Source organism: Variovorax sp. J2L1-78, assembly GCF_030317205.1.
Taxonomy (GTDB): Bacteria; Pseudomonadota; Gammaproteobacteria; order Burkholderiales; family Burkholderiaceae_C; genus Variovorax; species Variovorax arabinosiphilus.
This window is the reverse complement of record NZ_JASZYB010000001.1, coordinates 1,118,301-1,173,537: the sequence shown is the minus strand read 5'-3', so window position 1 is coordinate 1,173,537 and position 55,237 is coordinate 1,118,301. Positions and strand designations below refer to the sequence as shown.

The 55,237-nt window shown below is 68.1% G+C and carries 56 protein-coding genes (2 of these 56 only partly in view); 34 read left to right on the top strand and 22 right to left on the bottom strand.

Annotation, left to right across the window (positions count from 1 at the left end):
• A protein-coding gene (locus QTH86_RS05680; RefSeq protein WP_286645636.1) for a fumarate hydratase crosses the window boundary here: on the bottom strand, positions 1–1,197 show its 5' portion. Its footprint begins 357 nt before the window's first position; 1,197 of the gene's 1,554 nt are visible here — the first part of the coding sequence; its start codon is at positions 1,195–1,197; its stop codon lies off the left edge, out of view.
• A gap of 125 nt (positions 1,198–1,322) precedes the next feature.
• On the opposite strand from QTH86_RS05680, the gene fumC reads away from it, so the two are divergent.
• A complete protein-coding gene (gene fumC / locus QTH86_RS05675; RefSeq protein ID WP_286645637.1) occupies positions 1,323–2,720 on the top strand; it encodes a class II fumarate hydratase in 1,398 nt (465 codons plus the stop codon).
• 22 nt (positions 2,721–2,742) lie between these two features.
• Here fumC and QTH86_RS05670 read toward each other — a convergent pair whose 3' ends face one another.
• Positions 2,743–4,035 (bottom strand): aminotransferase class V-fold PLP-dependent enzyme, encoded by a 1,293-nt coding sequence (locus tag QTH86_RS05670; protein WP_286645638.1) that lies wholly within the window; start codon positions 4,033–4,035, stop codon positions 2,743–2,745.
• Positions 4,036–4,054: 19 nt separating this feature from the next.
• Entirely contained in the window at positions 4,055–4,951 is an 897-nt protein-coding gene (locus tag QTH86_RS05665; RefSeq protein WP_286645639.1) for an amino acid ABC transporter substrate-binding protein, read from the bottom strand.
• Between the two features lie 142 nt (positions 4,952–5,093).
• Here QTH86_RS05665 and QTH86_RS05660 point away from each other — a divergent pair, with 142 nt between their 5' ends.
• Positions 5,094–6,011 carry a LysR family transcriptional regulator gene (locus QTH86_RS05660; RefSeq protein WP_286645640.1) on the top strand — a complete coding sequence of 306 codons (918 nt, stop codon included), beginning with the start codon at positions 5,094–5,096 and terminating at the stop codon, positions 6,009–6,011.
• Between the two features lie 8 nt (positions 6,012–6,019).
• Here the strand turns inward: QTH86_RS05660 and QTH86_RS05655 are convergent, their stop codons facing one another.
• Positions 6,020–6,637, bottom strand: coding sequence for a YqhA family protein (locus tag QTH86_RS05655; protein ID WP_286645641.1), 618 nt, complete (start codon positions 6,635–6,637; stop codon positions 6,020–6,022).
• A gap of 166 nt (positions 6,638–6,803) precedes the next feature.
• On the opposite strand from QTH86_RS05655, the gene acs reads away from it, so the two are divergent.
• Together acs and QTH86_RS05645 are read left to right on the top strand one after the other, a co-directional pair.
• Positions 6,804–8,807 carry an acetate--CoA ligase gene (acs, locus tag QTH86_RS05650; protein WP_286645642.1) on the top strand — a complete coding sequence of 668 codons (2,004 nt, stop codon included), beginning with the start codon at positions 6,804–6,806 and terminating at the stop codon, positions 8,805–8,807.
• 97 nt (positions 8,808–8,904) lie between these two features.
• Positions 8,905–9,411: a LapA family protein gene (locus tag QTH86_RS05645; RefSeq protein ID WP_286645643.1), complete on the top strand. Its 507-nt coding sequence runs from the start codon at positions 8,905–8,907 to the stop codon at positions 9,409–9,411.
• A 24-nt stretch (positions 9,412–9,435) separates the two neighbouring features.
• On the opposite strand, the gene QTH86_RS05640 is transcribed toward QTH86_RS05645, so the two are convergent.
• The gene (locus tag QTH86_RS05640; RefSeq protein WP_286645644.1) at positions 9,436–9,741 is read right to left on the bottom strand and encodes a c-type cytochrome; all 306 of its coding nucleotides are present in this window, start codon (positions 9,739–9,741) and stop codon (positions 9,436–9,438) included.
• A 105-nt stretch (positions 9,742–9,846) separates the two neighbouring features.
• Here QTH86_RS05640 and QTH86_RS05635 point away from each other — a divergent pair, with 105 nt between their 5' ends.
• Positions 9,847–10,104: a TIGR04438 family Trp-rich protein gene (locus QTH86_RS05635; RefSeq protein WP_286645645.1), complete on the top strand. Its 258-nt coding sequence runs from the start codon at positions 9,847–9,849 to the stop codon at positions 10,102–10,104.
• On the opposite strand, the gene ilvD is transcribed toward QTH86_RS05635, so the two are convergent.
• Positions 10,105–11,799, bottom strand: coding sequence for a dihydroxy-acid dehydratase (ilvD, locus tag QTH86_RS05630; RefSeq protein WP_286645646.1), 1,695 nt, complete (start codon positions 11,797–11,799; stop codon positions 10,105–10,107). It lies immediately after the preceding gene.
• 101 nt (positions 11,800–11,900) lie between these two features.
• On the opposite strand from ilvD, the gene QTH86_RS05625 reads away from it, so the two are divergent.
• Positions 11,901–12,866 (top strand): LysR family transcriptional regulator, encoded by a 966-nt coding sequence (locus tag QTH86_RS05625; protein ID WP_286645647.1) that lies wholly within the window; start codon positions 11,901–11,903, stop codon positions 12,864–12,866.
• 13 nt (positions 12,867–12,879) lie between these two features.
• The gene (gene lgt, locus QTH86_RS05620) at positions 12,880–13,692 is read left to right on the top strand and encodes a prolipoprotein diacylglyceryl transferase (protein WP_286645648.1); all 813 of its coding nucleotides are present in this window, start codon (positions 12,880–12,882) and stop codon (positions 13,690–13,692) included.
• 22 nt (positions 13,693–13,714) lie between these two features.
• Here the strand turns inward: lgt and QTH86_RS05615 are convergent, their stop codons facing one another.
• From QTH86_RS05615 to QTH86_RS05585, 7 genes are all read right to left on the bottom strand, one after another.
• The gene (locus tag QTH86_RS05615) at positions 13,715–13,945 is read right to left on the bottom strand and encodes a hypothetical protein (protein ID WP_286645649.1); all 231 of its coding nucleotides are present in this window, start codon (positions 13,943–13,945) and stop codon (positions 13,715–13,717) included.
• Between the two features lie 75 nt (positions 13,946–14,020).
• Positions 14,021–14,839, bottom strand: coding sequence for a pseudouridine synthase (locus QTH86_RS05610; protein ID WP_286645650.1), 819 nt, complete (start codon positions 14,837–14,839; stop codon positions 14,021–14,023).
• 141 nt (positions 14,840–14,980) lie between these two features.
• Positions 14,981–15,910 carry an ABC transporter permease gene (locus QTH86_RS05605; protein ID WP_286645651.1) on the bottom strand — a complete coding sequence of 310 codons (930 nt, stop codon included), beginning with the start codon at positions 15,908–15,910 and terminating at the stop codon, positions 14,981–14,983.
• 3 nt (positions 15,911–15,913) lie between these two features.
• Positions 15,914–16,990, bottom strand: coding sequence for an ABC transporter permease (locus tag QTH86_RS05600; protein ID WP_286645652.1), 1,077 nt, complete (start codon positions 16,988–16,990; stop codon positions 15,914–15,916).
• Positions 16,987–18,519 carry an ABC transporter ATP-binding protein gene (locus tag QTH86_RS05595; RefSeq protein ID WP_286645653.1) on the bottom strand — a complete coding sequence of 511 codons (1,533 nt, stop codon included), beginning with the start codon at positions 18,517–18,519 and terminating at the stop codon, positions 16,987–16,989. The genes QTH86_RS05600 and QTH86_RS05595 overlap by 4 nt, the downstream gene beginning before the upstream one ends.
• Positions 18,516–19,550 carry a BMP family protein gene (locus QTH86_RS05590; RefSeq protein WP_286645654.1) on the bottom strand — a complete coding sequence of 345 codons (1,035 nt, stop codon included), beginning with the start codon at positions 19,548–19,550 and terminating at the stop codon, positions 18,516–18,518. The genes QTH86_RS05595 and QTH86_RS05590 overlap by 4 nt, the downstream gene beginning before the upstream one ends.
• A gap of 225 nt (positions 19,551–19,775) precedes the next feature.
• On the bottom strand, positions 19,776–20,672 hold the full coding sequence (locus tag QTH86_RS05585) for a LysR family transcriptional regulator (RefSeq protein WP_286645655.1): 897 nt from the start codon (positions 20,670–20,672) through the stop codon (positions 19,776–19,778).
• Positions 20,673–20,865: 193 nt separating this feature from the next.
• Between QTH86_RS05585 and QTH86_RS05580 the strand changes: the two genes are divergently transcribed.
• Entirely contained in the window at positions 20,866–21,045 is a 180-nt protein-coding gene (locus tag QTH86_RS05580) for a hypothetical protein (protein WP_286645656.1), read from the top strand.
• A gap of 64 nt (positions 21,046–21,109) precedes the next feature.
• On the opposite strand, the gene QTH86_RS05575 is transcribed toward QTH86_RS05580, so the two are convergent.
• On the bottom strand, positions 21,110–21,304 hold the full coding sequence (locus QTH86_RS05575; RefSeq protein WP_286645657.1) for a hypothetical protein: 195 nt from the start codon (positions 21,302–21,304) through the stop codon (positions 21,110–21,112).
• Positions 21,305–21,778: 474 nt separating this feature from the next.
• Here QTH86_RS05575 and QTH86_RS05570 point away from each other — a divergent pair, with 474 nt between their 5' ends.
• The 5 genes from QTH86_RS05570 to QTH86_RS05550 all read left to right on the top strand — a co-directional run bounded on the left by QTH86_RS05570 (position 21,779) and on the right by QTH86_RS05550 (position 27,355).
• Positions 21,779–22,447 (top strand): GntR family transcriptional regulator, encoded by a 669-nt coding sequence (locus tag QTH86_RS05570; protein ID WP_286645658.1) that lies wholly within the window; start codon positions 21,779–21,781, stop codon positions 22,445–22,447.
• Positions 22,444–23,916: a malonyl-CoA decarboxylase gene (locus QTH86_RS05565; protein WP_286645659.1), complete on the top strand. Its 1,473-nt coding sequence runs from the start codon at positions 22,444–22,446 to the stop codon at positions 23,914–23,916. Before QTH86_RS05570 ends, QTH86_RS05565 begins: the two co-directional genes overlap by 4 nt.
• 82 nt (positions 23,917–23,998) lie before the next feature.
• Complete coding sequence (locus QTH86_RS05560) at positions 23,999–24,985, top strand: Bug family tripartite tricarboxylate transporter substrate binding protein (protein WP_286645660.1); 987 nt, start codon at positions 23,999–24,001, stop codon at positions 24,983–24,985.
• A 9-nt stretch (positions 24,986–24,994) separates the two neighbouring features.
• Positions 24,995–25,768, top strand: coding sequence for an enoyl-CoA hydratase/isomerase family protein (locus tag QTH86_RS05555; RefSeq protein WP_286645661.1), 774 nt, complete (start codon positions 24,995–24,997; stop codon positions 25,766–25,768).
• A gap of 18 nt (positions 25,769–25,786) precedes the next feature.
• Complete coding sequence (locus tag QTH86_RS05550) at positions 25,787–27,355, top strand: malonate--CoA ligase (RefSeq protein WP_286645662.1); 1,569 nt, start codon at positions 25,787–25,789, stop codon at positions 27,353–27,355.
• A gap of 17 nt (positions 27,356–27,372) precedes the next feature.
• Here QTH86_RS05550 and QTH86_RS05545 read toward each other — a convergent pair whose 3' ends face one another.
• Entirely contained in the window at positions 27,373–27,825 is a 453-nt protein-coding gene (locus tag QTH86_RS05545; RefSeq protein WP_286645663.1) for a MarR family winged helix-turn-helix transcriptional regulator, read from the bottom strand.
• Between the two features lie 61 nt (positions 27,826–27,886).
• On the opposite strand from QTH86_RS05545, the gene QTH86_RS05540 reads away from it, so the two are divergent.
• Both QTH86_RS05540 and QTH86_RS05535 read left to right on the top strand, forming a co-directional pair.
• Positions 27,887–28,771: an SDR family NAD(P)-dependent oxidoreductase gene (locus QTH86_RS05540; protein WP_286645664.1), complete on the top strand. Its 885-nt coding sequence runs from the start codon at positions 27,887–27,889 to the stop codon at positions 28,769–28,771.
• A gap of 94 nt (positions 28,772–28,865) precedes the next feature.
• Positions 28,866–30,761: an AI-2E family transporter gene (locus tag QTH86_RS05535; RefSeq protein ID WP_286645665.1), complete on the top strand. Its 1,896-nt coding sequence runs from the start codon at positions 28,866–28,868 to the stop codon at positions 30,759–30,761.
• 38 nt (positions 30,762–30,799) lie between these two features.
• Here QTH86_RS05535 and QTH86_RS05530 read toward each other — a convergent pair whose 3' ends face one another.
• Positions 30,800–31,225 (bottom strand): universal stress protein, encoded by a 426-nt coding sequence (locus tag QTH86_RS05530; RefSeq protein ID WP_286645666.1) that lies wholly within the window; start codon positions 31,223–31,225, stop codon positions 30,800–30,802.
• Between the two features lie 124 nt (positions 31,226–31,349).
• Positions 31,350–31,793, bottom strand: a complete 444-nt coding sequence (locus tag QTH86_RS05525) for a universal stress protein (protein WP_286645667.1) — start codon at positions 31,791–31,793, stop codon at positions 31,350–31,352.
• A gap of 106 nt (positions 31,794–31,899) precedes the next feature.
• On the opposite strand from QTH86_RS05525, the gene QTH86_RS05520 reads away from it, so the two are divergent.
• The 9 genes from QTH86_RS05520 to QTH86_RS05480 all read left to right on the top strand — a co-directional run bounded on the left by QTH86_RS05520 (position 31,900) and on the right by QTH86_RS05480 (position 39,677).
• On the top strand, positions 31,900–34,257 hold the full coding sequence (locus QTH86_RS05520; protein ID WP_286645668.1) for a heavy metal translocating P-type ATPase: 2,358 nt from the start codon (positions 31,900–31,902) through the stop codon (positions 34,255–34,257).
• Entirely contained in the window at positions 34,257–34,394 is a 138-nt protein-coding gene (ccoS, locus tag QTH86_RS05515; RefSeq protein ID WP_286645669.1) for a cbb3-type cytochrome oxidase assembly protein CcoS, read from the top strand. Before QTH86_RS05520 ends, ccoS begins: the two co-directional genes overlap by 1 nt.
• Positions 34,395–34,460: 66 nt before the next feature.
• A complete protein-coding gene (ccoN, locus tag QTH86_RS05510; protein ID WP_286645670.1) occupies positions 34,461–35,894 on the top strand; it encodes a cytochrome-c oxidase, cbb3-type subunit I in 1,434 nt (477 codons plus the stop codon).
• Between the two features lie 13 nt (positions 35,895–35,907).
• Positions 35,908–36,534: a cytochrome-c oxidase, cbb3-type subunit II gene (gene ccoO / locus QTH86_RS05505; RefSeq protein ID WP_286645671.1), complete on the top strand. Its 627-nt coding sequence runs from the start codon at positions 35,908–35,910 to the stop codon at positions 36,532–36,534.
• 21 nt (positions 36,535–36,555) lie between these two features.
• The gene (locus tag QTH86_RS05500) at positions 36,556–36,693 is read left to right on the top strand and encodes a cbb3-type cytochrome oxidase subunit 3 (protein ID WP_286646758.1); all 138 of its coding nucleotides are present in this window, start codon (positions 36,556–36,558) and stop codon (positions 36,691–36,693) included.
• Positions 36,694–36,703: 10 nt separating this feature from the next.
• Entirely contained in the window at positions 36,704–37,621 is a 918-nt protein-coding gene (ccoP, locus tag QTH86_RS05495) for a cytochrome-c oxidase, cbb3-type subunit III (RefSeq protein ID WP_286645672.1), read from the top strand.
• A 25-nt stretch (positions 37,622–37,646) separates the two neighbouring features.
• Positions 37,647–39,101 (top strand): cytochrome c oxidase accessory protein CcoG, encoded by a 1,455-nt coding sequence (gene ccoG / locus QTH86_RS05490; RefSeq protein WP_286645673.1) that lies wholly within the window; start codon positions 37,647–37,649, stop codon positions 39,099–39,101.
• 18 nt (positions 39,102–39,119) lie between these two features.
• Positions 39,120–39,410, top strand: a complete 291-nt coding sequence (locus QTH86_RS05485; protein WP_286645674.1) for a FixH family protein — start codon at positions 39,120–39,122, stop codon at positions 39,408–39,410.
• A 9-nt stretch (positions 39,411–39,419) separates the two neighbouring features.
• Positions 39,420–39,677, top strand: a complete 258-nt coding sequence (locus QTH86_RS05480; protein ID WP_286645675.1) for a hypothetical protein — start codon at positions 39,420–39,422, stop codon at positions 39,675–39,677.
• Between the two features lie 27 nt (positions 39,678–39,704).
• Here the strand turns inward: QTH86_RS05480 and QTH86_RS05475 are convergent, their stop codons facing one another.
• Positions 39,705–41,045, bottom strand: a complete 1,341-nt coding sequence (locus QTH86_RS05475; protein ID WP_286645676.1) for a Kelch repeat-containing protein — start codon at positions 41,043–41,045, stop codon at positions 39,705–39,707.
• Positions 41,046–41,159: 114 nt separating this feature from the next.
• Complete coding sequence (gene fnr, locus QTH86_RS05470) at positions 41,160–41,876, bottom strand: fumarate/nitrate reduction transcriptional regulator Fnr (RefSeq protein WP_286645677.1); 717 nt, start codon at positions 41,874–41,876, stop codon at positions 41,160–41,162.
• 236 nt (positions 41,877–42,112) lie between these two features.
• On the opposite strand from fnr, the gene hemN reads away from it, so the two are divergent.
• From hemN to QTH86_RS05445, 5 genes are all read left to right on the top strand, one after another.
• Entirely contained in the window at positions 42,113–43,486 is a 1,374-nt protein-coding gene (gene hemN, locus QTH86_RS05465) for an oxygen-independent coproporphyrinogen III oxidase (RefSeq protein ID WP_286646759.1), read from the top strand.
• A gap of 149 nt (positions 43,487–43,635) precedes the next feature.
• On the top strand, positions 43,636–44,349 hold the full coding sequence (locus QTH86_RS05460) for a sulfite exporter TauE/SafE family protein (RefSeq protein ID WP_286645678.1): 714 nt from the start codon (positions 43,636–43,638) through the stop codon (positions 44,347–44,349).
• A gap of 89 nt (positions 44,350–44,438) precedes the next feature.
• Positions 44,439–45,446, top strand: a complete 1,008-nt coding sequence (locus QTH86_RS05455) for a TRAP transporter substrate-binding protein (RefSeq protein WP_286645679.1) — start codon at positions 44,439–44,441, stop codon at positions 45,444–45,446.
• Between the two features lie 377 nt (positions 45,447–45,823).
• Positions 45,824–46,705, top strand: a complete 882-nt coding sequence (locus QTH86_RS05450) for a ThuA domain-containing protein (protein WP_286645680.1) — start codon at positions 45,824–45,826, stop codon at positions 46,703–46,705.
• Positions 46,706–46,811: 106 nt separating this feature from the next.
• Positions 46,812–48,998, top strand: a complete 2,187-nt coding sequence (locus QTH86_RS05445; RefSeq protein ID WP_286645681.1) for an outer membrane protein assembly factor BamB family protein — start codon at positions 46,812–46,814, stop codon at positions 48,996–48,998.
• 34 nt (positions 48,999–49,032) lie between these two features.
• Here QTH86_RS05445 and QTH86_RS05440 read toward each other — a convergent pair whose 3' ends face one another.
• Positions 49,033–49,818, bottom strand: a complete 786-nt coding sequence (locus tag QTH86_RS05440) for an IclR family transcriptional regulator (protein WP_286645682.1) — start codon at positions 49,816–49,818, stop codon at positions 49,033–49,035.
• 167 nt (positions 49,819–49,985) lie between these two features.
• Between QTH86_RS05440 and QTH86_RS05435 the strand changes: the two genes are divergently transcribed.
• The 4 genes from QTH86_RS05435 to QTH86_RS05420 are packed head-to-tail and all read left to right on the top strand — an operon-like array spanning position 49,986 to position 53,339.
• On the top strand, positions 49,986–50,987 hold the full coding sequence (locus tag QTH86_RS05435; protein WP_286645683.1) for a TRAP transporter substrate-binding protein: 1,002 nt from the start codon (positions 49,986–49,988) through the stop codon (positions 50,985–50,987).
• A gap of 31 nt (positions 50,988–51,018) precedes the next feature.
• Positions 51,019–51,459 (top strand): type II 3-dehydroquinate dehydratase, encoded by a 441-nt coding sequence (locus QTH86_RS05430; protein WP_286645684.1) that lies wholly within the window; start codon positions 51,019–51,021, stop codon positions 51,457–51,459.
• Between the two features lie 18 nt (positions 51,460–51,477).
• Positions 51,478–52,062, top strand: coding sequence for a TRAP transporter small permease (locus QTH86_RS05425; RefSeq protein ID WP_286645685.1), 585 nt, complete (start codon positions 51,478–51,480; stop codon positions 52,060–52,062).
• On the top strand, positions 52,059–53,339 hold the full coding sequence (locus QTH86_RS05420) for a TRAP transporter large permease (RefSeq protein ID WP_286645686.1): 1,281 nt from the start codon (positions 52,059–52,061) through the stop codon (positions 53,337–53,339). Before QTH86_RS05425 ends, QTH86_RS05420 begins: the two co-directional genes overlap by 4 nt.
• A gap of 10 nt (positions 53,340–53,349) precedes the next feature.
• On the opposite strand, the gene QTH86_RS05415 is transcribed toward QTH86_RS05420, so the two are convergent.
• Complete coding sequence (locus QTH86_RS05415) at positions 53,350–53,754, bottom strand: RidA family protein (RefSeq protein WP_286645687.1); 405 nt, start codon at positions 53,752–53,754, stop codon at positions 53,350–53,352.
• A 137-nt stretch (positions 53,755–53,891) separates the two neighbouring features.
• Between QTH86_RS05415 and QTH86_RS05410 the strand changes: the two genes are divergently transcribed.
• Positions 53,892–54,821, top strand: a complete 930-nt coding sequence (locus tag QTH86_RS05410; RefSeq protein WP_286645688.1) for a LysR family transcriptional regulator — start codon at positions 53,892–53,894, stop codon at positions 54,819–54,821.
• Between the two features lie 27 nt (positions 54,822–54,848).
• On the opposite strand, the gene QTH86_RS05405 is transcribed toward QTH86_RS05410, so the two are convergent.
• Positions 54,849–55,237 carry the end of a sulfite exporter TauE/SafE family protein gene (locus QTH86_RS05405; protein ID WP_286645689.1) on the bottom strand. It continues 427 nt past the right edge of the window, so only the last 389 of its 816 coding nucleotides appear in the window; its start codon lies off the right edge, out of view — the gene reads right to left on this strand; the stop codon is at positions 54,849–54,851.

The window sequence follows — 55,237 nt, the reverse complement described above, 5'->3', positions numbered from 1 at the left end:
GGTGGTCGGGCCGGCCGGGCCCACGGCCTCGTCGCCGACCGGGTCGACCGGGCCGACGTAGTAGATGACGCGGTTGGTGAAGTCCACCGGCAGCTTCTCGCCCTTGGCCAGCATGTCGGCGATGCGCTTGTGCGCGGCGTCGCGGCCAGTGAGCATCTTGCCGTTGAGCAGCAGCGTGTCGCCCGGCTTCCAGCTGGCGACTTCGGCGGGCGTGAGCGTGTCGAGGTCGACCTTCTTGCTCTTGTTGTAGTCGGGCTTCCAGTCGACGTCGGGCCACAGGTCGAGCGAGGGCGGCGTGAGGTAGACCGCGCCGCTGCCGTCCATCGTGAAGTGCGCATGGCGGGTGGCGGCGCAGTTGGGGATCATCGCGACCGGCTTGCTGGCCGCGTGCGTCGGGTACATCTGGATCTTCACGTCGAGCACGGTGGCCAGGCCGCCCAGGCCCTGCGCGCCGATGCCCAGCGCATTCACCTTTTCGTACAGCTCGATGCGCAGCGCCTCGACCTTCGTCAGCTCGGCGCCGGAGGCCTTCTTGGCCTGCAGCTCGTGCATGTCGAGGTCGTCCATCAGGCTTTCCTTGGCCATCAGCGCGGCCTTCTCGGCCGTGCCGCCGATGCCGATGCCCAGCATGCCGGGCGGGCACCAGCCGGCCCCCATGGTCGGCACCGTCTTGAGCACCCAGTCGACGATGCTGTCGCCGGGGTTCAGCATGGCCAGCTTGCTCTTGTTCTCGCTGCCGCCGCCCTTCGCCGCGACCGTCACTTCGAGTTTGTCGCCGGGCACGATCTCGGTGAAGATCACCGCGGGCGTGTTGTCCTTGGTGTTCTTGCGGTCGAACTGCGGGTCGGCCACGACCGAGGCGCGCAGCGTGTTGTCGGGATGGTTGTAGCCGCGGCGCACGCCTTCGTTGATGGCGTCGTCCAGGCTGCCGGTGAAGCCGCCCCAGCGCACATCCATGCCGACCTTGAGGAACACGTTCACGATGCCGGTGTCCTGGCAGATCGGGCGGTGGCCGGTGGCGCTCATCTTGCTGTTGGTCAGGATCTGCGCAATGGCGTCCTTGGCCGCCGGGCTCTGTTCGCGCTCGTAGGCCTTGGCCAGATGCGCGATGTAGTCGGCAGGGTGGTAGTAGCTGATGTATTGCAACGCGGCGCTGATCGACTCGATCAGGTCGGCCTGCTGGATCGTGGTGGTCATGACGTTTTCGTGGGTTGGACGCTCGATCAAATGCGAGTCGTTCTCGTTCGGGCTATGCTGGCGGACTTTTCGGTGCTTCCTTCCGGCGAGCACACCCTCCATTTTGACAGCGGAGCTTTTTTCTCATGACGACCCCCTCCAACATCCGAGTCGAACGCGACACCTTCGGCCCCATCGAGGTCCCTGCCGACAAGCTGTGGGGGGCGCAGACGCAGCGCTCGCTGCAGAACTTCGACATCTCCGGCGAGACGCAGCCCAAGGAGATCATCAAGGCGCTGGCGCAGGTCAAGCGCGCCTCGGCGGTGGTGAACCACGCGCTCGGCCTGCAGGACGAGAAGAAGACGCAGGCCATCGTGGCGGCGGCCGACGAGGTCATCGCGGGCGAGCACCCGGGCGAGTTTCCGCTGGTCGTGTGGCAGACGGGCTCGGGCACGCAGACCAACATGAACGTCAACGAGGTGCTGGCCAACCGCGCCAGCGAGATCCTCGGCGGCGAGCGCGGGGAAGGGCGCCTGGTGCATCCGAACGACGACGTGAACCGCAGCCAGTCGAGCAACGACGTGTTCCCGACCGCGATGCACGTCGCAGCGGTCGAGGCGCTCACCCACAAGCTGCTGCCGGCCATCGCCAAGCTGCGCGACACGCTCGAGGCGAAGTCGATCGCCTTCATGGACATCGTGAAGATCGGCCGCACCCATCTGCAGGACGCGACACCGCTCACGCTGGGCCAGGAGTTCTCGGGCTACGTGGCGCAGTTGGCGCACGGCGAGGCGCATGTGCGCGCCGCGCTGCCGCACCTGAGCGAACTGGCGTTGGGCGGCACGGCGGTCGGCACGGGCCTGAACGCACCGAAGGGCTACGCCGAACAGGTCGCAGCTGAACTCGCCAAGCTCACGGGCCTGCCTTTCGTCACCGCACCGAACAAGTTCGAGGCGATGGCGTCGGTTGACGCGCTGGTGCACGCGCACGGCGCGCTCAAGACGCTGGCGGCCAGCCTGATGAAGATCGCCAACGACGTGCGCTGGCTGGCCAGCGGACCGCGCAGCGGCATCGGCGAACTGAGCATTCCGGAGAACGAACCCGGTTCGTCGATCATGCCGGGCAAGGTCAACCCGACGCAGAGCGAGGCGGTCACGATGCTGGCCGCGCAGGTCTTCGGCAACGATGTCGCCATCAACTTCGGTGGTGCCTCGGGCAACTTCGAGCTCAACGTGTTCCGCCCGATGGTGGCGCACAACTTCCTGCAGAGCGTGCGCCTGCTGGCCGACGGCATGGTGAGCTTCAACGACCATTGCGCCGTGGGCATCGAGCCCAACCGCGAGCGCATCACGGAACTGGTCCAGCGCTCGTTGATGCTGGTGACCGCGCTCAACACGCACATCGGCTACGACAAGGCCGCCTACATCGCCAAGAAGGCGCACAAGGAAGGCACCAGCCTGCGCGAAGCGGCCGTGGCGTCCGGCCACCTCACCGGCGAGCAGTTCGACCAGTGGGTGGTGCCGGAGAACATGACCGGGCGCTGAACAGGCGCGGCCGAAGGCGACGCTATCGTTGGCCGGCGGCCAGTTCCTGCGTGATCCGCAGGAAGCGGTCGACATCGGCCATCGTGTGGCAGTGCAGCGGCGAGATACGCACCGCGCCCTCGAGGCCGAAGGATTCCAGCATCCGCTTCGAGTAGATGCTGCTCGCGACCCGCTCGTAGACGGTGACGCCGCGCTGCGCGTAGGCTTGCACCGCCTGCGTGTAGTCGAGCGCGTCGAAGCCGATGCCGATGATCAGGTCGCGCTTCGTCAGGTCGCCGTGGTCGAGGAACACCTGCACGCCGTCCATCCGGCGCAGGCCGGGCACGGCCTCGCTGCCGTCGAGCAGCCGGGCCAGCAGCGCGCGTTCGTGCAGTTCGATGTGCTCGATGCCCGCGGCGAAAAGCGTTCGGCGATCGCTCGCGGCCGAGAACTGGCGGCCGATCCAGCAGACGTAGTCGACGATCTCGGTGAGCACGGCGAACTGCCAGGGCGCAGAACTGCCCAGGTCCCAGAAGTCGGGCGGCTTGCCGCCGAGCTTGTGGTGCGGCAGCACGGCGGCCCGGTCGGAAACCCAGGCGATGCCCGAGCCGCGGCAGCCGAAGAACTTGTACGGCGCGATGTTGATGCCGTCGATCGGCGTCTTCTGCAGGTCGATGAGACCATGCGGCGCGTGCTGCACCGCATCGACCACGATGTACAGATCCGGCTTCACGGCGCGCGCGCGCCGCACGATCTCCTCGATGTCGAGCTTGGCGCCCGAGATGTTCGACGCGTAGATCACGTTGAGCAGCACCGTGTCGGCATCGATCAGGCGCACGATCTCCTCGACATCGACGCCACCCGTCGCCGGGTTGCTTTTGGCGACCCGCAGTTCGCGGCCGAGCCGCTGGGCGTACATCGACATCGCGTCGAACGACGAGGGGTGCTCCAGCGCCGTCGTGACCATGTTCGTTCCAGGCACGTTCTCGGCGATGGCGCGCACCATGTCGAACATCGCGCCCGAGGCGGTGAGCGACGCGTAGACGCTGCCGCCTTGCGCGTTGAGGATCACGCGGACGTCGTCGACGGCCCTCGCCTGGATCGTCTTGAGTTCCTCGGCGATGTCGTGGATGCGCTCCGCGTTGTCGGGGATGGCGTCGATCTGCACGAAACGCTCGACCGCGGCCTTCAGGCGGAACGAGCCACCCGCGTTGTCGAAGTAGAGGCGCTCGCGCCCGCGGTGGTCGTGCTCGACGTTCAGGAAGCGCTGCCGGATCTGCTGCTGCAACGCATCGGCAAACAGAAGGCCCTGGGGATGGTGGGAGGACGTGGACATGCGAGGAGGGCGGGACGCGTCAGACGCCCTTGTTGTTCGGGTTCTGGAAGGCCTCGCGCACGGCGTCGGACATCGGGAAGTTCAGGTTCACGTTGCTCGGCGGGATCGGGCTGGTGAACCACTTGGCATAGAGCTGGGCCATGTCGCCCGACTTCATCAGGCCGCTGACGGTCTGGTCGACCAGCGCCTTGAACTGCGGATCGTTCTTGCGCAGCATGATGCCGTAGGGTTCCTGGCGCAGCACCACGTCCTTAAGGATCGTGTACTCGGCCGGGTTCGGCGCGGTGGCGATCAGGCCGGCGAGTTGCACGTCGTCCAGCACATAGGCCACGGCGCGGCCGCTGGCGAGCAACAGGAACGCATCGGCCGTGTCCTTGCCCGAGACCTCCTGCACGTCGATGTTCTCCGTCTTGCGGTAGCTGCGCAGCAGCTGGATCGAGGTGCTGCCGGTGACCGTCGCCACCGGCTTGCCGCCCAGGTCCGCGAGCGATTGGATGCCCGAACTCTTCTTGACCGCGACGGTGATGTTCGTGACGAAGTGGCTCGGCGCGAAGTCGACCTGCTGCTGCCGCGCGACCGAGTTCGTGGTGGTGGCGCAGTCCAGGTCGACCGTGCCGTTCTGCATCAGCGGGATGCGGTTGGTGGAGGTCAGCGTCGTGTACTGCACGCGAAGGTTGGGCAGGCCGAGCTTGGCCTTCACGGCATCGACGATCTTCAGGCAGATGTCGTTGGAGAAGCCGATGGGCTCGCTGGCACTGCCGAGCTTGTACGAGAACGGGATGGAGCTGTCGCGGCTGCCGATCTGGATCGTGCCGCTCGCCTTGATCTTGCTGAGCGTGTCGGAATCTTGAGCGACGGCATTCGAGGCGAGGAGCGCAGCGCCAAGGGCGATGGCGAGAGGCTGGCGGAAGTTCATGGGCATCTTTCAGGGAAGGCGTTGAAGAGCTGGTGCCCGAATTCTGGAAGTGCCTACATATTTAAAAAAGCGATTTTTTGTGCTGGAATCGGATCACTCAAAGTGTTCTATTCAACGTTGCCCGCACAGGAAACGCACCGTGATGACCTTCAAGCAACTCGAGGCCCTGTTCTGGATCGCCCAGCTGGGCGGCTTCGGGCCGGCGGCGCACAAGCTCAACACCTCCCAGTCGGCCGTGTCCAAACGCGTGCACGAGCTGGAACGGCTGTTCGACACCGAACTCTTCGACCGCCGCCTGCGCACGGCCCGACTGACCGAGAAAGGCGAGGAGATGTTCTTGCTCGCCAAGAAGCTGCTGCAGCAGCGCGACGCCGCGGTCGAGCAGTTCGGCAAGCCGGAGGTCCTCGAACGCCGGGTGCGCATCGGCGTGACGGAGCTGACCGCGATGACCTGGCTGCCGCGGCTGGTCGGGCTGATCCAGCAGCACTACCCGAAGGTCACGATCGAGCCTGACGTGGACGACAGCCTGTCGTTGCGCGACAAGCTCCTCGCGGACGAACTGGACCTGATCATGGTGCCCGATGCCTTCGCCGACGCACGCATCCCGGGAAAGGCGATCGGCAAGGTGGACAGCGCGTGGATGTGCAAACCCGGGCTGGTGCCCGCGGCCGGCCCGGTGCGGCTGCACGAACTGGCGCGCTACCGGATGCTGGTACAGGGCAATGCGTCGGGCACCGGCCGCGTGTACGACGCGTGGATGAAGGAGCGCGGGGTCGAGCCCGCCAACATCATCGTGGTGAGCAACCTGGTGGCGCTGACCGGGCTCACCGTGTCGGGCCTGGGGGTGAGCTACCTGCCGCGGCAATGCCTCGAGCCGCTGGTCGCGGCCGGCATGCTGGCCGTGCTGGACGTGGCGCCGGCGCTGCCGCCGGTTCCCTATGTGGCCATGCACAAGGGCGAGCACCGCAGTGCGCTGACCGCCTCGATCATCATGCTCGCGCAGTCCTGCTGCGACTTCACGCGGATCTTCCAGGCCGAGCTGGAAGAGGCGGTGCCGTAGCCGCCGGGTCAGTGCTCCTTCGACATCAGCTTGTCGGTGTACGCGATGGCCATGGCCGAGAGCAGGAAGGTGATGTGGATCACCGTCTGCGCGATCAGCACCCGGTCGGTGTAGTTGCCGGCGTTGATGAAGGTCTTGAGCAGGTGGATCGAGCTGATGCCGATGATGGCGGTGGCCAGCTTCACCTTTAGCACCGACGCGTTCACGTGGCTGAGCCATTCGGGCTGGTCGCGGTGGCCTTCGAGGTCCATGCGGCTCACGAAGGTCTCGTAGCCGCCCACGATCACCATGATGAGCAGGTTGGAGATCATCACGACGTCGATCAGCGCCAGCACCACCAGCATGATCACCGTCTCGTTGAGTGCGGTGATCGGCGCATCGGTCTTGTAGCCGATGCTGCTGATCAGCGCCTGCAGCGCGGTCTGGCTCCCAAAGGCGGCTTCGACCAGATGCAGCAGTTCGACCAGGAAATGCACGACGTACACGCCCTGCGCGACGATCAAGCCAAGGTAGAGCGGCAGCTGCAACCAGCGGCTCGCGAAGATGAGCCGGGGCAGCGGCCGCATGGGCGAGGTGCGCCGGATGGCGGGCGGGTTCAGGGGATCGAAGGGGTCGGGGGTGGCCATCGGGGGAGACGAGGTGGGAGAGCACGAGAGCGGAAAGAGCCCGGATTCTAGGGTCGGCCCGCGTCCGCGCGGTGAAGCCCCTCTGCCGCCGCTACCATGTCCGTCAGTCATCCGTAAGTGCCGCGGCCGACATTACGGCCGCATTCCACCCTGGCAGGAGACAACAATGAGCCAAGCATCGAACATCGAATCCGTCCTGGTCGAGAACCGGGTGTTCCCGCCGCCGGCCGCCGCCGAAAGGGGCGCGCGCATCAGCGGCATGGCGGCCTACGAGGCGCTGTGCGCCGAGGCCGAGAAGACGCCCGACGCCTTCTGGAGCCGCCTGGCCCGCGAGAACTTGGCCTGGACGAAGCCCTTCACCCGCACGCTCGACGAATCGAACGCACCGTTCTACCGGTGGTTCGACGACGGCGAGCTCAACGCGTCGGCCAACTGCCTCGACAGGCACATGGGCACCCCGGTCGAGCACAAGACCGCGATCGTCTTCGAGGCCGACGACGGCGCCGTCACCACCATCAGCTACCGCGACCTGCTCACGCGCGTGAGCCGCTTCGCCAACGCGCTCAAGGCCGAAGGCATCCAGAAGGGCGACCGCGTCATCATCTACATGCCGATGACCATCGAAGGCGTGATCGCGATGCAGGCGTGCGCGCGCATCGGTGCCACGCACAGCGTGGTGTTCGGCGGCTTCTCGGCCAAGGCCCTGCAGGAACGCATCATCGATGCCGGCGCGGTGGCGGTCATCACCGCCAACTACCAGCTGCGCGGCGGCAAGGAGCTGCCGCTCAAGGCCATCGTCGATGACGGCATCGCGATGGGCGGCTGCGAATCCATCAAGAGCGTGCTGGTCTACGAGCGCACGCTGAGCGACTGGAAGCGCATCGAAGGCCGTGACAAGAGCTTCACCGAGGTGCTGAGCGCCATCGAGGGGCAGGACGAATGCGTGCCCGAGCCCGTGGGCGCCGAGCATCCCCTCTTCATCCTCTACACCTCGGGCTCGACCGGCAAGCCCAAGGGCGTGCAGCATGCCACCGGCGGCTACCTGCTGTGGGCCAAGCTCACGATGGACTGGACCTTCGACCTGCGGCCCGACGACGTCTTCTGGTGCACGGCCGACATCGGCTGGATCACCGGTCATACGTACGTCGCCTACGGCCCGCTGGCGGCCGGCGCGACGCAGGTGATCTTCGAAGGCGTGCCCACCTTCCCGCACGCGGGCCGCTTCTGGCAGATGATCGAGAGGCACAAGGTCAGCATCTTCTACACGGCGCCCACGGCGATCCGTTCGCTCATCAAGGCGGCCGAGTCCGACGAGAAGGTGCACCCGAAGAACTGGGACCTGTCGAGCCTGCGCATCCTTGGTTCGGTCGGCGAGCCGATCAATCCCGAAGCCTGGATGTGGTACCACCGGAACATCGGCCACGAGAAATGTCCGATCGTCGACACCTTCTGGCAGACCGAGACCGGTGGCCACGTCATCACGCCGCTGCCGGGCGCCACGCCGTTGGTGCCGGGCTCGTGCACGCTGCCGCTGCCGGGCATCGCGGCCGCCATCGTCGACGAGACCGGCAAGGATCTGCCCAACGGCGCGGGTGGCATGCTGGTCATCAAGCGGCCATGGCCCTCGATGATTCGCACCATCTGGAACGACCCGGAGCGCTTCAAGAAGAGCTATTTCCCCGAAGAGATGGGTGGCACGATCTACCTCGCCGGCGACGGCGCGGTGCGCAGCGAAGACCGCGGCTACTTCCGCATCACCGGCCGCATCGACGACGTGCTGAACGTCTCGGGCCACCGCCTGGGCACGATGGAGATCGAATCGGCCCTGGTCGCCAAGACCGACCTGGTGGCGGAAGCCGCGGTGGTCGGCCGTCCGGACGACGTGACCGGCGAGGCGGTGTGCGCCTTCGTCGTGCTCAAGCGCGGCCGCCCGACCAGCGACGAAGAGGCGAAGAAAATCGCGACCGAACTGCGCAACTGGGTGGCCAAGGAGATCGGCCCGATCGCCAAGCCCAAGGACATCCGCTTCGGCGAGAACCTGCCCAAGACGCGCAGCGGCAAGATCATGCGACGGCTGCTGCGTTCCATCGCCAAGGGCGAGGCGATCACGCAGGACACCTCGACGCTCGAGAACCCTGCCATCCTCGAGCAGTTGGGCCAGGCCTTCTGAAGACGGCCGTCGGCGCGCGGCGTCGGTGTCCGACAGGGGCGCCGACGCCGATGCGCTACAACCTCTCCTTCGACACAACCGTCTTCGGGAGAATCACATGGGAATAAGAACAGGCATCCTGCTTTTCGTGGTGCTGGTCATTGCAGCGCTGGCGGCGCTCAACTGGGGCACGCTCGCGATGCCGACGCTCATGTCGCTGGGCTTCATGCAGGTCACGGCACCGCTGGGCATGATCATGCTCGGGCTGACGGTGCTGCTGGGCATCCTCTTCGTCGCCTACGTGCTCTACTTGCAGGGGTCGGTGCTGCTGGAGACGCGCCGTCACACCAAGGAAATGCAGATTCAGCGGGACCTGGCCGACAAGGCCGAGGCGTCGCGCTTCACCGAGCTGCGCAATTTCCTGGAAGCCCAGGAGAACACCCACATGAGCCGCAACGCCGAACGTCACGCGGCGCTGATCGCGCGGGTCGAGCAGCTCGAGAACACGCTCGCCGCGCACGTCGGGCAGCTCGAAGACCGGCTGGACCGTCGCGCACCCGTGGCTGTGGTGCCGACCGCACCGGTCGCGCCGACCGTGATCACGCCGCCGGCACCGCGCTTCTGAGGGTTCGGCCCGGTTGCGGGCTGGCTACTTGGTCGACAGCACCCAGGCCGCGAGCTTCTTCGCGTCGGCTTCGCTCACCTGCGTGTTCGCCGGCATCGGCACCGGACCCCAGACGCCGGCGCCGCCCTTCATGATCTTGGTGGCCAGCAGGTCGGGCGCCGCCTTGTTGTCCTTGTAGCGCGCTGCGATGTCCTTGAACGACGGGCCGAGCACCTTGCGTTCGACCGCGTGGCAGCTCATGCAATTCTTGGAGGTGGCCAACGCCAGGTCGGCGAGGGCGGGTGCAGCGGCGCCGAGGCTCAGGGCAGCGAGCACAAATGCTCTTTTCATGGGGGGCGTTTCGTGGAGTCGGTGGGTTACATTCTTTCCGACGCATTGTAGGCAGGGCCACCCAGGCCCCACGCCCTTGCGGAGAACACACCGGAGGGTTGCGCAATGTGGTTCCTGATGCTGGGCGTGCTGGGCGCTCTCCTGAAATACCTCGAGATCGGCCCCGTGGCCCAGTGGTCGTGGTGGGTCGTGCTGATTCCCTTTGCGCTGGCGCTGGCGTGGTGGGCCTGGGCCGACTGGTCAGGCTATACCAAGCGCAAGGTCATCGAGCGCGAGAACGCCCGCAAGCAGGCACGCATCGACCGGCAGCGCAGCAACCTCGGGTTGCTGAGCAGCAAGTCGAACCGCTCAAAACGGCGTTGATCAGTACTTGTCGAGCACCGCGCCCGAGCTGGCGCTCGACGCATTGAAGGCGAACTTCGCCTGCACCCCGCGCGTGTAGCGCGGTGCCGGGGCCTTCCAGCCTTCGCGGCGCTTGGCGATCTCCGCCTCGGGCACGTTCAGTTCCAGCTTCAGCTCGTGCGCGTCGATGGTGATCGAGTCGCCCTCGTTCACGAAGGCGATGGTGCCGCCGGCATAGGCCTCGGGCGCCACGTGGCCGACCACCATGCCCCAGGTGCCGCCGGAGAAGCGGCCGTCGGTGATGAGGCCGACGCTTTCGCCCAGGCCCGCGCCGATCAATGCGCCCGTCGGTGCCAGCATCTCGGGCATGCCGGGGCCGCCCTTGGGGCCGAGGTAGCGCAGCACCATCACGTCGCCAGCCTTGATCTTGCCGTCGAGGATCGCCTTGAGGGCCGATTGCTCGTCGTCGAACACGCGCGCCGGCCCGGTGATGACGGGGTTCTTCAAGCCCGTGATCTTCGCGACCGCGCCTTCGGGCGACAGGTTGCCCTTGAGAATGGCCAGATGGCCTTCGGCATACATCGGCTTGTCGATCGGGCGGATCACGTCCTGGTCGGCGCGCGGCACGTCGGGCACGTCCTTGAGCACTTCCTCGATGGTCTGGCCGGTGATGGTCATCGCGTCGCCGTGCAGCAGGCCGGCCTTGAGCAACACCTTCATCACCTGCGGGATGCCGCCGGCGTTGTGCAGGTCGACCGCGAGGTACTTGCCCGAGGGCTTCAGGTCGCAGATCACCGGCACCTTCTTGCGCATGCGTTCGAAGTCGTCGATCGACCAGTCCACGCCGGCCGTGTGGGCGATGGCCAGGAAGTGCAGCACCGCGTTGGTCGAGCCGCCGGTGGCCATGATCACGGCCACCGCGTTCTCGATGGCCTTCTTGGTCACGATGTCGCGCGGCTTCAGGTCCTTCTTGATGGCCTCGATCAGCACCTTGGCCGATTCCTTGGCCGAGTTCTGCTTCTCGTCGTGCGGATTCGCCATGGTCGACGAATAGGGCAGCGACATGCCCAGGGCCTCGAAGGCGCTCGACATGGTGTTGGCGGTGTACATGCCGCCGCAGGAGCCGGTGCCGGGGATGGCGCGCTTCTCGATCTCCAGCAGGTCCTCGTCGCTCAGGTTGCCGGCGGCGTTCTGGCCGACGGCTTCGAACACGCTCACGATGTTCAGGTCCTGGCCCTTGTAGCGGCCGGGGAGGATGGTGCCGCCGTAGACGTAGATGGCCGGCACGTTGGCGCGCAGCATGCCCATCATGCCGCCGGGCATGTTCTTGTCGCAGCCGCCGACCACCAGCACGCCGTCCATCCACTGGCCGCCGACGCAGGTCTCGATGCAGTCGCTGATGACCTCGCGGCTGACCAGCGAGTACTTCATGCCCTCGGTGCCCATGGCCATGCCGTCGGAAATGGTCGGCGTGCCGAACACCTGTGCGTTGCCGCCGGCTTCCTCGATGCCCTCGATGGCCGCATCGGCCAGCTTCTGCAGGCCCGAGTTGCAGGGCGTGATGGTGCTGTGGCCGTTGGCCACGCCGACCATGGGCTTCTTGAAGTCGCTCTCTTCGTAGCCCATCGCGTAGTACATCGAGCGGTTCGGGGCGCGGCTCTTGCCTTCGACGATGTTCGCGCTGCGGCGATTGATCTGGAGGGGTGTGGTGGCCATGGTGGTCTCTTGTCGTGGGTTGGCGGGAACGGCGCCAAGTATCCGCCCTTTGATTGATTGCTTCCAATCCATTTTGGAAGGCCGATTGATATGCTCGGCCTATGAAGGAAACCCTCATCGACCTGCGGGCCTGGCGCCAGTTCGTGGCCGTTGCCGAAGAGCTGCACTTCGGCCGCGCGGCGCAGCGCCTGCACATGACGCAGCCGCCCGTCACCCAGGCCATCGCGCAGCTCGAGAAGACGCTGGGCATCGTGCTGTTCGACCGCACCCGCCGCCGCGTGGCGCTCACGCCGGCCGGGGAAGCACTGCTGCCCGACGTACGCGACATGCTCGAGCGCGCCCAGGCGCTGCCGGCGCGGGCGCGGGCGGCAGCGGCGGGGGAGGTCGGGCGCGTGCGCCTGGCCTTCGTCTCGACCATCGGCTTCGAGCGGTTGCCGGTGTGGGTGCGCGAGTTCCGCGTGCTGTGTCCCGAGGTGGCGCTGGAACTGGTCGAGGCCACCGGCGACGTGCAGCTCGAAGGCTTCGCGCGCGGCGAGATCGATGCCGGCCTGATGCTGCATTCCCCAGGCTTCGCGCCGCCCGGCCTGGAGCGCCTGCCGGTGGCCGACGAGCCGCTGGTGCTGGCGCTGCCCGCCGCGCACCCGCTGGCGCGCGCCGATCGGCTGGCGCTGGCCGATGTGCTGGCCGAGCCGCTGGTGATGTTCCCGCGCCGCATCGTGCCGTCGCTGCACGACGCCATCCTCGGGCTGTACCACGCGGCCGGCCGGTCGCCGGTCGTGTCGCAGGAGGCGATCCAGATGCAGACCATCGTCAACCTGGTCTGGGGCGGGCTCGGCGTGGCCTGGGTGCCCGAGAGCGTGACGCAGTTCCGACGGGCCGGCGTGGTCTACCGGGCGGCCGATGCCTTCGCGCCGGCGGGGCGCCGCCAGAAGGCCGCGCCGCTGCCGCGCTGCGAGACCAGCCTCGTCTGGCCCGCCGCGGCCGACAACGCCGCACTCGACCGGTTCGTCCGCTTCGTGGCCGAGCGCGGGCTGCCCCCGACGTCGCCGAAGCGGCACACGGCATAGGCACAATCGCCCGATGCTCATGTACCCCCACATCGACCCGATCGCCCTCCAGCTCGGGCCCCTGGCCATCCACTGGTACGGCCTGACCTACCTCGCCGCCTTCGGGCTGTTCTTCTTCCTCGGCACCCGCCGGCTCGGCCACGAGCCATACCGGTCGCTCGCCGCGCAGGGCGTCTGGAGCCGAAAGGACGTGGAGGACATCCTCTTCCTCGGCGTGCTCGGCGTGATCGTCGGCGGGCGCCTCGGCTACTGCCTGTTCTACAAGCCGGGCTACTACCTGACCCACCCGCTGGAGATCTTCATGGTCTGGCAGGGCGGCATGAGCTTCCACGGCGGCCTGCTCGGCGTGATCGCGTCGATGGTGTGGTTCGCCAGGTCGCGTGCGCGGCCCTTCTGGCAGGTGATGGACTTCGTCGCGCCCTGCGTGCCGACCGGGCTGGCCGCCGGACGCGTGGGCAACTTCATCAATGGCGAGCTGTGGGGCCGGTTCAGCAGCCCCGACCTGCCATGGGGCATGGTGTTCCCGCAGAGCGGCTCGATGCTGCCGCGGCACCCGTCGCAGGTCTACCAGTTCCTGCTCGAGGGGCTGCTGCTCTTCGTCATCCTCTGGCTCTACGCCCGCAAGGAACGCCTCGAGCGCCGCGTGTCGGCCGTGTTCCTGATCGGCTACGGCGCGATGCGCTTCATCGCCGAGTATTTCCGCGAGCCCGACGATTTCCTCGGCCTGCTGGCGCTCAACATGAGCATGGGCCAGTGGCTGTGCGTGCCGATGATCGCCTTCGGGCTCTGGCTCTACGCCACGGCGCCGAAGCGGCGCGTGGCCTGAAGCCGGGTCGCGGTGACGTGGATCAGATGCAGCGGAACATGACGCCGGTTTCGCCGGGCGCCCGCTCCAGGATCTGCGCCGTCTGGCCCTTCTGCTGGCAGTAGCCCACGGCATCGGCCGTGCTCGGCGCGCGCGTCCGGCCATTCGGGTAGGTGACGACTTCGTAGGCCGGGGTGCCGCAGCCCGCGAGGGCGCCGGCGAGCGGCAGGACGTACAGGAGCGGGCGGAGAGAGAAGGCGTGGGCTCGGTTCATCCGTCCGATTCTGGCGCAGTCGGTCCGACGGGTGGGCGCCGCCGGTGAAAGCACGCCAGTCCGCCCTGGACACTGTCAGCCTGCGAGCCGCAGCGCCGACGCGAAGCGGCGGGCCGTGCCGCTCAGCGGGTCGATGAATTCCAGCGTCTTGGCCAGCAGCTGCAGCGGCTGGTCGTAGCGCTCGCTGCCCACCGGCAGCCACGTCGGGTAGATCGGGTCGTTGACGATGGGCATGCCCAGCGCGGCGCAGTGCACGCGCAGCTGGTGCGTGCGGCCGGTCACGGGCGACAGGCGCAGCCGCGCACGGTCGGTGCCCCGCATCTCCAGCAGCTCGAAGCGGGTTTCCGAGTTCGGCTCGCCCGGTGCCTCCCACACCGGCATCTTGCCCTTGATGCTCTCGAGGCGGCTTCGGTAGACCGGTGCCAGCGTGTGCCCGGCCGGCCAGTGCACGACCGCCTCGTAGCTTTTTTCGACGCGGCGTTCCGCGAAGAGCGCCTGGTAGGCGCCCCGTGTCGCGGGATCGAGGCTGAAGAGCACCAGGCCCGCCGTGCTGCGGTCGATGCGGTGCACCGGTACCAGCGTGTCGATGCCCAACTGCCGCTTCAACCGGACCAACAGGGTTTCCTGCACGTACTGGCCACCGGGCGTGACCGGCAGGAAATGCGGCTTGTCGGCGACCAGCAGATGCGCGTCCTGGAACAGCACCTGCGCTTCGTAGGGAATGCGCGGTTCGTCGGCGAGCGTGCGGTAGTAGTAGAGACGCTGGTGGCCGCGGTACGGCGCATCGGGCCCGATCGGGCGGGCGGCGTCGTCGACCACGTCGCCCGCCTGCATGCGGTCGCGCCACGACGCTTCGGTCACGGCCGGAAAGCGCTCCACGAAAAAGTCGAGCATGGTCGGCCAGGGGCCGGCCGGCAGGCCGACGGTGCTGGGGCCGACGCCGTCACGTGTCGGCAGGGGCGGTGGCGAGGATGGGGTTGGCGGGACGGAGGAGCGACGCACGATGCCCCGAATGTACCGGGCAGGCGCCCCCGGTCACGGCTGGTGGAAGGGCTGGCCGACCGCCGCGGGCATGCGCGCTCCACGCCCCAGCCCGGCCAGGATCGCCAGTGCCGCGAGGTACGGCGTCATCTGGATCACATAGGACGACACCGGCAGGCTGAAGGCCTGCACGCGCAGCGACAGCGCCTCGGCCGCCCCGAAGAGCAGGCAGGCCAGCACACTGCCGCCCGGCATCCAGCGGCCGACGATGATGGCGGCCAGCGCCAGGTAGCCGCGGCCGCTGGTCATGCCGTCGGTGAAGGTGCCGACCTGCTGCAGCGAAAGCACCGCGCCCCCCAGTCCGGCCAGCGCACCGCCGCCGACGATGGCCGCGATGCGCACCCGCGTGGGGTCGGCACCGGCGGCGAAGGCGGCCAGCGGGTTCTCGCCGACGGCGCGCAGCGTGAGGCCGGCGCGGCTGCGAAAGAGGAACAGCGCCAGCGGCACGATCAACGCGAAGGCCAGGTAGGTGAGCGGCGGTTGCCGAAACAGCAACGGGCCGACCCACGGCAGGGCCGACAGGCCCGGCACCGACCACACCTCCAGCAGCGGCACGCGGATCGCTGCACCGCCGTCGCGGCCGCCGGTGATCATCCGCACCAGGAAGCTGGTGAGCCCCAGCGCCAGGATGTTCGCGGCGATGCCTGTGACCATGTGCTCGGTGTGAAAGCGCGTGGTCGCGATGGCCACGACCAGCGCCATCGCCATCCCGGCGAGCGCGCTGGCCGCCAGGCCGACACCCGCATTCGAGGCTGAATGCGTGACCACCACGCCCAGGAAGGCGCCGGCCAGCATCTGCCCTTCGAGGCCGACCGCGAAGGTGCCGCTGCGCTCGCACAGGATGCCGCCGAGCGCGGCGAAGATCAGCGGCGTGGCGATGCGCAGGCTGGCGGCCAGGAAGTCGAGAAGCACGGCGGGTTCCATGGTTCAGGTCCTGTCGCGGCTCGAGCGGCCGATGCCGCACAGCACGAAGATCATCGTCAGGCCCTGGATGACCAGCACCAGGGACGAGGGCACGCCGACCTGCCGCTGCATCGCGAGCGCGCCGGTTTCCAGAAAGCCGAAGAACAGCGCCGACGGCAGTACGTAGAGCGGATTGAGCGCCCCCATCAGCGCGATGGCCACCGCGTTGAAGCCGAAGCCGGCCGAGAAGCCCTCGATCAGCCGGTAGTGCACGCCCAGGCATTCGATGGCGCCCGCCAGGCCGGCCAGCGCGCCGGCCGTGCCCATCAGCCCGAACACCGCCCGGCCATGCGACACGCCGGCATAGCGCGCGGCCGGCAGGCTGGCGCCCACCACCCGCCAGCGAAAGCCCAGCGTGGTGCGCCACAACAGATGGTTCGCGCCGAGGGCCGCGGCCACTGCGATGGCGATGCCCAGGTGCAGGTCGGTCCCCGGCACCAGCTTCGGCAGCCAGGCCGCCGCATCGAAGAGCGGCGACTGCGGAAAGCCCGCGCCTTCCTCGCCCATGCGGCCGTGCAGCAGTTCGGCCACCAGCAGCAGGGCAACGAAGTTCAGCAGCAGCGTGACCAGCACCTCGTGCACGCCGCGCGTCACGCGGATCGTCGCGGCCAGCCCGGCCCAGGCCGCACCGCCAGCGGCGCCGGCGGCCAACGCCAGCGGCAGCAGCAGCCAGGCCGGCAGGCCTGTCGCGAACAGCGCCACGGCCGATGCCGCGGCGCCGCCGAGCGCGAGCTGCCCTTCGGCGCCGATGTTGATGACCCGGCCGCGAAAGCACAGCGCGATGCCGACCGCGCACAGCAGATAGGGCGTCGTCTTGTTCAGCCCCACGACCACGCGGTCCCAGCCGCCGAGCGCACCCGTCAGCAAGTGGTAGTAGGCCGTGAGCGGGTTCTTGCCGGCCAGCAGGATGAGCATGGCCGTGAGCAGGAAGGCCATGCCGACCGAGGCCGCGGCGCGCCACAGGGCGCCTGCACGTCGGGCGGCAACCAGCAGGTCGGGAAGGCACCAGGCGGCGCGGGTGGACGACGCGGGCGTGCTCATGGACTCACCGCCTGCAGCGCCCCGGCCATGGCCAAGCCGATGCGTTCGATATCGGCTTCGGCACGCGGCACCAGGTCGACGACGCGGCCTTCCGACAGCACGCCGACGCGGTCGCCGACGGCCAGCACTTCCTCGAGCTCCGACGAGATGTAGAGCACCGCCGTGCCCTGGTCGCGCAGGCGGCGCAGGCGGTCGATCACGAACTGGGTGGCGCCGGGATCGAGCCCCCAGGTCGGCTGGAAGGCGATGACGACCTCGGGCTGCCGACCCAGTTCCCGCGCCAGCGCCACCTTCTGCTGGTTGCCGCCGGACAGCGTTCGCGCGGGGGCGTCGGGCGAAGCGGCGCGCACGTCGAAGTCGCGCATGCGTTCGATCGAGAGCCGCCGCGCCGCGCCGCGCTGGATGCGGCCCAGGCGCGAGTAGGGCGCCCGGCCCACGTCGCGCAGCATCAGGTTCTCCTCGATCGACATGCCCTGGACCAGGCTGGTGCCGGCGCGGTCGGCCGGGATGTAGGCGATGCCGGCGGCCAGGCGCTGCGCCGCGTCGCCACGCGTGATGTCGACCTCGTCCATCAGGATCCGACCGCGCGTCGGCCGCGCGAGGCCGGCGAGCGCGTCGGCCAGTTCACCCTGGCCGTTGCCGTCGATGCCGGCCAGCGCGAGGATCTCGCCGGCTCGCAGGTCGAAGCTGGCGTCTTTCAGGCGTTCGACGCCGCTCGCATCGCGCGCCGCCAGCGCGCGCACTTGCAGGCGCAGGCGGCCGGCCGCGGTCGCTGCGGCCGGCGGTGCGGCGGCCACGGCGGATGTCTCGCGGCCGACCATCAGCCGCGCCAGCGACGCCCGCGTGGCGCCGGCCACCGCGGCGGCGCCGGCCACCTGGCCATCGCGCAGCACCACCACCTGGTCCGCCACCGCCAGCACCTCGCCGAGCTTGTGGGTGATGAAGATCACCGCATGGCCCTCGGTGCGGAAGCGCCGCAGGAAGTCGAGCAGCCGCGCGATCTCCGGTGGCGACAGGATGGACGTGGGCTCGTCGAGGATCAGCAGGTGCGCGCCGCGCAGGATGGCCTTGAGGATCTCGACCCGCTGCTTCTCGCCGAGCGCGAGCTGCTCGACCCGCGCGTCGGGGTCGATCTCCAGCCCGTAGCGCGCCGCCGCGTCGCGCACCTGTGCCGCCACGCCGCGGCGGTCGAGCCAGGGGCCGGCGGCGCCGCTCCAGCCGAGCATCAGGTTCTCGGCCACCGTCATGGCCTCCACCAGCGTGAAGTGCTGGTGGATCATGGCGATGCCCGCCTGCAGCGCGGCCTTCGGGCGGCCGGTGTCGAGTTCGCGGCCGTCGTAGACGATGCCGCCCTCGTCGGGTCGCACCATGCCGAAGAGCACCTTCATCAGCGTGCTCTTGCCCGAGCCGTTCTCGCCCAGCAGGCCCACGATCTGCGCGGGCATCACCGTCAGGTCGACGCTGCGATTGGCCCGCACCGTGCCGTACGACTTGGAGATGCCGCGCATCTCCAGCAGCGCGCCGCTCACAGGCCGCCGCGTGCGTCTTCCTTGACGACGTTGACCTTCAGGGCCCCGCTGGCGAACTGCTTCTTCAGGCCGTCGATCTCGGCGATGACCTCCTTCGGCACGGCCGGGCCATAGGCCGCGTCCTTGCTGTACATCAGCTCGGCACCCGGGCTCTTGGCCTCGTAGCCGTAGGTGATCAGGGTGGGCTTGAGCGTGCCGGCACGCGCCTCGGCAGCGGCCGCCACGTACATGTCGTCCCACTTCTCGATGATGGCGGTCAGCACGTTGTGTGGCGCGGCTTCCACGTTGCCGAACGAGCGGCCGCTGGTGAACACGTTCTTCTCCTTGGCCGCCTGGATGATCCCGCTCTGGGCCGCGTTGAGCTTGCCGAAGACGAAGTCGGCACCGCCTGCGATGAGCGCCAGCGCGGCCTCCTTGGCCATGGCCGCGTCTTCCATGTCCTTGATGTAGATCACGCGCACCTCGGCGGTGGGCTTGACGCTTTTCACGCCCTGGCGGAAGCCGCCCACCTGTTGCACCACGTTCGGCAGGCCTTCGAGGCCGTTGACCGAGCCGATCTTGCCGGTCTTGGACATGCGCGCGGCCAGCACGCCCATGAGGTAGCCGACCTGGGCGTTGTCGTAGTCGACCGAGGTCACGTTCTTGCCCGCACCGGCGCCGCCCGAGCCCACGACGAAGGTGGTCTTCTCGAACTCGGGGCCGATGCGCTGTGCGGCCGAGAGAAAGCGACCCGAATGGCCGATGACGGGGTTGAAGCCGCGGCGTGCGTAGTCCTTCATCGTCTCGATGTGGTCGGCCGGCTGCACGTTCTCGGAGAAGGCGGTCTCGGTGCCCGCCGCCTTCATCTTGGCGATCGCGGCATAGCCGCTGGCGTTCCAGCTCTGGTCGTTGATCGAGCCGGGCAGGAGCAGGGCGACCTTGCCCTGCGCCGAGGCGTTCGGCAGGGCGGCGAGGCTCGCCACGGCCAGAAGCAGCAGGGTGGCGGCGCGTGCGGCGCGTGCGAAAGGGCGGATGGCAGCGGTGGGGGACATCGAGGACTCCGTGAGATGGGGTGCCAGGCTTGCGCAACATCCAGGCCAGCAGCGGCGCTCCAGGGCGCTCGTGACGGCGACGTCGGCACACCTTGCGCGTTCGGCGCGTGCATTCAGTTTTCACGCAATTCGAAGCGCCCCGGTGCCCATCCGGCACCGCGTCGCGCGCACGGCCGAAGCGGTGCATGGTGCCAACGGCGCCCCAAAAAAGACAGTGAGCTCCGGTCAGGCTTGGTGCATGGCGACGAGCTCGCCGCGCAGGTGTTCGGCGAAACGCGCCGATGCCACGGGCAGCACCCGGTCACGCAGCGTCATCAGCACCAGCCGGCTGGCCGGCAGGCTGCGCTCCTCGATCGGGACCGCGCGCAGGCGCGGGTCGCCGGCGGCGCCCAGCGCGATTTGGAAACTGACGCCGCCGGACTGACAGGCGAAGCTGCGCATCATCTCGAAGGAGTTGCAGACCAGCGCCGCGAGGGGCTGTTCCGACGCGTTTTCCAGCAGGTCGTCGATCACCCCACGCCCCGACAGGCTCCCGTCGGGCAGCGCGACGGGGTACTTCAGGCAGTCCTTGAGCCGTACGCTGGCGTGGCCGGCCAGCGGATGGTCGGCCGCGACCACCGCACAGGTGCGCTGCCGCGCCTGCGCGAGGATGCGCACGCCGCGGCCGGGCGGCGGGTTGAACACCAGCGCCAAATCGACCTCGAAGTCGAGCAGCGCCTGCACGGCGCGTTCGCGGTCGAGCACCTTGACGGCAAAGCTGACGCCCGGATGTTCCGCCTGGAAGTCGACCAGGGTGCGGGGCAGAAAGGCGGGCGCGAGCGCCTGGCTGACGGCCATCGACACGTCGCCGCGCCGCAGTCCCCGCAGCGACTCGATCTCGGAACGCACGTGGTCCAGGTCGGCGGCCCGCCGGCGCGCATAGCCCACGAACAGTTCCCCGGCCGCCGTCAGGCGCACCCCGCTGGGCAGGCGCTCGAAGATCGGCGTGTCCAGTTCGCGTTCGAGTTCCTTGATGCGCCGGTTGACCGCGGAGGCGGCCACGTGGAGCGCTTCTGCCGCACTGCGGATGGACCCGCAGCGCGCCACGGCGTCCACGTAGTCGAGGTAGCGGAGATGCTGCATCCCCCTGCGTTGCAATAGCGATGCCCGGCACCGGGCCGCCTTCGGAACAGGCCATTGCCTGACGCCGCAATGCGCCTTTGCGGGGTGTACCGCTGGGCCATGCGCTCTAGACTGAATGTACGGACCACTGCGACGGGGCGCGCGCGATGAAGCAATCCGCTTTGCGCACAACGGGTTTCGGAGCGGTCACCTTATGGACGACGGCGCACAGTGCATGGGCACATCATTCGTGGATTGGCAGGATCTGACGCAGGCCTACCTGGCTGGCATGGAGGCCTTGCGCCGCGGAGAGCCGGGCGCCACAGAGGCGTTGCGGCGGCTCGCCATCGAACTCGAACACTGCGATGGCGCCGTCGAGCAACACCTCGCCTGAGCGGGGCCGCCGATACGACGCGGGGAGGGCGGTCCGGACCGCCATGGATCGCCCCGCGATCCTGTCAGGCCAGGAGCCCTTTCGGAAAGGGTTGCCCCTGGCTCTGCGCAAAGTTCTTGAGCTCTGCATACATGGCCAGCATGCGCGCCCGCGCTGCCGCGTCGCCCCGCTGCACGGCCACCACGGCAGCCGCGTATTGGTCCGTCAACTCATACCAACGCGCCGCATCTTGAGACGCCACCGTCGAACCAGTGAACATTCCTATCCTCCGTGGAAATTCGCGCCGTCTGTTTGCCGCGCGAACTTAAGTGTTCCCTCTTAAAGCGGAATGTACAACATTCTTTCTAAGTTGTTGTGACAGATCGGTATTTTGGTGCGCCGAGCAGGGAATGCCACGTCGGCGGTCGGCCAGGGCTGTGACCGCAGCGCCAGCCACGGCGCCCCGGAAGCGAACTTTCACCGGACTTGCCTCGCACCGAGGCGGCGATTAATCTGAGGTCGGTTTCTCCGGGTGGGGTATCAAGGACCAACCCTTCGGGCCCGCCTCGCGCGGGCCTTCTTTTGCGCGCTGCTCGGCACACGCGACGGAATTCACCTCGGCGACAGAGGGTTTGTCCGGACGCCTTCGACCCTTGTTGGGCCGCAGCCTCTTGTTCATAATTATCCGTAATTACCTGAAATTACGGGGCCGACGGCCTGCCTTCCCGCCCTCCAGGGTCCGACCGGAACCACCATGCGCCTCGTCCCGAATTCGCTGCACGACCAGGTGGCCGCCACCTTGCGGGAAGAGATCTTCGCGGGGTCGCTCACGCCCGGCAGTTTCCTCGACGAGACGGCGCTGTGCGAGCGGCTCGAGATCTCCCGCACGCCGCTGCGTGAGGCGCTCAAGGTGCTCACGGCCGAAGGGCTGCTGCGCCACGAGCCGCGCCGGGGGTGTTTCGTGGCCGAGGTCACGCAGCGCGATCTGGACGAGATCTTTCCCGTCATCGCGCTGCTCGAAGGGCGTTGCGCCTGGGAAGCCGCCCGCAACGCGAGCGACGCCGACATCGAGGCGCTCGCCACGCTGCATGCGCAGCTCGAGGCGCATGCCAAGGCGCAGCGCATCAACGCCTACTACGCGACCAACTTCACCATCCACGAGGCGATCATCACGCTGGCCGACAACCGCTGGCTTGCGCAGACGATTGGCGACCTGCGCAAGATCCTGAAGCTCGCGCGCCTGCAGCAATTGAAGGCGCCCGGACGGCTGGAGCAAAGCCTGGCCGAGCACCTGGCCGTGTTCGCCGCGCTGAAAGCGCACGACAGCGACGGCGCCGAAGCCGCCATGCGCACCCACCTCCATCGCCAGCGCGAAGCCTTGCGCGCCGTGGCGCTTCAACAGAAATCGAGGCTCGTTTCATGAACGCTTCCACCTGGATCTCGCGCAGCGTGTCGCGCCTGCGCGCCCCGGCCGCCGCCAAAACCGCCGAGGCGGCCGTCGATACGGCAGCCAAGAAGAAAGAGAAAGCCAAGCCCGAGTTGCCGCCGCGTTCCCTGAGCGAACGGCTCGACGCCACCCTGCGCCGCCACGGCGAGGCGATGGCGCCGCGTGCCTTGCGTCGTGCGCTGACCGACCTGCAGGCGGTGGTCGACGCCCGCGTCAGCGAGGTCGAGGCCGGCCGCCGTGCCTGCGAAGTCATGCGCTGGTACGCCGAGCTCGACGCGGCCGAGCGGCGCGACGTGTGGTTGCTCATCAGCGAGCGTTTCGCACCCGACGGCAAGAAGCTCAGCAGTGCGCGGGCGCGGCACGAGGCCGCCGTCGGCACCGCCGACGAAGGGCAGGCCGAGGTGCACCTGCGCCGCGCGCTCGTGTCGCCGCGGGCGCGGCTGCTGCAGCGCTTCACCATCGACCCCGAGGGCATGCGCTTCCTGCTCGACCTGCGGGCGGAACTGTTGCCGCAGGTCAAGGGCGAGCGCCGCTTCGTGCCGCTCGACGCCGAGCTGGAACACCTGTTCTCGACCTGGTTCGACGTGGCCTTCCTCGACCTGCGCCGCATCAGCTGGGATTCGCCGGCCTCGCTGATCGAGAAGCTGATCCAGTACGAGGCGGTGCACGACATCAAGAGCTGGGCCGACGTGAAGAACCGGCTCGACAGCGATCGGCGCTGCTACGGCTTCTTCCACCCGCGCCTGCCCGACGTGCCGCTGATCTTCGTGGAGGTCGCGCTGGTCGACCACATCAGCGACGGCATCGTGCCGCTGCTCGACGAGGCCGCGGCACTGGCCTCTGCCGACAAGGCGACCACCGCCATCTTCTACTCGATCAGCAACACGCAGACGGGGCTGCGCGGCGTGAGCTTCGGCGATTCGCTGATCAAGCGCGTGGTCGAGACGCTGCAGGCCGAGTTCCCGAAGCTCAAGGTCTTCGCCACGCTGTCGCCGATCCCGGGCTTCCGGCAGTGGCTCGGCAAGCATGCGGCCGAGATGCTGCTGCGCCTGGACGACAAGCGCGCGGCCGAACTGGGCCGCGCGCTCGGCTCGCTGCCGCCCACGCCGGACCGCCTGCTGGCCGCGGCCGACGAGGCGCTCGCGCTCGAGCCCAAATCGCCGGTGCGGCAGACGCTGATGCAGTGCGCCGCCGAGTACCTGGGCCGTGCCACCATCGAGGGCAAGCCGGTCGATCCGGTGGCGCGCTTCCACCTGGGCAACGGGGCCCGCGTCGAACGGCTGAACTGGGCCGGCGACCCCTCGCCGAAAGGGTTGAAGCAGTCCTACGGACTCATGGTCAACTACCTCTACGATCTCAAGCGCCTGGACAAGCACCGCGCACTGCTCGCACAGGGCAAGGTGGCGGTGTCGGGCGACGTCGACGGCCTGTTCCTCAAGGGCTGACCCGACTGCTCTTTTCCCCAAGGGCCGACCCCGCGCCGAAGGCCCCGGTGCGCAGCGATTCCAACAAGACAGGAGACATTCCATGATTCAGAGCTTCCAGCGGCGCGACATGCTGCGCCTGGCCGCTGCCGCGGCTGCCGTCCTCGGCGGCGGCGCGCGCGCGCAGTCCGGCTGGCCGTCCAAGCCCGTCACCATGATCGTGCCGTTCCCGGCCGGCGGCGGCACCGACGCCTTCGCGCGGCCGCTGTCGGCCCAGTTCTCGAAGACGACCGGCCAGACGCTGGTGATCGACAACCGGGGCGGCGCCGGCGGCACGCTGGGTGCGAGCATCGCGTCGAAGATGCAGCCCGACGGCTACGGCCTGTTCATGGGGGCGGTGCACCACGCCATTGCCCCGGCGGTGTACCCCAAGCTCGACTACGACATCCAGAAGGACTTCGTGCCGCTGATGCTGCTGGCCAATGCGCCGCAGGTGGTGGTGGTCAACCCGAAGCGGGTGACGCAGCCGACCATCCAGGAATTCATCGCCTACGCCAAGCGCAACCCGGCGAAGATGAACTACGGCTCGGCAGGCGCAGGCACCTCGCACCACCTGGCGGGCGAGCTGTTCAAGCAGCAGACGGGCACCTTCATCACGCACATCCCGTACCGCGGCGCCGGCCCGATGCTGCAGGACCTGATCTCCGGCAACGTCGATGTGTGCTTCGACGGGCTGGGCTCGTCGTCGCAGCACATCAAGGGCGGCCGCATCAAGGCGTTGATGATGGCCGGCGCCAAGCGCAACCCGGCCTTCCCCGACGTGCCCTGCGCGGCCGAGGTCGGCTTGCCCGACTACACCGTGACCACCTGGTACGGCCTGTGGGCGCCCAAGGGCACGCCGGCCGACGTGCAGGCGAAGATCATCGAGGAGATGAAGAAGGCCCTGGCCTCCGACGAGCTCAAGACCATCTGGGCGGCCAACGGGTCGGAGATTCCCAACGTCACGACGACCGCCTATGCGAATTTCGTCGATGCCGAAGTCAAGCGCTGGGCGACGGTCGTGAAGGCCTCGGGCGCCAAGCTGGAGTGATGCAGACGCATGGCCGGTGAGATCAGGATCGAACGCGACGGCGCCATCGCCGTCGTCACACTGGCGCATGCGGGGCGCTTGAACGCCATGTCGCGCGCGATGTGGCGCGCGCTGCGCACCGCTTTCTTGGATTTCGAGGTCGAGGCCGGATTACGCTGCATCGTCGTGCGCGGGGAGGGCGGTGCCTTCTGCGCGGGCGGCGACATCTCCGAGTACCCGTCCTTTCGTTTCGATCCGGTGCGACTGCGCAGCTTCCATGAAGACGAGGTCGGCGCTGCGCTGCAGGCGATGCGCGATGGCAGCGTGCCCGTGGTCGCGCAGATCGAGGGCGCCTGCATGGGCGCGGGCCTCGAGATCGCCAGTTGCTGCGACATCCGCCTGGCCGGTGCCTCCGCCCGGTTCGGCGCGCCGATCGCCAAGCTCGGCTTCCCGATGGCGCCGCGTGAGGCCGCCGTGGTGCACCGCGCCGTGGGCGACGTGCTTGCGCGCGACATGCTGCTGGCCGCCGGCGTGCACGACGCGCAGCGGCTGCTCGACACGGGCTTCCTGCTGCGCGTGGTGTCCGACGATGCGGTGGCCGACGAAGCCATCGCCTATGCCCGCCGCATCGCCGCGCTCGCCCCCGAGGCCGCGCGCGCCAACAAGCGCGTGCTGGCCGCACTCACGTCCCAGGCCATGGCGGGCGTCGCGGGCCTGCTGCCCGCCGCCTACGACTACGCCGACTCTCCCGAACACCGGGAAGGCATCGCCGCCTTCCTGGCCAAACGACCGCCTCATTTCTGACACCCCGCCGAGACCACGATGACCTCGAACGCCAACCTTTTCGCCGCGCTGCGCGCCGCCTTCCCCGCCGACCTCGATGCCATTGCCGTCGAAACCGACGACGGCCTGCTGTACACCTGGGGCGACCTCGACCGCGCCAGCGCGATGATCGCCAACCTCTTCTTCGCACTCGACCTGGAGGAGGGCGCGCGCATCGCCGTGCAGGTCGAAAAATCGGTCGAGGCGCTGATGCTCTACCTCGCGACCCTGCGCGCCGGCTACGTCTTCCTGCCGCTGAACACCGCCTACCGCGGCGCCGAGATCGAGTACTTCATCGGCAACGCCGAGCCGGCGGTGGTGGTGTGCAGCAGTGCCAACGCCGACTGGGTCGGGCCGATCGCGCTGGCGGCGGGCACGCGCCATGTCTTCACCCTGAACGACGACCGCACCGGCACGCTGCTCGACGTCGCCGTGCAGTGCAGCGACCGCCACACCGTGGCGCAGCGCGGCGAGGACGACCTTGCCGCCATCCTCTACACGAGCGGCACCACCGGCCGCAGCAAGGGCGCGATGCTGACGCACCGCAACCTGCTGTCGAACGCGGAGGTGCTCAAGGATTACTGGGGCTGGGAGGCCACCGGAGGGCCCGAGGGCCGGGGGGACGTGCTGATCCACGCACTGCCCATCTTCCACGTGCACGGCCTGTTCGTCGCCATCCACGGCGCGCTGCTCAACGGCAGCAAGATGATCTGGATGAACAAGTTCGACCCGAAGCGCGTGGTCGCACGGCTGCCGGACGCCACGGTGTTCATGGGCGTGCCCACGCTCTACGTGCGCATGCTGGCCGAGCCCGGCCTGACGAAGACGGCGTGCCGGAACATGCGCCTGTTCGTCGCCGGCTCGGCGCCGCTGCTGATCGAGACCTTCCATGAATGGCAGGCGCGCACCGGCCACACCATCCTCGAGCGCTACGGCATGAGCGAGACCGCCATGCTCACCTCGAACCCCTACAAGCCGGTGCAGGGCGAGCGGCGCGGTGGCACGGTCGGTTTTGCGCTGCCGGGCGTGCAGCTGCGGGTGCGTTCGTACGAGGAGGGCCGTGAAGGGCTCGATTGCGGAACGGACGAGATCGGGCACATCGAGGTCGACGGCCCCAACGTCTTCGCCGGCTACTGGCGCATGCCCGAGAAGACGAAGGAGGAGTTCACCGCCGACGGCTTCTTCAAGACCGGCGATGTCGGCAAGATTGACGGGCTGGGCTACATCACCATCGTCGGCCGCAGCAAGGACCTGATCATCAGCGGGGGCTACAACGTCTACCCGGCCGAGATCGAGGGCTTCATCAACGAGATGGCCGGCGTGGCCGAAAGCGCGCTGGTCGGCGTGCCGCACCCGGACTTCGGCGAGGTCGGCGTGGCGGTGGTCACGGTCAAGACGGGCGCGAGCGTCGACGGCGAGGCGATCGTGGCCGAGCTCAAGGCCAAGCTGGCCAATTTCAAGATCCCGAAGCGCTGCTTCATCGTGCCCGAACTGCCGCGCAACGCGATGGGCAAGGTGCAGAAGGCACTGCTGCGCGAGCAGCACAAGGGACTGTTCACGCAGGGCTGACGCCGCGGAACCAGCGGTCAGCCGCCGCTTGCATCATTGAGCCGCGCTAGAAGCCCGGCCAGTTGCGAAATTTCGGTGCTCGACCATCCGTGCAGCCGCTCGGAGAAGCGGTTCCCCTTGTTCGCCAGGGCCCGGTCCATCTTCTTGCGGGCATCCTTCGTCAGTGCGTAGATCGTCACTCGGCCATCCGAGGGGTCTGGGTACGCTTCCACAAGACGGGCTTGAGTCAGGGGCTGGAGCAATCTGCTCAAGGCGCTTCGGTCCATGGCAAGCGCTTCCGCGACCCGCGTGGAGCGCGTCGCGCCAACCGCGTGGAGCCATTGGAGCACCTGGAAAGAAGCGCCCGAGACCGCCGGCGTGAAGTCGGCTGCCGCCTCGGCGGTGAATGCGCGCGCGGACGACAGCAGTGCATTGAGCTGAGTGCCCAGTTCCAGAAGCGCCTGTTCCCGAGGAATGCCTGCATCTTCCATTTGATGTGCAAATGTCCATTAATTTGCTAAAATGGATTTTTGCACATTACTTGGGGCTGGAGTGAATACGTTCTCGACAATCGTGCTGACAGGGGCGACGAACGGATTGGGCCGGATTGCGGCGTCGGCGTTGGCACGGCCCGGTGTCCGGCTCGTACTCGTCGCGCGCAACAGGGCCAAGGCGGAGGCTACGCGTGCGGCGTTGCTGCAAGAAGCGCCGGGTGCGGCTGTCGACTGCATCCTGGCCGACTTCGCCAATCTTCGGAGCGTTGCGCAAGCCGGCGCTCGCATGGCCGCGGAATACCCGCAGATCGACGTGCTCATCAACAATGCCGGGATCCACGCGTTCGAGCAACGGGTCACGCCAGACGGCTTTTCGGAGATGGTTTCCACGAACTACCTCGCGCCTTGGTTGCTGACCGCCTGCCTCCGGCGCTCGCTCGTCGCGGCGGGGGCATCCCGGGTCGTGACGGTGGGGTCCGAAGCGTCCAGGCGTGCGGACGGGCTCGATATCGCGCACGACCTGACGGATACGCGTCCGTTCTCCCGCCTGGGCTCTTCGGTCATGTACGGCAAGACGAAGTTGATGGCCATCATGTTCAGTGCAGAACTGGCCAGGAGACTGGCGTCCACGGCCGTCGTCGCCAACAGCGTCGACCCCGGATTCAACGTGACTGGGCTGGGCCGGGAGCTTCCCTTCGCCGCGACGCTCGAGCGTGTCCTGCGCGCGCTCCGCGTAGGTGCGCCGGAGCGAGGCGCGGCCATCATTGCTCGCCTGGCCACGTCCGAGGCATTCGCGGGTGTCAGTGGCGGCTATTTTTCACGAGAGGCTCAACGCCTCGAGCCTGTTCAACCCGGCGGTGACGAACTCGAGCAGCGGCGGCTCTGGATAGCGACCGAGCGATGGCTGGCGCCGTTCCACCGAAGGGCTCCGCAGGGCGCTTGACGGGGTGCCGCAGCACGTACCATTGCTGCGCGGCGCTTCGGCCGTCTTCCACATTCAGCGCTCGCGCCCGCTCAGGGCGAGCGCCAGGGCTCCCATGGACAAGTTGTCTCCGCGCGAACGTCTGGGCATCGGCACGGTGGTGCCGGCCACCTGCCTGCTGCTGCTGCTGCATTTCGGGCAGGACGTGCTTCGGCCGATCGCCATCGCCGGCGTTCTGAGCCTGGTCATCGCGCCGCTGGCGCGCAAGCTCACGCGCACCGGCATGGGCCGCACGATCGCAACGCTGGTGTCGGTGGTGATGGTGGCGGTGTGCATGGTCTGCATGAGCGCGGTGCTGGCGATCCAGCTCGTCGACGTGGGCGCGGGGCTGCCGCAGTACCGGGCCGCCATCATGTCGAAGGTCGAGTCGGCGCGGGAGGTGGTGGTGCGGCCTTTCGAGCGCTTCGAGGCGGAACTCAAGGGCGTGGCGCCGCAGGCCACGCCCGCGCCAGCGCCAGTACCGGCCCCGCGTGCTCGGTCGTCCACACGGTCGGCGGCGCCCGCCGCGCCGGTCGCGAGCAACGAGCCCTTGCCGGTGCAGATCCGCCAGACCCCGCCGTCGGCCGGCGACCTGGTGTCGAAGCTGCTGGCGTCGCTGTGGGGGCCGATCGGCGAGGCCGGCATCGTCTTCATCCTGCTGGTGTTCATCCTGCTGGAGCACGAGTCGCTCAGCGACCGCTTCATCCGCGTGATCGGCGTGGCCGAGCTCGGCCCGACGGTGCAGGCGCTGAGCGACACGGCGCAGGGCGTGTCGCGCTACTTCATGTCGCAGGTCATCGTCAACGCGACCTTCGGGGCGATCGTCGGCGTCGGGCTGTGGGCGATCGGCATTCCGCACGCGGCGCTGTGGGGCTCGATCAGCGCGCTGCTGCGTTTCGTGCCCTATGTCGGCGTGCTGGGGGCGGCTGCGCTTATCGCCATCTTCAGCGCCGCGGTGGACCCGGGCTGGTCGCTGGTGCTCTCGAGCCTGACGCTCTTCATCGTGCTGGAGCTGGTGGTGGCGCATGTCGTGGAGCCGCAGGTCTACGGGCACAGCACCGGGCTGGCGCCGCTCGCGGTCATCGTGTCGGCGCTGTTCTGGGGCGCGATGTGGGGGCCGGTCGGCCTGCTGCTGTCGACGCCACTCACGCTGATCATCGTGGTGGTCGGGCGGCATGTGCGTGCGCTCGAGCCGCTGTCCATCCTGCTGACCGATGCGCCGGGGCTGAACGCGGGCCAGCGCTTCTATCAGCGCGCACTGTCCGACAACACGGCGGCCATCATCAAGGACGCACGGCTCTACCTGCGGCGAAGCACCTTCGCCAAGTATTGCGACCAGGTGCTGCTGCCGGGGCTGGCGCTGGCGGGGCTCGACTTCCAGCTCGGGCGCATCGACGCAAGGCAGCGGGGGCGCATCGACAAGACGGTGGTCGGCCTCGCCGAAACGCTGGCGGGGGGGCGAACGGGCAAGCGCTTTGGCCGGCGCCGGTCGACCGTGTCGCTGGCCGATGCCAGCCTCGGCAGCCGCTTGCGGCAGATCCGCGAATCGCGCCTCGGGCCGTACCAGGGCCGGCTGGACGTGCCGTCGCAATCGGTCGTGCTGTGCGCGGGCTTCGGCTCCGAGCGCGACGAACTGCTGACGGAACTGCTGGTGCGTGCGCTCCGGCAGGACGACGTCGACGCCCGCAGCGTATCGCTCGCCGAACCGCCCGACCCGGACATGGCCGACAAGGCGAGCCTGGTCGGGACGGTGTTTCTCGCGTACCCGCGGCACGACGCCGTCGACGCCTGGCGTGCCACTGCGGCCGAGATGCGCGCCGCACTGCCCCATGCCGCCATCGCCACCGTCAGGCTGCCGCTCGACGAAGCCGGCGCATCAGAAGAGCAGGTGAAGGACTCGGTCGACCTGATCCTGCACTCCTACTCGGAGGCCGAGGCCTTCGTCCTGCAGAGCGCGAAAGCCAGCGCCTAGCCAGGTCGGAGCCCGGCCGGTCAGGCGGCTGCGGGTGCCTACTTGACCAGCAGCACCGACACCGGGCTCTCGGCGATCACCTTGGTGGCCACCGAGCCCATCAGCGCGCGGCCGAACATGCCGTGGCCGTGCGTGCCCATCACGATCAGGCCGGCACCGACGTCCTTGGCCGCGGCGACGATCTCCTCGGGCGCGTAGCCGTGGCGCAGCTGGACCGCGTAGCCGGTGATGCCCTGCGCGTCGAGGTACTTCTTGACCGGGTCGAGCACCTTGGCGGCCTCGTCGGCGTAGTAGCCGTCGACGATGTCCTTGGTGACGTGGCGCGTGACATTGGCCGGCAGGCCGGTGGCCACGTTGACCAGCACCAGGTCGCTGCCCTGGCCGAACAGGCTGCGGTTGGTGGTGAGGTAGGTGAGGGCCTTCTGCGTGTAGGCACTGCCATCGACGGCGACGAGAATTTTCATGATGTCTTCTTTCCTTGTTCGTGAAAACGGGTCGGCCCCTGGCCGCACGCCGTGCATGTGACCACAGGCGCCGCGAGGCTTCCAATGAAGCCCCCGGGACGGCTGCGGTCTTGTCGTCGCACGTTCAGCGCAGCACCAGCACCGGCAGCGTCGAATGCGTCAGCACATGCTGCGTCTCGCTGCCCAGCAGCAGGCGCTTGATGCCCTTGCGGCCGTGCGAGGCCATGACGATCAGGTCGCACTTGTGCTTCTTCGCGGCGGCGACGATCGACTCCGCGACCAGGTCGGAGCTGACCGTGACGGTCTTGACCTTCACGCCGCTGCTCTTGGCCCGGGTGGCGACCGCGGCCAGCGTTTCCTCGGCCGCCACTGCCCATTGCTTCTCGATGCGGGCGATGTCGTCGGGCGCGAACACCATGGCGCCGTCGAAATAGGCCTTCGGGTAGCGCGGCACCACCGTCAGCGCCACCAGGTCGGCACCATGCTGCGCTGCCAGCGCGATGCCGCTGGCCACGGCCTTGCGCGAGAGGGTGGAGCCGTCGGTGGCGATCAGGATGCGCTGGAACATGAACTTTTCTCCGTGATGAGGGTAGGGCCCGAGCCTAGGCGGCGCCATGCCGTGCGGCTTGATCCAGATCAAGCGACGCCGCGGTGCCCGCCGCTAGCCTTGCGGCATGCAAGCTGCCCTCCCGTTCGCCGTGCCCGGCCTCGCCCTGCCGGCCGCCGCCGGATCCGTGGCGCCGACCTCGTCCGCCGCGCTGGATGACCCGGCCGAGTGGGCGGCCTTCGGCCAGCCGATCGACGGCGACGCCAAGGACGGTCGCTGGGCCTCGCAGGTGGTGGTGGAGGGCATGCACTGCGCGGCCTGCGCCTTCACGGTCGAGGCGGCGCTGGCACAGGTGCCCGGGGTGCTGCGCGCCGAGGTGAATGCCACCACGCGACGCGCGCGCATCGTGTGGTCCGCGGCCGACGTTCAACCGTCGCGCTGGTTCGCCGCCTCCGCCGCGGCCGGCTACCCGCTGGTACCGGCCGGCGACCTGGAGGCCCGTGCGCAGCGGGCCCGCGTGGCCCGCCTGGCGCTGTGGCGCTGGCTGGTCGCAGGCTTCTGCATGATGCAGGTGATGATGTATGCGTACCCCGCGTACATCGCGCAGCCCGGCGACATGTCGGCCGACGCCGCGCAGCTGCTGCGCTGGGCTTCCTGGGTGCTCACGCTGCCGGTGGTCTTCTTCTGCTGCGGCCCGTTCTTTCGAAGCGCATGGCGTGACCTGCGCCGGCGCCGCGTCGGCATGGACCTGCCGGTCGCGATCGGCATGGCGATCACCTTCGCCGTGAGCACCGCCGCGACGTTCGACCCCGCCGGGCCGCTCGGGCACGAGGTCTACTTCGACTCGCTCACGATGTTCGTGTTCTTCCTGCTGACTGGCCGCTGGCTGGAGACGCGGCTGCGCGACCGCACCGCCGGCGCGCTCGAGGCACTGATGAACCGGCTGCCCGACAGCGTCGAGCGGCTGGCGCCCGACGGCAGCTTCGTGCGCGTGGCCGTACGACGCCTGCAGGCGGGCGACACCGTGCGCGTGCTGCCCGGCGAAGCCTTCCCGGCCGACGGCGTGGTCGTGCGCGGCGACACCAGCGCCGACGAGGCGCTGCTCACCGGCGAGTCGCGCCCGGTGCCGCGCCCCTGCGGCGCGCGCGTGCTGGCCGGCAGCCACAACCTCGCCGCGGCCGTGCAGGTGCGCATCGACGCCGTGGGCAGCGCCACGCGCTTCGCGCAGATCGTGGCCCTGATGGAAAGCGCGTCGCTCGGCAAGCCGCGCCTCGCGCAACTGGCCGACCGGGTGGCGCGGCCCTTCCTCGTCGCGGTACTGGCCGCGGCTGCGCTGGCCGGTGCCTTGTGGTGGCAGGCCGGCCCGGGCCATGCGCTGATGGTGGCCGTCGCGGTGCTGATCGTGACGTGTCCCTGCGCGCTCTCGCTGGCCACGCCCGCCGCGATGCTGGCCAGCGCCGGGTCGCTGGCGCGCGGCGGGGTGGTGGTGCACGACCTGCAGGCGCTCGAGGCGCTGGCGTCGATCGACACCGTGGTCTTCGACAAGACCGGCACGCTCACGCGCGACACGCCGCGGCTCGACCGGGTGTACAGCCGGCGCGGCGTTATGCCGGGCGACGCGGTCGAACTGGCTGCCGCACTGGGCGCGCAGTCGCTGCACCCTGCGGCGCGGGCACTGGTCCATGCGTGGCAGATGCAGCATCGGGTGCCGCCGGGCTGGACCGCCTCGCAGGTGACCGAACAGGCGGGGCAGGGCCTCGATGGGGTGCTGCAGCGGCGCCAACCCCTCGCCGGTGCCGCGCCGCGCCGCTTGCGCCTGGGCACGGCAGGCTTCTGCCATGTGGCGCCCCTGGCGTGCGAGGCCACGCAGGTCCACCTGGCCGACGAGGCCGGCTGGGTCGCGAGCTTCGTGCTGGCCGAAGACCTGCGCGAGGACGCGGCCGCCGCGGTCGGCGCGCTGCAGGCGCAGGGCATCGGCGTTCAGTTGCTCTCGGGCGACCGCGACGCCGCGGCGCGCGAGATCGCGCAGCAGGCCGGCATTCGCGACGCGCGCGGTGGCTGCACGCCCGAAGACAAGCTTGCGGCCATGCAGGCGCTGCAGGCGGCGGGATGCAAGGTCGCCATGGTGGGCGACGGCCTCAACGACGGCCCGGTGCTGGCGCAGGCGCACGCCTCCTTCGCCTTCGGCAAGGCGGTGCCGCTGGCGCAGGCGCGGGCCGACTTCATCGTGCTGGGCGATGCGCTGTCGGCCATCCCCGGGGCGATCGCGCAGGCGCGCCGCACGCTGCGCATCGTGCGGCAGAACCTGGCCTGGGCGGCCGGCTACAACGCGTTGTGCGTGCCGCTTGCACTCGCTGGATGGTTGCCGGCATGGCTCGCGGGGCTGGGCATGGCAGGCAGCTCGCTGGTGGTGGTGCTCAACGCGGCGCGGCTCGCGCGGCCGATGGCAACGGCCGCGATGCCGGCGACGGGGAAGGGCGCCTGATGGACATCCTCTTCCTGCTCATCCCGTTCTCGGTCGTGCTGGTGCTGCTGATCCTCGGGGGCCTGTGGTGGGCCGTGGACCGTGGGCAATTCGACGACGTCGACCGCGAAGGCGAGCGCATTCTGGGCGGTGATTGATCTGTATCAATCCGTAGGACGTGTCTCACCAAGACACTGACCGGGTCTCATAGAAAAGGCCCGACGATGCAAGTTCCCAACCCTCCCGCAGCGGTTTACAGCGACACCGCTGTCCGCCAGTTCGCCATCATGTCCGTGGTCTGGGGCGTGGTCGGCATGCTGGTCGGCGTGATCATCGCGTCGCAGCTCGCCTGGCCCGAACTCAACCTCGGCATCTCCTGGCTCAGCTACGGGCGGCTGCGCCCGCTGCACACCAACGCCGTGATCTTCGCCTTCGGCGGCTGCGCGCTGATGGCCACCAGCTTCCACGTGGTGCAGCGCACCTGCCAGGTCCGGCTGTTCGCGCCGGCGCTCGCGTCCTTCGTGTTCTGGGGCTGGCAACTGGTCATCGTGGGCGCTGTTGTCAGCCTTCCGCTGGGCTACACCAGCGGCAAGGAATACGCCGAGCTCGAATGGCCGATCGACATCCTGATCACGGCCGTGTGGGTCGCCTACGCGATCGTGTTCTTCGGCACCCTCGCCATCCGCAAGGTGCGCCACATCTACGTGGCCAACTGGTTCTACGGCTCCTTCATCATCGCGGTGGCACTGCTGCACATCGTCAACAGCGCGGCCATTCCGGCCGGCTGGATGAAGAGCTATTCGGCCTACGCCGGCGTGCAGGACGCGATGGTGCAGTGGTGGTACGGCCACAACGCGGTGGGCTTCTTCCTCACCGCCGGTTTCCTCGGGATGATGTACTACTACATCCCCAAGCAGGCCGGCCGGCCGGTGTACTCGTACCGCCTGTCCATCGTCCACTTCTGGGCGCTGATCTTCACGTACATGTGGGCCGGCCCGCATCACCTGCACTACACCGCGCTGCCCGACTGGACGCAATCCATCGGCATGGTGTTCTCGCTGATCCTGCTAGCCCCCAGCTGGGGCGGGATGATCAACGGCGTGATGACGCTGTCGGGCGCCTGGCACAAGCTGCGCACCGACCCGATCATCCGTTTCCTGATCGTCGCGCTGTCCTTCTACGGCATGTCGACCTTCGAGGGACCGATGATGTCCATCAAGACGGTGAACGCGCTGTCGCATTACACCGACTGGACCGTCGGCCATGTCCACTCCGGGGCGCTCGGCTGGGTCGGCTTCATCACGATGGGTTCGCTCTACTACCTGATCCCGCGCCTGTGGGGCCGCACCGAGATGCACAGCATCAAGGCGATCGAGGTGCATTTTTGGATGGCGACGATCGGCATCGTGCTCTACATCGCCGCGATGTGGATCGCCGGTGTGATGCAGGGCCTGATGTGGCGCGCCATCAACCCCGACGGCACGCTCACCTACACCTTCGTCGAAGGCGTGAAGGCCACCTACCCGTACTACGTGGTGCGCCTGCTCGGCGGCCTGCTGTACCTGGGCGGCATGCTGGTCATGGCCTGGAACGTCGCCATGACGGTGGTGGCCGGCCGCTCGGTGCGCGCACCGATTCCCGCACTGGTCCACGCCTGAAGAGAACAACACCATGAGTTCCAACGCACCCAAGACCGGCTTCTCGCACGAGAAGATCGAGACCAACAACTTCCTGATGATCGTGCTGATCCTGCTGGTGATCGCCGTCGGCGGCCTGGTGGAGATCGTGCCGCTGTTCTTCCAGAAGTCGACCACCGAGGCCGTGACCGGCGTGAAGCCGCTCGAGCCGCTGCAGCTGGTCGGTCGCGACATCTACACCCGCGAGGGTTGCTACAACTGCCACTCGCAGATGATCCGGCCCTTCCGTGCCGAGACGCTGCGCTATGGCCACTACTCGGTGGCGGGCGAGTTCGTCTACGACCACCCCTTCCAGTGGGGCAGCAAGCGCACCGGGCCCGACCTGCACCGCGTGGGCGGCAAGTACAGCGACGAGTGGCACCGCATCCACCTGAACAACCCGCGCGACCTGGTGCCCGAGTCGAACATGCCGGCCTACAGCTGGCTGGACAAGTCGCTGGCCGACGCGGCCAGCGTCGGCACCCACATGACGGCGCTGCGGCGCGTGGGCGTGCCCTACACCGACGAGCAGATCGCCGGCGCCAAGGAAGCCGTGGCCGGCAAGACCGAGATGGACGCCTTGGTGGCGTACCTGCAGTCGCTGGGCCTGGCGCTCAAGTAAGCGAAGGAGAGAACCATGAACATCGACATCACCACGCTGCGCATCGCGGCGACGCTGGTTTCCTTCGTCACCTTCATCGGCATCCTGGTCTGGGCCTTCGCCGGCCGCAACCGCCGGGGCTTCGACGAAGCCGCGCAGTTGCCCTTCGAACAAGACTGAAGCGAACATCATGAGCGATTTCATCAGCGGCTTCTGGTCGCACTACGTCACCGTCATCTCGCTGGCCAGCATCGCAGCCTGCGCATTCCTGTTGTGGATCACCAACCGGGCCCGCGCGCCGGCGGGCGGCGACAACACCACCGGCCACGTCTGGGACGAGGACCTCCGCGAGATGAACAACCCCCTGCCGCGCTGGTGGGTGGGCCTGTTCGTGCTGACCATCGTGTTCGGGCTCGGTTACCTCGTGGCCTATCCGGGTCTGGGCAGCATGCAGGGCCAGCTCGGCTGGAGCACGGCCGGCGAATACGACAAGGAGATCGCCAAGGCCAATGCCGAACTCGCGCCGGTGTATGCCAAGTACGCTGCCATGCCCACGCCCGAGATGGCGCGCGACCCGCAGGCCATGGCGATCGGCGAGCGGCTGTTCCTGAACAACTGCGCCCAGTGCCATGGCTCCGACGCGCGCGGCAGCAAGGGCTTTCCGAACCTGACCGACGGCGACTGGCTGCATGGCGGCGACCCTGCCAAGATCCAGGAGTCCATCACGCTCGGCCGCATCGGCGTGATGCCGCCGATGGCGGCGGCCGTGGGCACGCCGGACGACGTCAAGAACGTCGCCAACTACGTGCTGAGCCTGTCGGGCAGCCCGCACGACTCGGTGCGCGCCGGACTGGGGAAAGCCAAGTTCACCGCCTGCGCGGCCTGCCACGGCATGACCGGCGGCGGCACCCCCGCACTGGGTGCGCCCAATCTGTCGGACCGCATCTGGCTGCACGGCTACGGGCAGGACGCGATCATCTCGATCATCAATACCGGCAAGACCAACCAGATGCCGGCGCAGCAGGAGCGGCTGACCGAGGCGCAGATCCACGTGCTGGCCTCGTACGTCTGGGGCCTGTCGAACAACCCGCAGACGGCATCGCGCTGAGCGCGGTCGTCCATCGTCTGCACGCATGTCCGCATCCCCACGACCCGCGCCTGCGCCCGCACCGGCATCCGCCACGCCGCGCAAGGTGATTCCCATCGCCCCGGCAGCGGGCGAGAGCGTCGGTCTCTACGAAGCGCACAAGAAGATCTATGCGCGCAGCATCCAGGGCGTGTTCGCGCGCTGGCGCTGGGCCATGGTGTTCATCACGCAGATCGTGTTCTACGGGCTGCCGTGGCTGGATTGGGGCGAACGCCAGATGGTGCTGTTCGACCTGGCCGCGCGGCGCTTCTACATCTTCGGGCTGGTGCTGTACCCGCAGGACCTGATCTATCTGACGGGGCTGCTCGTCGTCTCGGCCCTGTCGCTCTTCCTCTTCACCGCCGTGGCGGGCCGCCTGTGGTGCGGCTACGCCTGCCCGCAGACCGTCTACACCGAGATCTTCATGTGGGTCGAGGAAAAGATCGAAGGTGCCCGCAGCGCGCGCATACGGCTGGACAAGGGCACGCTGTCGATGGAGAAGGGCGTCAAGAAGACCTTCAAGCACGTGGTGTGGCTGGGCATCGCGATGTGGACCGGCTTCACCTTCGTGGGCTACTTCACGCCCATCCGTGAACTCGGCATGGCCTTCCTGCAGACGCAGATGGGCTCGTGGGAGGTGTTCTGGGCCTTCTTCTACGGCTTCGCCACCTACGGCAACGCCGGCTTCATGCGCGAGCAGGTCTGCAAGTACATGTGCCCGTACGCGCGCTTCCAGAGCGCGATGTTCGACCGCGATACGCTCATCGTCAGCTACGACGCGGCCCGCGGCGAACCGCGCGGCGCCCGCGGCAAGCAGCACGAGCGCAACGGCCTGGGCGACTGCATCGACTGCACCCTGTGCGTGCAGGTGTGTCCGACCGGCATCGACATCCGCGACGGCCTGCAGTACGAGTGCATCGGCTGCGGCCTGTGCGTGGACGCCTGCAACACCGTGATGGACAAGATGGACTACCCGCGCGGCCTGATCCGCTATGCCACGCAGAACGGCCTGGCCGCGCGCTGGTCGGCGCGCCAGGTGGCGGCGCGCGTGTTCCGTCCGCGCGTGCTCGTCTACACGGGTGTGCTGGCGGCGCTGTGCATCGGCCTGCTCGCGAGCCTGGTGGTGCGCACGCCGCTGAAGGTCGACGTGGTGCGCGACCGCGCCTCGCTCGCGCGCATCGTCGAGGGCGGCATGCTGGAGAACGTGTACCGCCTGCAGATCATGAACGCGACGGAACGGCCGCAGCGCTATGCCATTGCGGCCAGCGGGCTCGAAGGCCTCACGGTCGCCGCCGGCGATTCGGTCGAGGTGCAGCCGGCCGAGTCGCGCTGGGTCGCGGTGCGCCTGCAGCTGCCGTACGGCGCCGCGCCCTCGGGCTCGCACCCCGTGTATTTCGACGTGCGGGCAGCCGATGGCGGCGCCCACGTGTCGGAGAAGGCCATCTTTCTTGTTCCGCGTTGAAATTCAGGAGACAACCCCATGAATGCCCTTGCATCGAAGCCACCCGACGTCACCGACAACACGGCTGCTCCGTGGTGGACGTTCCCGCTCGTCTGGATGGTGATCGCCGGCCCGGCGATCGTCGTGGTCGCCGGATTCGCCACGCTGTGGCTGGCCATCCGCACGCCCGACCCGGTGGTGTCGGAGGACTACTACCGCCAGGGCATCGAGATCAACAAGACGCTGGCCGACAAGAGGCTGCTGCCCGCGCAGACCGGCCGCAACCATGCCGCCACGCCGAGCGACGACGTGCCGCTGCCCAAGCGCTGAGCCCCCGCGATGAAACGCCGCATCCGCCGCCTGGCCTGGATTCTCTGGCCGTCGTTCCTGCTGGCCTGCGTGGTCGAGATGCTGGTGTTCGCCATGGTCGACCCGAGCGACGTGCACTGGCGCGGCGAACCGTTGCCGCTGTCGCGCCAGGGGCTCTACACCGCGAGCTTCTTCGTCTTCTGGATCTTGGCGATGGGCTCGAGCGCGCTGACCGCGCTGCTCGCGATGTCGCGCCGCGAGGTCAACACGCCGGGGGATGGAGCCTGACATCGCGGCCTTGCGGCCTGTCGAGCTTCAGGGGACGGTGCGGTACGTCGTGCGTTGCGATGAGCCGCCACCGGACGTGATGAGCAGGCGGCCACTGATGGCCACCATGCCGGGCATGCTGAAGGCCGAGCCCATCGGGCGCTCAAGCTTCCAGCTCTCTAGGTCTGCGGACGACACGGCGTAGAAGTTGTAGTTGTTGGCATTGATGAACAAGCGACCATTGAGCACGGCGCATTGAGTGCTCCCCTTCGGAAAGCCCGTCGGATAGCCACCATGCACCACCCAATTCACACCATCGCCTGAGGTCGCCACGGCATCACCGACGACCAGCAGGGAGCCTTGCCAATTCAGCGCGCACGATGGAGTGCCGATCGCGGTGGGCAAGGTGTCCGCGACCTTGGTCCAGTTGATGCCGTCGTCCAACGATGTCCACAGGTCGCGGAACGTGCCGCTCGCGTTGCGGCCACCCGTCACATAGAGCGCGCCGCCCACTTTGGCCATCACATGGTTGCGGCGGCCTGTGAACGGGGCTGCTGCTGTTCTCTGCTGCCAGTTTGTGCCGTCGAATTTCCAGACCTGGCTCAGGTATTGCGGCTGCAGTTTGCCGTACGTGGCAACGGACTGGCCTCCCGCCAGGTAAAGACCCACGCCGTCACTCGCCAGCGCAAAGCCCGCCGCGAGCGGCGAGGGGTTGGTCGCTGGCGCTCTGTTGGCCCAGGTGCTGCCCAGATCGGCGGTGACCCAGGTCTCCATGACGCCGGTGTAGAAGCCGGCTGTCACCACCACGGGTGTGCTGCCGATGTAGCTCAACGCGAAGTTGTCGAGAAAGCCGGGGGTGGTCTGCGCGGCTTCCCAGCGCTGGTAACTCAGAGCGGCGGGATCGACCACGGTGATCGCATAGGGCACCTGCCAGGGAGATCCGTCGACAGGGCGGGCGCAGGTGAGCGGGGCGTCGTAGCACACGCGTACCTCGAAGCTGCCGGTGTGTACGCCGGGCGCCAAGGCGGGGTTCGTGCTCATGGCCGCCAGGTACTTCAACGCGGAAAGAGATGTCACGCTCCCCGAAGTGGCGGTGATGACGCCTTTCGAATCGATGATTGCAAGGTTGATGGGCTCTGCGATGGTCCTGCTCGACGTCGCTTCGATGGAAAACGGCGTCGATGTGCCGGGCAGCATCGTCACATCCAACTTCGACGGAGAGAACGTGAGCCAGGCGCCCGCGGCGTTGACGGGGGCGACCGGATTGCTGCCCGCGCCGTCTGGATCACTGCTTCCGCCACCTCCACCGCCGCCCCCACCGCCGCCACATCCCACCACACAGGCTGCGATGAACGCAGCAAACACAAACGCAGATTTCCAACGCCGCATGTTCCCCCCTCGTGACTTGTTTGTTGGGCTTGCTCAAAGCCCTGCAAAGATAAAGCGGCGAGAGGTTACTTTATGTTGCGAATCGACGCAACGCCGGCGCGGCGATGCGCGGCTTCAACACGCCGGAGCGTTGACCAGCCGGCGCAGCTTGTCGGCGTCGACGATGCGCACATGGCGCTGCTGCACCGCGACGATGCCATCCTCGACGAACTTCGACAGCGTGCGGCTCACCGTCTCGAGCTTGAGGCCGAGGTAGCTGCCGATCTCCTCGCGCGTCATGCGCAGCACCAGCTCCGATTGCGAGAAGCCACGCGCATGCAGGCGCTGCACCAGGTTCAGCAGGAAGGCGGCGAGGCGCTCCTCGGCCCGCATGCTGCCCAGCAACAGCATCACGCCGTGCTCGCGCACGATCTCGCGGCTCATGATCTGGTGCACATGCCGCTGCAGGGCCGTCACCTCGCGCGAGAGTTCCTCGATGCGGTCGAAGGGCATCACGCAGACCTCCGCGTCTTCCAGCGCCACCGCGTCGCAGGTGTGGTGGTCGTTCACGATGCCGTCCAGCCCGATGATCTCGCCGGCCATCTGGAAGCCGGTGACCTGGTCGCGGCCGTCCTCCGAGGTCACGCGGGTCTTGAAGACGCCGGTGCGGATGGCGTAGAGCGAGGTGAAACGCTCGCCGTTGTGGAACAGCGTTTCGCGCCGCTTCACCTTGCGGCGCGTGGCGACGATCTCGTCGATGCGCCGGAGGTCGGCGGGCTGCAGGCCGACCGGCATGCACAGCTCGCGCAGGTTGCAGTTGGAACAGGCGACTTTGATGGTTTCGGGGGTCATGGGCTGCGGGCCGGCAGGCGAGGAGGGCGGTGCTGGCACGTCGGTGGTTTGAGGGAATTGTTCGCGAGCGGCGGGTGCGCAGGCTTGACGGGCGTCAATGAAGAAGGGCCCCGTTGGCGGCACAGTTGACGAGCCCTCCGCGCCCCACCACCATGCCATCCACCATCCTTACCGAATCCGCCGCGCCGAGCCGGCTGCAGTTGGTTCCCCCGTCTGCCGCACCCGCCGCGCCCGCCATGACGCCCGCGACCCTCAAGCGCTTCGACGTCTCCGGCCCGCGCTATACCTCATATCCGACGGCGGACCGCTTCGTCGAGGCCTTCGGCAGCGACGACTACGCGCAGGCGCTGCGCCAGCGCCGCACGGGCTCCAGCGCCCGGGCGCTGCCGCTGTCGCTCTATGTGCACGTGCCGTTCTGCGCGTCACTGTGCTACTTCTGCGCCTGCAACAAGATCGTGACCAAGCACCACGAGCGCGCCGACGACTACCTGCGCTACCTGGCGCGCGAGGTCGACCTGCAGGTGGCGCAACTCGGGCGTGGCGCGCTGGTAAGTCAGCTGCACCTGGGGGGCGGTACGCCGACCTTCCTGGACGACGCCGGTCTCGGCCGCCTCATGGACATCCTGCGCAGCGCCTTCGTGCTGGCGCCCGACGGCGAGTATTCGATCGAGATCGATCCGCGCACCATCGACGAGGGCCGGCTTGAGAAGCTGGCGGCGATGGGCTTCAACCGCCTGAGCTTCGGCGTGCAGGACTTCGACCCCGCCGTGCAGAAGGCGGTGCACCGCATCCAGCCTGCGGCGCAGGTGTTCGACCTGATGGCGGCGGCGCGGCGCCTGGGCTTCGCGTCGGTCAACGTCGACCTGATCTACGGCCTGCCGAAGCAGACCGCCTCGTCCTTCGACCGCACGCTGGCGCAGATCTGCGAACTGCGGCCCGACCGCATCGCACTCTATGCCTATGCCCACCTGCCGGAGCGCTTCAAGCCGCAGCGCCGCATCGAGGCCGCCGAGCTGCCCGACGCGGCGACCAAGGTCGACATGCTGTCGCGCTCGATCGCCGCACTCACCGCGGCCGGCTACGTCTACATCGGCATGGACCACTTCGCACTGCCGACCGACGCGCTCGCCATCGCCAAGCGCCAGGGCCGGTTGCACCGCAACTTCCAGGGCTACAGCACGCAGCCCGACTGCGACCTGGTGGCGCTGGGCGTGTCGGCCATCGGCCGCGTCGGCGCCACCTACAACCAGAACGCGAAGACGCTGGAGGAGTACTACGACCTGCTCGACCAGGGTCGCCTGCCGGTGGTGCGCGGCCTGGCGCTGTCGCGCGACGACGTGCTGCGGCGCTCGGTGATCATGGCGCTGATGTGCCAGGGGCAGGTGAACTTCGAGTCGATCGCGCTGGCCCACCTGATCGATTTCCGCCGGCATTTCGCCGCCGAGCTCGAAGCGCTCGAGCCGCTGGCCGCCCAGGGTCTGGTGACGCTCGGCGAGCACGAGATCGAGGTGACGCCGACCGGCTGGTTCTTCGTGCGCGCCATCGCGATGGTGTTCGACCGCTACCTGCAGGCCGACCGCAACCGCACCCGCTTTTCACGAATCATATGAATCACCCCCGATGCGCCTGCGGCGCCTCCCCCTTCAGGGGGCGATACCAGCGGCCCGGCGAAGCCGGTTCCGCGGTATCCCTGGCAGGGGCCTGCGTCTGCTTGATTCGCCGCTGGCCACACGGTAGCGCGATGGAAAACTGAGATTCCATGCAGACCGCCCTTGTCGGAACCGCGTTGCTGATGGGCCTGGCCGGCGGGCCGCACTGCGTCGCCATGTGCGGCGCCGCCTGCGCTGGCGTGATCCGCATCGTGCGGCCGCCACCCGGCGGTGGCGTGGCGGCGCTGCCCGCGGCCACGCCGACCGTGCCGGCCGCACTCGCTTTCCATGCCGGTCGCGCGGCCGGCTATGCGCTCGGCGGCGCCATCGCCGCCAGCGCGGTGCAGAGCTTGGCGCTGGCCAGCGAGCAGGTCGTGGCGCTGCGGCCGGCGTGGCTGCTGCTGCATGTCTTCGTGGCCGTGTGGGGGATCGTTTTGGCCGTGTCGGGCCGGCAGCCGCTGTGGGCGCATGGACTGGGCCGGTGGCTGGCGCGGGGGCTCAGGCCGCTCGCGGGGTCGTCGTGGCGCGTGCTGGCCACGGGCGCGCTCTGGGTCGGCATGCCCTGCGGGCTGCTCTATTCGGCGCTGATGCTCGCCGCGCTCGGCAACGGGCCGCTGGAGGGCGCGGCCGTCATGGCCGCCTTCGCAGCGGGCAGCGGTGTGTCGCTGCTGCTGGCGCCCTGGCTCTGGCGGCACCTGCGCAACGGCATCGGCCCCGTGCGGCGCGAATGGGGCACGCGCATCGCGGGCGCCTTGCTTGCGGCCGTGGCGCTGCAGGCGGTGTGGCACGACCTGAGCCGGCAGATCGCGATCTGGTGCGCGTAGGCGCCGGGTGCCGTGGGTGGGTGAAAACCCGCTGAGGGGGTGGGAAGCGGGTTCGTACATTGGGCGTCCGCTTCCAGGAGACACCACCCATGAAACCTTTCCTTCTTCGCACCTTGACCGCCGCCGTCGCGGTCCTCGCCCTTGGCTGCGCCTCGGCCCAGGACATCAAGGAGCGCACGCTCAAGCTCGGCCTGCAGAACCCCAAGGGCCATCCGGCCGTCACGGGCGCAGAGAAGTTCGCCGAGATCGTCGCCGCCCAGTCGGGTGGAAAGATCAAGGTGACCCTGTTCCCGGGCGGCGTGCTGGGCGGCGACGCGCAGACGGTGTCGGCGGTGCAGGGCGGCACGGTCGAGATGACGGTGCTCAACTCGGGCATCCTGGCCGCGCAGGTCAAGGAGTTCGCGATCTACGACTTTCCCTTCCTGTTCGCCAACGCGCGGGAGGTCGATGCCGTGGTCGACGGGCCGTTCGGGACGGCCCTGCACGCCAAGCTAGCCGACCGGGGCATCATCGGGCTGGCGTACTGGGAGCTGGGCTTTCGCGACCTGACCAACAGCAGGCGTCCCATCCGCAAGGTGGAGGACATCGCGGGCCTCAAGCTGCGCGTGATCCCGAACCCGATCAACATCGACTGGGTCAAGGCGCTCGACGCCAACCCGACACCGCTGGCCTTTCCGGAGCTGTACGCCGCGCTCGAGCAGCGTGCGGTCGACGGGCAGGAGAACCCGGTCAGCGTGATCCTCGCCAACAAGTTCGCCGAAGTGCAGAAGCACCTGGCGCTGACCCATCACCAGTACAACCCGCAGTCGGTCATCGTGAGCAAGAAGCTGTGGGACGCGATGAGCGCGGCCGAGCGGCAGATCCTCCAGGGCGCGGCGACCGAGGCCGGCCGCTACCAGCGCACGGTGTCGCGCGAGCTGGCGGCCGCGCAACTCGAAGCGCTCAAGAAGGCCGGCATGCAGGTGACCGAGCTGCCACCGGATGAGCAGGCCAAGCTGCAGGCGAAGGTCAAGCCCGTGATCGCGAAGTACAGCGCGAGCGTGGGCGAGACGACGCTCAAGGACCTCGAGGCCGAGCTCGCCAAGCTGCGCAAGTGAAGGGTCCCGGGCGGGTGGACGCCTCTGAAAAGTGGCGCTCCCGTGAAAATAGGAAGGGATTTCCATAATGAAAACAATTTCCATGATGCTTAGGATCGGCCTCGTCAGGTAGAGGTCAGGCCGCCGGAATTGGGTTGTCGCGAACGATGCCTGCATGCAGGTACGGCCACGCCGTCGCGCGTTGGCCTTTGCTCAACCCAAGAAAGGAGACATTCATGGAAGACGCCGGTTTGCGCAGGTTCAACGTGTTGGGAGCGATCGCCCTGACCTTGGCTTTGGCGGCGTGCGGGGGAGGGGGCGACTCCGGATCGGGCACCCCGCCGCCCGCATCGGAGACGGGGACCACACCACCCCCGGCCACGCCGGCGGAGACACCCGTGCCGCCGGCGGAGCCCGTCAAGGATCCGAGCTTCGACACCTACTACAACGTGTGCCGAGGCACGGATCCGAAGTGCTACCACGACTGGGGGGCGTTCGCGACGACACCCGATCGCGTGCTCGTCTACTCGCGCACCGCGGGCCCTCGCCACGCCAACCTCGGCACGCCCATGGCCGCCGGTCTGAACCCGACCATGAACCCCGACAACGTCATGCAGGCCGGCCTGGTGCGCATGCTCACGGCCGAGGGCATCGCCGTGGACTGGACCGAGGACGTGACGGTGCTGGCCGGCCGCATCAACAACTACAAGGCGGTCATCTTCGCGAGTTCGAACCGCGACACGCTGTGGAACGCGGACGCTGCAAGCAGCAACGATGCGGCCCGCACGGCGCTGCGCAACTACATGCGCCGCGGCGGCGGTTTCGTCGGCCTGCACAACGCATTCGGTGCGGAGTACAACTGGCCGTACTACGAAGGCCTGCTGGGCAACGCGAACTTCTACAACCATGCGCCGAACCGCGCTGGCGATGTCGTCATCGTCGCGGATGATCCCTCCACCGCAGGCGTGCCGGCGCGCTTCACCTTCCAGGACGAGTGGTACAACCTCGAGCCCTTCCCGACGAACGTGAAGTTCCTGGCGAAGGTCGACACCGCGACGCTCCTGCCCTTGACCGCGGCGCCGCACCCGGGCCACAAGGACTTCCATCCCGTCGCCTGGTGCCAGTACTACGACGGCGGACGCGCCTGGCTGTCGACGCTCGGCCACAACACCCATTCGTTCGAGGCCAACTCGACCGGCCCGGGGGCCGCGGCTTTCCAGAAGCTGGTGGTGCAAGGCGTGAAGTCGGCCATGGGCCTCACGCCCTTCTGCACGCAGTAGCCAGCGAAGCATCCCGTCGACATCTGCGCGCCGCCGTTCCGACGGCGGGCCGATGCGCGGCCCGAGCGGCCGAATGTCAGTCCAACACTTCTTCGAGAGACACACCATGCAACGCAAATCATTGGCAGCGCTTCTGCTCTCCTGCGGCGTGATCGCCTCGCCGCTGCTCCTCAATGCCTGCGGGGGCGGCGATGACAGTCCAGAGCCCACACCGGGCGCGGGCAACGGGAACGGTGGCGTGCCGCCGCCCGCCGCGTCTGCAGCGGATCTCAAGGATTGCTGCACGCCGGGCGACAAGGACTTCCCGAAGGTCGGCGGCAACCTGGGCAACCAGAACTATTCGAGCCTGAAGAAGATCGACAAGGCACAGGTCGCGCAACTCGGCGGCGCCTGGCTGAACCGCATCGAAGGCGGCATCAACACCGGCACCAACCAGAGCACCACGGTGGTGGTCGATGGCGTCATCTACATCGAATCGGCGCTGGGCAATGTGATCGCGGTGGACGGCAAGACGGGCGCGACCAAGTGGAAGTGGACGACGCCTTACGGCGTGATCACGCGGCGCGGCGTCGCGGTCGCGAAGGACCTCGGTCTGGTCTACACGGTGGCCAACGGCAACCGCCTGGTGGCCTTGAAAAAGGACACCGGCGAGGTGGCCTGGATCAAGGAGTACCCGACCAGCGCGGATCCGCAGTTCGTGGGCGCCGTGCAGAAGGTCGCGCTGGTCTACCACGACAGGCGCCTCTACATCGGCACCAACGACGGCAACCGGGGCGCGGCGTTCTCGGCCGATGCCACCGATGGCAAGGTGCTCACCGTCTTCTGGGGCGTGCCGCGCCCGGGCGAGCGCGGCTACGAGACGTGGGGCGGCGCACCGGAGTCGGACCGCACCGGCGCGACGCCGTGGATCCACCCGGCCGTGGACCCCGAGCTCAACCTCGTGTACTGGACCTTCGGCAATGCGCGGGGCGGCTCGTCGCAGAACGGTTCGACCCGCCCGGGCCTGAACCTGTTCGCCAATTCGCTTGTCGCGCTGGACCTGAAGACCGGCGAATACAAGTGGCACTTCCAGTCCGTCCACCACGACATCTGGGACATGGACAACGTGATGTCGCCGGTGTTGGCCAATGTGAAGATCGATGGCAAGGACCGCAAGGTCATCATCTACGGCAGCAAGACCGGCATGTACTACATCCTCGACCGCAAGGATGGCAGCGCGCCCTTGGGCATCGACGAGGTGGCGGTCAAGCAGGATGCACGGCAGGCCACCTGGCCCACCCAGCCGATCCCGCGCCAGGGCGCCTGGACCGAGACCTGCGTGGTCGACCAGCCCCTCGGCACGGCCATTCCCGGCGACCCGAACCGCGCGGTGCCGAACTACGCGCTGGGCTGCCTGTACGACCCGCATTGGGATGTGCCGACGCTGTCGGCACCGGGGCACGGCGGTGGCGCGAACTGGAACCACCAGTCGTTCAGCCCCGCCACCGGCCTCGTCTACACCGGCACCGGTTATGTCGCGGCGGCGCACTCGCTGACGGAAGCAGCGAATGGCCTGCGTCCGCCGGGCGAGTACATGACCGGTGGCATCGTGGCGGTCGACCCCAGCACCAACCTCGTCAAGTGGAAGAAGTACATGCCGTACTCGCTGGCGCACGGCAACGGGATCCTGACCACGGCCAGCGGGCTGATGTTCATCGGGCAGCCCGACGGCAACCTGCTGGCCATGGACGGCACCAACGGCAACGAGCTCTGGCGCTTCCAGACCGGCGCCTCCATCAGCGCGAGCCCGGTGAGCTACGAAATCGACGGCGAGCAATATGTCGCCGTCTACGCCGGCGGCACCAGCATTCCCTATGGCGACTCGGCCGCACGCGGTGACTTCCTGTGGGCCTTCAAGATCGGGGGAACGGTGCCGCCTGCGGCGACGCCCGAGCCGCCCGTGGTGCGCCGACCGGTGTCCGGGTCCGCGGTGGAGGGCGCCGCCTTGCCGGCGCCCAACACCGTGTTCCTCGCACGCGTGCAGACCGCCACCAACCAGCCGGGCGCGGTGGAGTCGACCGCGGTCAATGCCATGACACCGACCTTCATGCGGGTGCCGGTCAACACGACGGTGACCTTCCGCAACCCTGCCGACAACGCCAACGTGCATTGCGCCACGCAGTTCTTCGAAGGCGCCTTCAACTTCAGGCTCAATCCCGGCGCCTCGGCGAACTACACCTTCACGACGCCGGGGGAGTACTTCTACAACGACTGCCACAGCCCGCGGCCGACCGGCAAGATCGTCGTGTATTGAGCCGGGACGGTACCTGGTACCTCACGAGCGGCCTTCAGGCCGCCCGCTTCTTGAGCAGCGCGGATGCTCCGCTGGCCATCGTCAGCTGCTCCGTGGAGGCGAGCAGGGCCGGCGCGACTTCCAGCATCCGGGCCTCGGTCAGGCGCACGAGCGGGCCGGCGATGGTCACGACACCGACCACGGCGCCGGTGCCGTTCCGGATAGGGGCTGCCATCGAGGCCATCGCCGGTGCGAACACTTCCACGATCATGCTGAAGCCGCGGTTCCTTGTTGCTTTCAGGTAGCCCAGAAGCGCCTTCACCGACGTGACCGCCCGCGGACCGAAGTCTTCGGGCTTGCCGAAACCCTGGCGCGAGACGAGTTCGAGCGCGCGTTCGTCGCTCATGGTGGCCAGCCAGGCGTGGCCCGCGGCGCTGCAGGACAGGTTCACCGACAAGCCCATGTCCGGGTCGTACCGCAGGCCTCGCGTCGCGCCCTGCGACTTGGCGACGAAGGTGAGTTCATCGCCATCGACGACCGCCAGACGCACCAGTTCGCCGGACTCGGCCGCGAGGCGGTCGAGCAGTGGCTGTGCGATATCGACGATGCCGCTTGCGCTGAGGAAGCCAAGCCCCAGGGAGACCAGCTTGATGGTGAGCAGGTAGTTGCCGTGGGCCTGGTCTTGCCGCACGTAGCCGCAGCGCACCAGTTCCGACAGGAGCCGGTGCGTGGCGCTCAGCGGCATGTCGAGCTCCGACGCGAGCACGGACAGTGCCTTGCCCTCCGGTGCGGCGGCAAGGTGCTCCAGAACTTTGAAGCTTCGTTCGAGGATGGCGCTCATCTCGGTTCTCGGATGGTTGAGGGGCAGCGGGTGCGTGTGGTTCGGACTATCGAGGCACTGTAGCAAACGGCGAACAGGGTTTCCACTATGGAAACTATTTCCATGCGAGGCCTACGATGCCGGCACATTCCGGGCGACCGTCGTTGCTCATCTCCAAGGAGTCTCCTATGAAATCCCTGCTTCGTGGATGCGCCGTGTTGAGCGCAGCGGTGGTCCTGTCCTTGTCGGCGCACGCGCAGCAGGAGCGCGTCATCCGCTTCGGCCACCTCAACAACGCCGACCATCCGGTGAGCTTCGGCGTCAAGCGCTTCGCCGAACTGCTCGCGGCCAAGAGCGGCGGCAAGATGAAGGTGCAGGAATTCCCGGCGTCGCAGCTGGGCAACGAGATGCAGCAGCAGTCGGCGCTGCAGGGCGGCGTGCAGCAGATGTCGGCCCCGGCGACCACCTCGCTCGCCGGCATCGTCAAAGAATTCGGCCTGGTGGACTTTCCCTTCGCCGTGAGCACCTTCGCGCAGGCGGACGCGCTGCTGGATGGGCCGTTGGGCCAGGCACTGATCGCGAAGCTGCCCGAGAAGGGCCTGGTCGCGCTCGGCTACTGGGACCTGGGCTTTCGCAACGTCACCAACAGCAAGCGGCCGATCACCAAGCCCGAAGACCTCGACGGCCTGAAGATCCGCGTGATTCCCAACCCGGTGTTCCTGGAGACCTTCAAGGCCTTCAAGGCGAACCCGGTGCCCATGCCTTTCGCCGAGCTGTACGGCGCGCTGGAGGCCAAGGCGGTCGACGGGCAGGAGAACCCGTACGCGGTCATCCTGTCGAACAAGTTCTTCGAGGTGCAGAAGTTCGTGAGCGCCACGAACCACGTCTATGCCGCGAACATCGTGCTGGTGAGCAAGAAGTTCTGGGACTCGCTCACGCCGGCCGAGCAGAAGATGATGAACGACGCCGCCAACGAGGCGCGCGGCTACCAGCGCCAGGTGAGCCGCGCCGCCGCCCAGCGCGCCGTGGGCGACCTCCAGGCCAAGGGCCTGCAGTACAACGAACTGGCACCGGCCGAACAGGCGCGCATGCGCCAGATCGCCAAGCCGGTCACCGAGAAGTTCGCCGCCAGCTACGACCCGGCGATCGTCAAGCTCTACAACGACGAGCTGGCGCGCATCCGCAAGTGACCCGAACGAGCGTACACACATCCGACACCCCATGAAGATCCTCGTCCTCCACGGCCCGAACCTCAACCTGTTCGGCCGCCGCGAACCCCACATCTACGGCACCACGACGCTGGCGCAGATCAACGAACGGCTGGAGCGCCTGGCCGGCGAGCTGCAGGTCGAGCTCGCGATCCTGCAGTCGAACCACGAAGGCGCGCTGGTCGACTTCCTGCACGCGCACATCGACATCGCCCAGGGTGCGCTGGTGAACCCGGCTGGCCTCACGCAGCACGGCGTGCCGCTGCACGACGCGATCAAGGCGATGCCCTTCCCGACGATCGAGGTCCACATGTCGAACATCGCGGCGCGCGAGGCCTGGCGCGCGCATTCGATCATCTCGCCTGCCGTGAAGGCGACCATCCAGGGCCTGGGGCCGGTGTCGTACCTGGCCGCGCTGCGTGCGCTGGTCGACACGCTCCGCGCGCCGGCCTGATTCAGGGCGAGGAAGCTCATGAACCGATGGATCGACGGCGCGTGCCGCGGCATCGAGGCGGTGATCGCCGCCATGCTGGCGGTGATGGTCGTGCTCGTCTTCGGCAACGTCGTGCTGCGCTACGGCTTCAACTCCGGCATCACCGTGTCCGAGGAGGTGTCGCGCTGGCTCTTCATCTGGATGACCTTCCTGGGCGCCGTGGTCGCCCTGCGCGAGCATGGCCACCTGGGCGTGGACATGGTGGTGCAGCGCTTGCCGCGGGGCGGCAAGAAGGCCTGCCTGCTATTCGGCCATGTCGTGATGCTCTACATCGTGTGGCTGCTGTTCCAGGGCAGCGTGGCGCAGGCCCGCATCAATTGGGACGTGACCGCGCCGACCACGGGCGCCTCGATGGCGATCGTCTATGCATCCGGCATCGTGTTCGCCGTGCTGGCCGGGCTGATCCTGCTGCTCGATCTGTACCGCATGCTGACCGGCCAGCTGGCCGACGACGAGCTGGTGATGGTGCAGGAGTCGGAAGAGGCCGTGCAGCTGCAGCAGATCCTCGGTGAGGTCTCCGCACAATCCGCGTCGCCGACGGCGCAGGGCAAGGTGTCTCCATGACCATTCTCGTTTTCGTCGGCGCGCTGCTGCTGGCCATGGCGATCGGCATCCCGATCGCGTTCTCGCTGCTGGCGAGCGGCGTCGCGCTCATGTGGCACCTCGATTTGTTCGACGCGCAGATCCTGGCGCAGAACGTGATCGGTGGTGCCGACAGCTTCCCGCTGCTGGCTGTGCCTTTCTTCATGCTGGCCGGCGAGATCATGAACGCTGGCGGCCTGTCCAAACGCATCGTCGACTTCGCGCTCGCGCTGGTCGGCCATGTGAAGGGCGGGCTGGGCTATGTGACGATCATGGCGGGCTGCCTGCTGTCGGCGCTGTCGGGTTCGGCCGTGGCCGATGCCGCTGCGCTGACGGCGCTGCTGCTGCCGATGATGGTGAGCGCGGGCCACGACAAGGCACGTGCCGGCGGGCTCATCGCGGCGACTGGCGTGATCGGACCTGTGATCCCGCCGAGCATCGGGCTGGTGATCTTCGGCGTGGCCGCCAACGTGTCGATCTCCAAGCTCTTCCTCGCGGCCATCGTGCCGGGCCTGCTGATCGGCGGCGCGCTGTGGGTCACCTGGGCCTGGCTGGTTCGCCGCGAGAAGATCGTGCCGCCGCCGCGCCAGTCGGGCGCCGAGATCGGCGCCGCGTTCCGCAAGGCGCTGTGGGCGCTGATGCTGCCGGTGATCATTCTGGTGGGCCTGCGCATGGGCGTCTTCACGCCGACCGAGGCGGCGGTGGTGGCCGCGGTGTATGCGCTGTTCGTCTCGACGGTCATCTACCGCGAGCTGTCGTGGCGCACGCTCTACCCGGTGTTCGTCAGTGCGGCGAAAACCAGCGCCATCGTGATGTTCCTGATCGCCGCGGCCATGGTCAGTGCCTGGCTCATCACCGTGGCCGACCTGCCGTCGAAGGTGATCGGGCTGCTCGAGCCCTTCATGGACAACAAGATCCTGCTGATGGTCGCGATCATGGTGCTGGTGATGATCGTCGGCACCGCGATGGACATGACGCCGACCATCCTCATCCTCACGCCGGTGCTGATGCCAGTGGTCAAGGCGGCCGGGATCGACCCGGTCTACTTCGGCGTGATGTTCATCATCAACAACTCGATCGGCCTGATCACGCCGCCGGTGGGCACGGTGCTCAACGTGGTCGCGGGGGTGGGGCGCATGAGGATGGACGACGTCACCCGCGGCGTGGTGCCCTTCATGATCGCGGAGTTCGCGGTCATGTTCCTGATGGTGGTCTTTCCTTGGCTGGTGACGGGGCCGGCGAAGTTCTTCCACGGCTGACCCGCGCAGATCAGCGCGGGCGCTCTTCCGGCAGCTTCGCGATCACCTTGATCTCGAACTGGAAGCCGTAGAGCCAGGTCACGCCGATGCCGGTCAGCGTCGGGTGCGGCGCGCTGCCCCAGTAGTCGGGCACCACCTTCCAGATGGTCTCGAAGTTCGATTCGGGATCGACCACGAACAGGGTGACGTCGACCACATCGTCGAAGGTGCAACCTGCCGCCTTCAGGATCGCGTTCAGGTTCTCGAACGCGAGCCGGACCTGGGCTTCGAGCCCGGGTTCGGGCGAGCCGTCGGGGCGACTGCCGACCTGTCCCGACACGAAGAGGAATCCGTTGGACCGGACCGCTGGCGAATAGCGGTTCTTTTCGTAGAGGGCTTGCCGCCCGGCTGGAAAAACGACATCGCGCTGCGTCATGGAGTGCTGTCTTGGGGGCGATTGCCCGGGTTGGTGATGAAGGGACTCTAGAGACCCCTGCTTCCCGGATAAACAAGCAGCATCAACAATCACTGTTTGTCGAACCCGAACAATCTTCGAATGCTTCTGGAGCCTTGATGGACCGTTTCGATGCGATGCACGCTTTCGCTCGCGTGGTGGAAACGCGCAGCTTCACCAAGGCGGCCGAGACCTTGCACATGAGCAAGACCAGCGTGACGCAACTGGTGCAGCAGCTGGAAGCGCGACTGCGCGTCAAGCTGCTCAACCGGACCACGCGCAAGGTCAACGTCACCGCCGATGGCGCGGCATATTACGAGCGCGTCGTTCGCCTGCTGGCCGACATGGACGATGCCGAGACCAGCTTGTCGAGCGCGTCGGCGTCGCCGCGAGGGCGGCTGCGCGTGGACGTGCCCAGCCCGCTGGCTCGCATGATCCTGGTGCCCGCATTGCCCGCCTTTCATGCGCGCTACCCCGAGATCCAGCTCGACATGGGCGTGAGCGACCGCATGGTGGACCTGATCGGCGAGAACGTGGACTGCGTGGTGCGCGGCGGCGTGATCACCGACCCGTCGCTCGTGGCACGCCATGTGAGCGACCTGGCGCTCGGGGTCTATGCCGCGCCGGGCTACCTGGCCAGCGCCGGCACGCCCTCGCACCCGCGGGCGCTGGACGACGATGCCGGGCACCGCATCGTCGGCTATGTATGGTCACGCACCGGCAAGACCTTCCCCTATGCCATGCGGCGCGGCGACGAGCGCGTCGAGGTGCAGGGGCACTACGCCTTCTCCTTCGACGACGGCAACGCCTATCTGGCGGCCGGCCTGGCGGGACTGGGCATTCTCTGGCTGCCGGAGTACATGGCCAAGTCGCACGTGGCACGCGGCGAGCTGGTCACGCTGTTCGAGGAGTGGCGACTGGATCCGATGCCGATGTTCGTGGCGTTTCCGCCGAACCGGCGTGTCAGCGCCAAACTGCGCGTGTTCATCGACTGGGTGGTCGAACTGATGGCCCACCATGCACCCGTCTCGGCCGGCCGAGACGCCTGACAGCGCATCCCGGCGGCCTCCGAGGCATCAGCCTTGCAGGCCCTTCCAGAGCATGTACGCCGCCAGCACGTAGAGGATGCTCGCGAACACCCGCTTGAGCTTCTTCACCGGCAGGCTGTGTGCCGCCTTGGCACCCAGCGGCGCGGTGAACACGCTGCAGGCCGCGATCACGACCAGGGCCGGAAGCCAGATGTAGCCGAAGGCGCCGGCCGGCAGGCCCTGCACGTTGTGGCCGCTCACGATGTAGCCGGCCACATTGGCGACCGCGATCGGGAAGCCCAGCGCCGCGCTGGTGGCGACGGCGTTGTGGATGGCGACGTTGCACCAGGTCATGAAGGGCACGCTGATGAAGCCGCCGCCCGCGCCGACCAGGCCCGAGATGAAGCCGATCACGCCGCCCGCGCCGAGCTGCCCCG

Bases quoted from the DNA above. Each gene is read 5' to 3' on its own strand.
- QTH86_RS05660 (WP_286645640.1), top strand. From the start codon at position 5,094: ATGACCTTCAAGCAACTCGAGGCCCTGTTCTGGATCGCCCAGCTGGGC.
- QTH86_RS05590 (WP_286645654.1), bottom strand. From the start codon at position 19,550: ATGTCCCCCACCGCTGCCATCCGCCCTTTCGCACGCGCCGCACGCGCC.
- QTH86_RS05625 (WP_286645647.1), top strand. From the start codon at position 11,901: ATGAAGGAAACCCTCATCGACCTGCGGGCCTGGCGCCAGTTCGTGGCC.
- QTH86_RS05605 (WP_286645651.1), bottom strand. From the start codon at position 15,910: ATGGAACCCGCCGTGCTTCTCGACTTCCTGGCCGCCAGCCTGCGCATC.
- fumC (WP_286645637.1), top strand. From the start codon at position 1,323: ATGACGACCCCCTCCAACATCCGAGTCGAACGCGACACCTTCGGCCCC.
- QTH86_RS05430 (WP_286645684.1), top strand. From the start codon at position 51,019: ATGAAGATCCTCGTCCTCCACGGCCCGAACCTCAACCTGTTCGGCCGC.
- QTH86_RS05565 (WP_286645659.1), top strand. From the start codon at position 22,444: ATGAACGCTTCCACCTGGATCTCGCGCAGCGTGTCGCGCCTGCGCGCC.
- ccoP (WP_286645672.1), top strand. From the start codon at position 36,704: ATGAGCGATTTCATCAGCGGCTTCTGGTCGCACTACGTCACCGTCATC.
- ccoO (WP_286645671.1), top strand. From the start codon at position 35,908: ATGAGTTCCAACGCACCCAAGACCGGCTTCTCGCACGAGAAGATCGAG.
- QTH86_RS05455 (WP_286645679.1), top strand. From the start codon at position 44,439: ATGAAACCTTTCCTTCTTCGCACCTTGACCGCCGCCGTCGCGGTCCTC.
- QTH86_RS05425 (WP_286645685.1), top strand. From the start codon at position 51,478: ATGAACCGATGGATCGACGGCGCGTGCCGCGGCATCGAGGCGGTGATC.
- QTH86_RS05635 (WP_286645645.1), top strand. From the start codon at position 9,847: ATGTGGTTCCTGATGCTGGGCGTGCTGGGCGCTCTCCTGAAATACCTC.
- hemN (WP_286646759.1), top strand. From the start codon at position 42,113: ATGACGCCCGCGACCCTCAAGCGCTTCGACGTCTCCGGCCCGCGCTAT.
- QTH86_RS05485 (WP_286645674.1), top strand. From the start codon at position 39,120: ATGAATGCCCTTGCATCGAAGCCACCCGACGTCACCGACAACACGGCT.
- QTH86_RS05435 (WP_286645683.1), top strand. From the start codon at position 49,986: ATGAAATCCCTGCTTCGTGGATGCGCCGTGTTGAGCGCAGCGGTGGTC.
- QTH86_RS05665 (WP_286645639.1), bottom strand. From the start codon at position 4,951: ATGAACTTCCGCCAGCCTCTCGCCATCGCCCTTGGCGCTGCGCTCCTC.
- QTH86_RS05585 (WP_286645655.1), bottom strand. From the start codon at position 20,672: ATGCAGCATCTCCGCTACCTCGACTACGTGGACGCCGTGGCGCGCTGC.
- QTH86_RS05520 (WP_286645668.1), top strand. From the start codon at position 31,900: ATGCAAGCTGCCCTCCCGTTCGCCGTGCCCGGCCTCGCCCTGCCGGCC.
- acs (WP_286645642.1), top strand. From the start codon at position 6,804: ATGAGCCAAGCATCGAACATCGAATCCGTCCTGGTCGAGAACCGGGTG.
- QTH86_RS05480 (WP_286645675.1), top strand. From the start codon at position 39,420: ATGAAACGCCGCATCCGCCGCCTGGCCTGGATTCTCTGGCCGTCGTTC.
- QTH86_RS05535 (WP_286645665.1), top strand. From the start codon at position 28,866: ATGGACAAGTTGTCTCCGCGCGAACGTCTGGGCATCGGCACGGTGGTG.
- ccoG (WP_286645673.1), top strand. From the start codon at position 37,647: ATGTCCGCATCCCCACGACCCGCGCCTGCGCCCGCACCGGCATCCGCC.
- ilvD (WP_286645646.1), bottom strand. From the start codon at position 11,799: ATGGCCACCACACCCCTCCAGATCAATCGCCGCAGCGCGAACATCGTC.
- QTH86_RS05530 (WP_286645666.1), bottom strand. From the start codon at position 31,225: ATGAAAATTCTCGTCGCCGTCGATGGCAGTGCCTACACGCAGAAGGCC.
- QTH86_RS05475 (WP_286645676.1), bottom strand. From the start codon at position 41,045: ATGCGGCGTTGGAAATCTGCGTTTGTGTTTGCTGCGTTCATCGCAGCC.
- lgt (WP_286645648.1), top strand. From the start codon at position 12,880: ATGCTCATGTACCCCCACATCGACCCGATCGCCCTCCAGCTCGGGCCC.
- QTH86_RS05545 (WP_286645663.1), bottom strand. From the start codon at position 27,825: ATGGAAGATGCAGGCATTCCTCGGGAACAGGCGCTTCTGGAACTGGGC.
- QTH86_RS05575 (WP_286645657.1), bottom strand. From the start codon at position 21,304: ATGTTCACTGGTTCGACGGTGGCGTCTCAAGATGCGGCGCGTTGGTAT.
- QTH86_RS05410 (WP_286645688.1), top strand. From the start codon at position 53,892: ATGGACCGTTTCGATGCGATGCACGCTTTCGCTCGCGTGGTGGAAACG.
- QTH86_RS05440 (WP_286645682.1), bottom strand. From the start codon at position 49,818: ATGAGCGCCATCCTCGAACGAAGCTTCAAAGTTCTGGAGCACCTTGCC.
- QTH86_RS05580 (WP_286645656.1), top strand. From the start codon at position 20,866: ATGGACGACGGCGCACAGTGCATGGGCACATCATTCGTGGATTGGCAG.
- QTH86_RS05415 (WP_286645687.1), bottom strand. From the start codon at position 53,754: ATGACGCAGCGCGATGTCGTTTTTCCAGCCGGGCGGCAAGCCCTCTAC.
- QTH86_RS05560 (WP_286645660.1), top strand. From the start codon at position 23,999: ATGATTCAGAGCTTCCAGCGGCGCGACATGCTGCGCCTGGCCGCTGCC.
- QTH86_RS05655 (WP_286645641.1), bottom strand. From the start codon at position 6,637: ATGGCCACCCCCGACCCCTTCGATCCCCTGAACCCGCCCGCCATCCGG.
- QTH86_RS05600 (WP_286645652.1), bottom strand. From the start codon at position 16,990: ATGAGCACGCCCGCGTCGTCCACCCGCGCCGCCTGGTGCCTTCCCGAC.
- QTH86_RS05645 (WP_286645643.1), top strand. From the start codon at position 8,905: ATGGGAATAAGAACAGGCATCCTGCTTTTCGTGGTGCTGGTCATTGCA.
- QTH86_RS05550 (WP_286645662.1), top strand. From the start codon at position 25,787: ATGACCTCGAACGCCAACCTTTTCGCCGCGCTGCGCGCCGCCTTCCCC.
- fnr (WP_286645677.1), bottom strand. From the start codon at position 41,876: ATGACCCCCGAAACCATCAAAGTCGCCTGTTCCAACTGCAACCTGCGC.
- QTH86_RS05445 (WP_286645681.1), top strand. From the start codon at position 46,812: ATGCAACGCAAATCATTGGCAGCGCTTCTGCTCTCCTGCGGCGTGATC.
- ccoN (WP_286645670.1), top strand. From the start codon at position 34,461: ATGCAAGTTCCCAACCCTCCCGCAGCGGTTTACAGCGACACCGCTGTC.
- QTH86_RS05420 (WP_286645686.1), top strand. From the start codon at position 52,059: ATGACCATTCTCGTTTTCGTCGGCGCGCTGCTGCTGGCCATGGCGATC.
- QTH86_RS05615 (WP_286645649.1), bottom strand. From the start codon at position 13,945: ATGAACCGAGCCCACGCCTTCTCTCTCCGCCCGCTCCTGTACGTCCTG.
- QTH86_RS05610 (WP_286645650.1), bottom strand. From the start codon at position 14,839: ATGCTCGACTTTTTCGTGGAGCGCTTTCCGGCCGTGACCGAAGCGTCG.
- QTH86_RS05570 (WP_286645658.1), top strand. From the start codon at position 21,779: ATGCGCCTCGTCCCGAATTCGCTGCACGACCAGGTGGCCGCCACCTTG.
- QTH86_RS05525 (WP_286645667.1), bottom strand. From the start codon at position 31,793: ATGTTCCAGCGCATCCTGATCGCCACCGACGGCTCCACCCTCTCGCGC.
- QTH86_RS05670 (WP_286645638.1), bottom strand. From the start codon at position 4,035: ATGTCCACGTCCTCCCACCATCCCCAGGGCCTTCTGTTTGCCGATGCG.
- QTH86_RS05460 (WP_286645678.1), top strand. From the start codon at position 43,636: ATGCAGACCGCCCTTGTCGGAACCGCGTTGCTGATGGGCCTGGCCGGC.
- QTH86_RS05555 (WP_286645661.1), top strand. From the start codon at position 24,995: ATGGCCGGTGAGATCAGGATCGAACGCGACGGCGCCATCGCCGTCGTC.
- QTH86_RS05640 (WP_286645644.1), bottom strand. From the start codon at position 9,741: ATGAAAAGAGCATTTGTGCTCGCTGCCCTGAGCCTCGGCGCCGCTGCA.
- ccoS (WP_286645669.1), top strand. From the start codon at position 34,257: ATGGACATCCTCTTCCTGCTCATCCCGTTCTCGGTCGTGCTGGTGCTG.